This window comes from Cellulomonas sp. P4_A2, assembly GCF_056402515.1.
Genome location: NZ_JBFUHG010000002.1, coordinates 115,344 through 170,825, shown reverse-complemented (window position 1 = coordinate 170,825; position 55,482 = coordinate 115,344). Strand labels below are relative to the sequence as shown.

The 55,482-nt window shown below is 72.2% G+C and carries 57 protein-coding genes (2 of these 57 running past the window's edge); 29 read left to right on the top strand and 28 right to left on the bottom strand.

Translation table 11 applies throughout. The features are described from left to right. The 3 genes from AC1DUE_RS03600 to AC1DUE_RS03590 all read right to left on the bottom strand — a co-directional run. Positions 1–951 carry the 5' portion of an ABC transporter substrate-binding protein gene (locus tag AC1DUE_RS03600; RefSeq protein ID WP_477038020.1) on the bottom strand. Its footprint begins 321 nt before the window's first position, so the window shows 951 of its 1,272 coding nt (coding positions 1–951); it begins with the start codon at positions 949–951; its stop codon lies off the left edge, out of view. A gap of 108 nt (positions 952–1,059) precedes the next feature. Next, positions 1,060–2,091 carry a LacI family DNA-binding transcriptional regulator gene (locus tag AC1DUE_RS03595; RefSeq protein WP_477038019.1) on the bottom strand — a complete coding sequence of 344 codons (1,032 nt, stop codon included), beginning with the start codon at positions 2,089–2,091 and terminating at the stop codon, positions 1,060–1,062. 34 nt (positions 2,092–2,125) lie between these two features. Continuing rightward, the gene (locus tag AC1DUE_RS03590) at positions 2,126–3,046 is read right to left on the bottom strand and encodes an AraC family transcriptional regulator (RefSeq protein WP_477038018.1); all 921 of its coding nucleotides are present in this window, start codon (positions 3,044–3,046) and stop codon (positions 2,126–2,128) included. 55 nt (positions 3,047–3,101) lie between these two features. Between AC1DUE_RS03590 and AC1DUE_RS03585 the strand changes: the two genes are divergently transcribed. Both AC1DUE_RS03585 and AC1DUE_RS03580 read left to right on the top strand, forming a co-directional pair. Then, positions 3,102–3,908, top strand: a complete 807-nt coding sequence (locus AC1DUE_RS03585; RefSeq protein ID WP_477038017.1) for an MBL fold metallo-hydrolase — start codon at positions 3,102–3,104, stop codon at positions 3,906–3,908. After that, positions 3,899–4,303, top strand: a complete 405-nt coding sequence (locus AC1DUE_RS03580; protein ID WP_477038016.1) for a nuclear transport factor 2 family protein — start codon at positions 3,899–3,901, stop codon at positions 4,301–4,303. Before AC1DUE_RS03585 ends, AC1DUE_RS03580 begins: the two co-directional genes overlap by 10 nt. 13 nt (positions 4,304–4,316) lie before the next feature. On the opposite strand, the gene AC1DUE_RS03575 is transcribed toward AC1DUE_RS03580, so the two are convergent. Continuing rightward, the gene (locus AC1DUE_RS03575; protein ID WP_477038015.1) at positions 4,317–5,000 is read right to left on the bottom strand and encodes an NADPH-dependent F420 reductase; all 684 of its coding nucleotides are present in this window, start codon (positions 4,998–5,000) and stop codon (positions 4,317–4,319) included. Then, positions 4,997–6,055, bottom strand: coding sequence for an LLM class flavin-dependent oxidoreductase (locus tag AC1DUE_RS03570; protein ID WP_477038014.1), 1,059 nt, complete (start codon positions 6,053–6,055; stop codon positions 4,997–4,999). Before AC1DUE_RS03570 ends, AC1DUE_RS03575 begins: the two co-directional genes overlap by 4 nt. 215 nt (positions 6,056–6,270) lie before the next feature. On the opposite strand from AC1DUE_RS03570, the gene AC1DUE_RS03565 reads away from it, so the two are divergent. Continuing rightward, positions 6,271–8,430 carry a glycosyltransferase gene (locus tag AC1DUE_RS03565; protein ID WP_477038013.1) on the top strand — a complete coding sequence of 720 codons (2,160 nt, stop codon included), beginning with the start codon at positions 6,271–6,273 and terminating at the stop codon, positions 8,428–8,430. Next, positions 8,427–9,728, top strand: a complete 1,302-nt coding sequence (locus AC1DUE_RS03560) for a nucleotide disphospho-sugar-binding domain-containing protein (protein WP_477038012.1) — start codon at positions 8,427–8,429, stop codon at positions 9,726–9,728. Before AC1DUE_RS03565 ends, AC1DUE_RS03560 begins: the two co-directional genes overlap by 4 nt. On the opposite strand, the gene AC1DUE_RS03555 is transcribed toward AC1DUE_RS03560, so the two are convergent. Then, on the bottom strand, positions 9,671–10,369 hold the full coding sequence (locus AC1DUE_RS03555; protein ID WP_477038011.1) for a hypothetical protein: 699 nt from the start codon (positions 10,367–10,369) through the stop codon (positions 9,671–9,673). The two genes, AC1DUE_RS03560 and AC1DUE_RS03555, sit on opposite strands and share 58 nt — an antisense overlap. A 308-nt stretch (positions 10,370–10,677) precedes the next feature. Between AC1DUE_RS03555 and AC1DUE_RS03550 the strand changes: the two genes are divergently transcribed. Then, positions 10,678–12,711 carry a thioredoxin domain-containing protein gene (locus AC1DUE_RS03550; protein ID WP_477038010.1) on the top strand — a complete coding sequence of 678 codons (2,034 nt, stop codon included), beginning with the start codon at positions 10,678–10,680 and terminating at the stop codon, positions 12,709–12,711. A gap of 153 nt (positions 12,712–12,864) precedes the next feature. On the opposite strand, the gene AC1DUE_RS03545 is transcribed toward AC1DUE_RS03550, so the two are convergent. Beyond that, the gene (locus AC1DUE_RS03545; protein ID WP_477038098.1) at positions 12,865–13,839 is read right to left on the bottom strand and encodes a LacI family DNA-binding transcriptional regulator; all 975 of its coding nucleotides are present in this window, start codon (positions 13,837–13,839) and stop codon (positions 12,865–12,867) included. Positions 13,840–13,997: 158 nt separating this feature from the next. On the opposite strand from AC1DUE_RS03545, the gene AC1DUE_RS03540 reads away from it, so the two are divergent. From AC1DUE_RS03540 to AC1DUE_RS03510, 7 genes are all read left to right on the top strand, one after another. Continuing rightward, positions 13,998–15,311 carry an ABC transporter substrate-binding protein gene (locus tag AC1DUE_RS03540; protein WP_477038009.1) on the top strand — a complete coding sequence of 438 codons (1,314 nt, stop codon included), beginning with the start codon at positions 13,998–14,000 and terminating at the stop codon, positions 15,309–15,311. A gap of 86 nt (positions 15,312–15,397) precedes the next feature. After that, on the top strand, positions 15,398–16,303 hold the full coding sequence (locus tag AC1DUE_RS03535; RefSeq protein WP_477038008.1) for a carbohydrate ABC transporter permease: 906 nt from the start codon (positions 15,398–15,400) through the stop codon (positions 16,301–16,303). Beyond that, positions 16,300–17,187 carry a carbohydrate ABC transporter permease gene (locus AC1DUE_RS03530; protein WP_477038007.1) on the top strand — a complete coding sequence of 296 codons (888 nt, stop codon included), beginning with the start codon at positions 16,300–16,302 and terminating at the stop codon, positions 17,185–17,187. The genes AC1DUE_RS03535 and AC1DUE_RS03530 overlap by 4 nt, the downstream gene beginning before the upstream one ends. 12 nt (positions 17,188–17,199) lie before the next feature. Then, positions 17,200–19,503 (top strand): beta-xylosidase/alpha-l-arabinosidase, encoded by a 2,304-nt coding sequence (locus AC1DUE_RS03525; protein ID WP_477038006.1) that lies wholly within the window; start codon positions 17,200–17,202, stop codon positions 19,501–19,503. Positions 19,504–19,519: 16 nt separating this feature from the next. After that, positions 19,520–21,031, top strand: a complete 1,512-nt coding sequence (gene arfA, locus AC1DUE_RS03520; RefSeq protein WP_477038005.1) for an arabinosylfuranosidase ArfA — start codon at positions 19,520–19,522, stop codon at positions 21,029–21,031. A gap of 16 nt (positions 21,032–21,047) precedes the next feature. Further along, positions 21,048–22,067: an acetylxylan esterase gene (locus AC1DUE_RS03515; protein WP_477038004.1), complete on the top strand. Its 1,020-nt coding sequence runs from the start codon at positions 21,048–21,050 to the stop codon at positions 22,065–22,067. Further along, complete coding sequence (locus AC1DUE_RS03510) at positions 22,064–23,626, top strand: GH39 family glycosyl hydrolase (RefSeq protein WP_477038003.1); 1,563 nt, start codon at positions 22,064–22,066, stop codon at positions 23,624–23,626. Before AC1DUE_RS03515 ends, AC1DUE_RS03510 begins: the two co-directional genes overlap by 4 nt. A 129-nt stretch (positions 23,627–23,755) precedes the next feature. Here AC1DUE_RS03510 and AC1DUE_RS03505 read toward each other — a convergent pair whose 3' ends face one another. Further along, positions 23,756–24,376 (bottom strand): TetR/AcrR family transcriptional regulator C-terminal domain-containing protein, encoded by a 621-nt coding sequence (locus AC1DUE_RS03505; protein WP_477038002.1) that lies wholly within the window; start codon positions 24,374–24,376, stop codon positions 23,756–23,758. A 113-nt stretch (positions 24,377–24,489) separates the two neighbouring features. Between AC1DUE_RS03505 and AC1DUE_RS03500 the strand changes: the two genes are divergently transcribed. After that, the gene (locus AC1DUE_RS03500) at positions 24,490–24,732 is read left to right on the top strand and encodes a hypothetical protein (protein ID WP_477038001.1); all 243 of its coding nucleotides are present in this window, start codon (positions 24,490–24,492) and stop codon (positions 24,730–24,732) included. A gap of 2 nt (positions 24,733–24,734) precedes the next feature. Here AC1DUE_RS03500 and AC1DUE_RS03495 read toward each other — a convergent pair whose 3' ends face one another. From AC1DUE_RS03495 to AC1DUE_RS03450, 10 genes are all read right to left on the bottom strand, one after another. Further along, on the bottom strand, positions 24,735–26,084 hold the full coding sequence (locus tag AC1DUE_RS03495) for a permease prefix domain 1-containing protein (protein ID WP_477038000.1): 1,350 nt from the start codon (positions 26,082–26,084) through the stop codon (positions 24,735–24,737). Further along, positions 26,084–26,446 carry a PadR family transcriptional regulator gene (locus AC1DUE_RS03490; protein WP_477037999.1) on the bottom strand — a complete coding sequence of 121 codons (363 nt, stop codon included), beginning with the start codon at positions 26,444–26,446 and terminating at the stop codon, positions 26,084–26,086. Before AC1DUE_RS03490 ends, AC1DUE_RS03495 begins: the two co-directional genes overlap by 1 nt. Positions 26,447–26,520: 74 nt before the next feature. Then, on the bottom strand, positions 26,521–26,790 hold the full coding sequence (locus AC1DUE_RS03485; RefSeq protein ID WP_477037998.1) for a hypothetical protein: 270 nt from the start codon (positions 26,788–26,790) through the stop codon (positions 26,521–26,523). 99 nt (positions 26,791–26,889) lie between these two features. Further along, positions 26,890–28,161: a hypothetical protein gene (locus AC1DUE_RS03480; protein WP_477037997.1), complete on the bottom strand. Its 1,272-nt coding sequence runs from the start codon at positions 28,159–28,161 to the stop codon at positions 26,890–26,892. A 67-nt stretch (positions 28,162–28,228) separates the two neighbouring features. Next, complete coding sequence (locus AC1DUE_RS03475) at positions 28,229–28,525, bottom strand: hypothetical protein (RefSeq protein WP_477037996.1); 297 nt, start codon at positions 28,523–28,525, stop codon at positions 28,229–28,231. A gap of 12 nt (positions 28,526–28,537) precedes the next feature. Then, the gene (locus tag AC1DUE_RS03470) at positions 28,538–29,278 is read right to left on the bottom strand and encodes an anti-sigma factor (RefSeq protein WP_477037995.1); all 741 of its coding nucleotides are present in this window, start codon (positions 29,276–29,278) and stop codon (positions 28,538–28,540) included. Beyond that, positions 29,265–29,876, bottom strand: a complete 612-nt coding sequence (locus AC1DUE_RS03465) for an RNA polymerase sigma factor (RefSeq protein ID WP_477037994.1) — start codon at positions 29,874–29,876, stop codon at positions 29,265–29,267. Before AC1DUE_RS03465 ends, AC1DUE_RS03470 begins: the two co-directional genes overlap by 14 nt. 37 nt (positions 29,877–29,913) lie before the next feature. Then, a complete protein-coding gene (locus AC1DUE_RS03460; RefSeq protein ID WP_477037993.1) occupies positions 29,914–30,594 on the bottom strand; it encodes a class F sortase in 681 nt (226 codons plus the stop codon). A 23-nt stretch (positions 30,595–30,617) separates the two neighbouring features. Beyond that, the gene (locus AC1DUE_RS03455) at positions 30,618–31,442 is read right to left on the bottom strand and encodes a DUF4397 domain-containing protein (protein ID WP_477037992.1); all 825 of its coding nucleotides are present in this window, start codon (positions 31,440–31,442) and stop codon (positions 30,618–30,620) included. Positions 31,443–31,540: 98 nt separating this feature from the next. Next, positions 31,541–32,185 carry a fasciclin domain-containing protein gene (locus tag AC1DUE_RS03450; protein ID WP_477037991.1) on the bottom strand — a complete coding sequence of 215 codons (645 nt, stop codon included), beginning with the start codon at positions 32,183–32,185 and terminating at the stop codon, positions 31,541–31,543. A gap of 194 nt (positions 32,186–32,379) precedes the next feature. Between AC1DUE_RS03450 and AC1DUE_RS03445 the strand changes: the two genes are divergently transcribed. The 5 genes from AC1DUE_RS03445 to AC1DUE_RS03425 all read left to right on the top strand — a co-directional run bounded on the left by AC1DUE_RS03445 (position 32,380) and on the right by AC1DUE_RS03425 (position 35,356). Next, on the top strand, positions 32,380–33,387 hold the full coding sequence (locus AC1DUE_RS03445) for an iron-containing redox enzyme family protein (RefSeq protein ID WP_477037990.1): 1,008 nt from the start codon (positions 32,380–32,382) through the stop codon (positions 33,385–33,387). Continuing rightward, entirely contained in the window at positions 33,384–33,602 is a 219-nt protein-coding gene (locus AC1DUE_RS03440) for a CDGSH iron-sulfur domain-containing protein (RefSeq protein WP_477037989.1), read from the top strand. The genes AC1DUE_RS03445 and AC1DUE_RS03440 overlap by 4 nt, the downstream gene beginning before the upstream one ends. 26 nt (positions 33,603–33,628) lie before the next feature. Beyond that, on the top strand, positions 33,629–33,994 hold the full coding sequence (locus tag AC1DUE_RS03435; RefSeq protein ID WP_477037988.1) for a nuclear transport factor 2 family protein: 366 nt from the start codon (positions 33,629–33,631) through the stop codon (positions 33,992–33,994). Positions 33,995–34,014: 20 nt separating this feature from the next. After that, entirely contained in the window at positions 34,015–35,106 is a 1,092-nt protein-coding gene (locus AC1DUE_RS03430) for a DNA glycosylase AlkZ-like family protein (RefSeq protein ID WP_477037987.1), read from the top strand. A gap of 100 nt (positions 35,107–35,206) precedes the next feature. Continuing rightward, entirely contained in the window at positions 35,207–35,356 is a 150-nt protein-coding gene (locus AC1DUE_RS03425; RefSeq protein WP_477037986.1) for a hypothetical protein, read from the top strand. Between the two features lie 11 nt (positions 35,357–35,367). Here the strand turns inward: AC1DUE_RS03425 and AC1DUE_RS03420 are convergent, their stop codons facing one another. Continuing rightward, the gene (locus AC1DUE_RS03420; protein WP_477037985.1) at positions 35,368–35,754 is read right to left on the bottom strand and encodes a hypothetical protein; all 387 of its coding nucleotides are present in this window, start codon (positions 35,752–35,754) and stop codon (positions 35,368–35,370) included. A 138-nt stretch (positions 35,755–35,892) separates the two neighbouring features. Between AC1DUE_RS03420 and AC1DUE_RS03415 the strand changes: the two genes are divergently transcribed. Next, on the top strand, positions 35,893–36,501 hold the full coding sequence (locus AC1DUE_RS03415) for a hypothetical protein (RefSeq protein WP_477037984.1): 609 nt from the start codon (positions 35,893–35,895) through the stop codon (positions 36,499–36,501). 57 nt (positions 36,502–36,558) lie between these two features. Here the strand turns inward: AC1DUE_RS03415 and AC1DUE_RS03410 are convergent, their stop codons facing one another. Beyond that, a complete protein-coding gene (locus AC1DUE_RS03410) occupies positions 36,559–36,930 on the bottom strand; it encodes a winged helix-turn-helix transcriptional regulator (protein WP_477037983.1) in 372 nt (123 codons plus the stop codon). Between the two features lie 89 nt (positions 36,931–37,019). Between AC1DUE_RS03410 and AC1DUE_RS03405 the strand changes: the two genes are divergently transcribed. The 3 genes from AC1DUE_RS03405 (at position 37,020) to AC1DUE_RS03395 (ending at position 41,284) form a co-directional block, all read left to right on the top strand. Continuing rightward, complete coding sequence (locus tag AC1DUE_RS03405) at positions 37,020–37,871, top strand: NAD-dependent epimerase/dehydratase family protein (protein ID WP_477037982.1); 852 nt, start codon at positions 37,020–37,022, stop codon at positions 37,869–37,871. A gap of 76 nt (positions 37,872–37,947) precedes the next feature. Next, a complete protein-coding gene (locus tag AC1DUE_RS03400; protein WP_477037981.1) occupies positions 37,948–40,614 on the top strand; it encodes a phosphoenolpyruvate carboxylase in 2,667 nt (888 codons plus the stop codon). Positions 40,615–40,687: 73 nt separating this feature from the next. Next, positions 40,688–41,284, top strand: a complete 597-nt coding sequence (locus AC1DUE_RS03395; RefSeq protein ID WP_477037980.1) for a mycothiol transferase — start codon at positions 40,688–40,690, stop codon at positions 41,282–41,284. Between the two features lies 1 nt (position 41,285). Here AC1DUE_RS03395 and AC1DUE_RS03390 read toward each other — a convergent pair whose 3' ends face one another. From AC1DUE_RS03390 to AC1DUE_RS03380, 3 genes are all read right to left on the bottom strand, one after another. After that, the gene (locus tag AC1DUE_RS03390) at positions 41,286–42,047 is read right to left on the bottom strand and encodes a ferredoxin reductase (protein ID WP_477037979.1); all 762 of its coding nucleotides are present in this window, start codon (positions 42,045–42,047) and stop codon (positions 41,286–41,288) included. Beyond that, a complete protein-coding gene (locus AC1DUE_RS03385) occupies positions 42,040–42,642 on the bottom strand; it encodes a sulfite oxidase-like oxidoreductase (protein ID WP_477037978.1) in 603 nt (200 codons plus the stop codon). Before AC1DUE_RS03385 ends, AC1DUE_RS03390 begins: the two co-directional genes overlap by 8 nt. Positions 42,643–42,748: 106 nt before the next feature. Then, positions 42,749–44,173 carry a DEAD/DEAH box helicase gene (locus tag AC1DUE_RS03380; RefSeq protein WP_477037977.1) on the bottom strand — a complete coding sequence of 475 codons (1,425 nt, stop codon included), beginning with the start codon at positions 44,171–44,173 and terminating at the stop codon, positions 42,749–42,751. 233 nt (positions 44,174–44,406) lie between these two features. On the opposite strand from AC1DUE_RS03380, the gene AC1DUE_RS03375 reads away from it, so the two are divergent. From AC1DUE_RS03375 to AC1DUE_RS03360, 4 genes are read left to right on the top strand one after another with little or no spacing between them, the layout of a single operon-like run. Then, on the top strand, positions 44,407–45,147 hold the full coding sequence (locus tag AC1DUE_RS03375) for an ABC transporter ATP-binding protein (RefSeq protein ID WP_477037976.1): 741 nt from the start codon (positions 44,407–44,409) through the stop codon (positions 45,145–45,147). Beyond that, the gene (locus AC1DUE_RS03370; RefSeq protein WP_477037975.1) at positions 45,147–47,693 is read left to right on the top strand and encodes an ABC transporter permease; all 2,547 of its coding nucleotides are present in this window, start codon (positions 45,147–45,149) and stop codon (positions 47,691–47,693) included. Before AC1DUE_RS03375 ends, AC1DUE_RS03370 begins: the two co-directional genes overlap by 1 nt. 16 nt (positions 47,694–47,709) lie before the next feature. Then, positions 47,710–48,336 (top strand): CYTH domain-containing protein, encoded by a 627-nt coding sequence (locus tag AC1DUE_RS03365; RefSeq protein WP_477037974.1) that lies wholly within the window; start codon positions 47,710–47,712, stop codon positions 48,334–48,336. A gap of 29 nt (positions 48,337–48,365) precedes the next feature. Next, the gene (locus tag AC1DUE_RS03360) at positions 48,366–49,301 is read left to right on the top strand and encodes a VOC family protein (RefSeq protein WP_477037973.1); all 936 of its coding nucleotides are present in this window, start codon (positions 48,366–48,368) and stop codon (positions 49,299–49,301) included. A 21-nt stretch (positions 49,302–49,322) separates the two neighbouring features. On the opposite strand, the gene AC1DUE_RS03355 is transcribed toward AC1DUE_RS03360, so the two are convergent. After that, positions 49,323–50,198 (bottom strand): CHAD domain-containing protein, encoded by an 876-nt coding sequence (locus AC1DUE_RS03355; protein WP_477037972.1) that lies wholly within the window; start codon positions 50,196–50,198, stop codon positions 49,323–49,325. Between the two features lie 92 nt (positions 50,199–50,290). Between AC1DUE_RS03355 and AC1DUE_RS03350 the strand changes: the two genes are divergently transcribed. Then, positions 50,291–51,859, top strand: coding sequence for a hypothetical protein (locus AC1DUE_RS03350; protein WP_477037971.1), 1,569 nt, complete (start codon positions 50,291–50,293; stop codon positions 51,857–51,859). A gap of 5 nt (positions 51,860–51,864) precedes the next feature. Here AC1DUE_RS03350 and AC1DUE_RS03345 read toward each other — a convergent pair whose 3' ends face one another. From AC1DUE_RS03345 to AC1DUE_RS03330, 4 genes are all read right to left on the bottom strand, one after another. After that, positions 51,865–52,638 carry an isocitrate lyase/PEP mutase family protein gene (locus AC1DUE_RS03345; RefSeq protein ID WP_477037970.1) on the bottom strand — a complete coding sequence of 258 codons (774 nt, stop codon included), beginning with the start codon at positions 52,636–52,638 and terminating at the stop codon, positions 51,865–51,867. Beyond that, positions 52,635–52,982: an ArsR/SmtB family transcription factor gene (locus tag AC1DUE_RS03340; protein WP_477037969.1), complete on the bottom strand. Its 348-nt coding sequence runs from the start codon at positions 52,980–52,982 to the stop codon at positions 52,635–52,637. Before AC1DUE_RS03340 ends, AC1DUE_RS03345 begins: the two co-directional genes overlap by 4 nt. Beyond that, entirely contained in the window at positions 52,979–53,428 is a 450-nt protein-coding gene (locus AC1DUE_RS03335; RefSeq protein WP_477037968.1) for an SRPBCC domain-containing protein, read from the bottom strand. Before AC1DUE_RS03335 ends, AC1DUE_RS03340 begins: the two co-directional genes overlap by 4 nt. Before the next feature lie 89 nt (positions 53,429–53,517). Continuing rightward, on the bottom strand, positions 53,518–53,892 hold the full coding sequence (locus tag AC1DUE_RS03330; RefSeq protein ID WP_477037967.1) for a VOC family protein: 375 nt from the start codon (positions 53,890–53,892) through the stop codon (positions 53,518–53,520). A gap of 56 nt (positions 53,893–53,948) precedes the next feature. On the opposite strand from AC1DUE_RS03330, the gene AC1DUE_RS03325 reads away from it, so the two are divergent. Then, positions 53,949–54,725 (top strand): LLM class F420-dependent oxidoreductase, encoded by a 777-nt coding sequence (locus AC1DUE_RS03325; protein WP_477037966.1) that lies wholly within the window; start codon positions 53,949–53,951, stop codon positions 54,723–54,725. Positions 54,726–54,767: 42 nt separating this feature from the next. Next, a protein-coding gene (locus AC1DUE_RS03320) for a metallophosphoesterase family protein (protein WP_477037965.1) crosses the window boundary here: on the top strand, positions 54,768–55,482 show its 5' end (the start). It continues 926 nt past the right edge of the window; 715 of the gene's 1,641 nt are visible here — the first part of the coding sequence; the start codon lies at positions 54,768–54,770; its stop codon lies off the right edge, out of view.

Here is a 55,482-nt window from a genome sequence, read left to right as displayed (position 1 = left end):
CTTCGCCGTGACGGCCGCAGAGATCCCGATCGCCGAGGAGGCCTGCTCCTCGGGACCCGCGGGGATCGCCGCGATGCCGTAGTCGATGTTGTTCTCGGTGGCGACGCCGGCCATCCAGGGACCGCCGACCTCCATGGCGGCCTTGCCGGAGGAGAAGAGCTTGTCGGAGGCGACGCCGTCCAGACCCGTCGGGCTGATCTTGTCGTTCGTCACGGCGTCGGCCCAGTAGGTCAGTGTCTCGACGTTCGCCTTGGAGTCGAGGACGGACTTCGACCCGTCCACGAGGTCGCCGCCGTTGCCGTAGAGCAGGCTCGCCCACACACCGTTGCCCACCGTCGCGTGGTCGGGCAGGGCAAGCCCGTACTGCTCCGGGGTGCCGTCACCGTTCTCGTCGATGGTGAGCTTCTTGGAGTCGGCGACCCAGTCGTCCCAGGTGGTCGGGAACTCGGTGATGCCGGCGGCGGCGAACAGCGCCTTGTTGTAGATCACGGACAACGGGACGAAGCCGGTGGGGACGCCGTAGGAGGAGCCGTCTACCTTCACCATGTCGACGGCGTTCGGGTTGAGCGAGGCGGCCTTCGTGGCGTCGCTGGCGTAGAAGTCGTCCAGCGTCGCGAACGCGCCCTTGGAGGCGTAGACGGGCAGGTTCTCTGCAGGCAGGGCGACGATGTCGGGGCCCTGGTTGGCCGAGAGGGCGGTCAGGAGCGTGTCGCCGATGACCGCCCAGGTCTTCGTGGTCGTCTCGATCGTGACGTCCTTCTGAGACGCGTTGAAGTCCTGGACGATCTGGTCCAGGACCTTGCCGTCTGCCTCCGTGTAGCCGTGCCAGAAGGTCAGCGTGACAGGACCGGAGGGGGAGGAGCCCGACGAGCCGGTCGAGTCCGAGCACCCGGCCAGCGCAAGAGCCGAGCCCGCAGCGAGCGCCGCGAGCGCCGCAACCATCTTCTTCATTGAATGGCCTCTCTGGGGATCGACTACGTCGTCGATCTTCGGTTTCAACGTTGCAATTCCAACGTTGAAACGGAGTCTAAGCGCGAGGATCAGAGGCGTCAAGACGGATCAGAGGGCGGGACTGGGAACGAGCGCCGGGGCGGACTCCCGGATGACCAACGTCGCGGGCACGGCCACCATCTGTGGCGCTTGACGTCTCGGTGTCCCTTCGGCGATCCGCCGGATGACGGCGTCGACCGCCGCCTGCGCGATGAGTGCGCGGTGCGGGTCGATCGTCGTCAGGCTCGGCAGCGCGAACTGCGCCTCCGCGACATCGTCGAAGCCGACGACGGCCACCTCGTCGGGCACGCGCAGCCCGTCACGAACGAGCACCCGCAAGGCGCCCAGGGCGAGCTCGTCGTTCAGCGCGAAGATGGCGTCGAACGGGACGCGGCGAGCCAGCAGCTCGCGTGCGGCGTCGGCGCCATCGGTGCGGTGCCATCCCTCGTGGAACACCACCAGGTCCGGATCGACCTCGAGACCGGCCTCGCGCAGCGCCGTCGCATAGCCCTCGAGCCGCAGCGAGGCCGAACCCATCTGCTCGCCCTCATGGGCTCCGAGCACCGCGATGCGGCGGCGGCCGAGCTCGAGCAGGTGGCGGGTCGCCGCAGCGGCGCCGTCCACGTTCTGCATGGTGACGTGATCCGTCGGGCCGTTGAAGATCCGCTCACCGAGCAGCACCAACGGGTAGGGCACGTCGAGCACGTCGGCATCGTCGGGCGAGAGACCGAGCGGGGAGAAGAGCAGGCCGTCCATCATCGCGACCCGCGGTCCACGGAGCAGCTCGATCTCCGTCGAGCGGTCGCCCCCGGTCTGCTCGATGAGCACGACGTACCCGTGCCGCTGTGCCGCCGCCAGGACCGCGTCCGCGAGCTCGGCGAAGTAGCTGAACCGCAGCTCCGGCACCGCCAGGCCGATCACTCCCGTACGGCCGGCGCGGAGGTTTCGTGCCGCGAGGTTCGGCACGTAGCCGATCTGGGCGATCGCGTCCTCGACCCTCTTCCGGGTCGCCGGCTTCACAGGTACCGAGCCGTTGACGACGTTCGAGACCGTCTTGATCGACACGCCCGCGAGAGAGGCGATGTCTCGAAGCGTCCCCATCGATCCCCCTCGGTCCGGCGTGTGTCGAGACATCCTAGAGGCGCGAGGGACGCGGCGAGGCGGCGTGCTCGTCGCCGAATCCTCGGCTCCACCGGCGAAAGGCGCCCGGCGTCATGCCCGCCTGCCTCAGGAAGTAGGCGGAGAAGTTCGAGGGGTCGTCGAATCCCAGCTCCTCGGCGATCTGCAGGACGGAGGTGTCGGCGTGGCTCAGCTGCCGTCGGGCCTCCAGCAGGATGCGCTCGTCGATGAGCTCTTTCGCTGAGAGACCGGTGTGCTGGCGCGCCAACCGGGTCAGGGTGCGTGCTGAGTAGCCCAGGCGGTCGGCGTACTGGCCGACCTTGTGCCAGCTCCGGAAGTGCTCTTCGACCTCGTCGCGGAACCAGCCGTATGCCTCGTGGGTGGCCGCGGGCACCGGTGTGCCACCGGAGTCCTTGGCTCGCTCGAGCTCGACCAGGAGGGTGCCGAGGGAGTGGGCGAGTGCGACCTGGTGCAGGTCGTTGCGCCCGCGCGGTCCCGTCGCGGCGATCCGGTTCAGAAGGCCGAGCGCATCGATCGTCGGCGTGCCCGCCAGGTCTGACGCGGGCCAGAGGCTCTGCGAGCGCACGAGGTCCGGCCGGACCAGGGAGCGGGTGCCGTCGGTGGCGCCGCGCGGACCGAACATCACCACCGGTCCCTCGATGTCGGCGATCGTCCCCCAGCGGTGGACCTGTCCTGCGCGTACCCACAAGACGTCCCCGGGGTGCAGCGTGTGTTCGCGGAAGTCCACCGTGTGCACGGTGGTGCCGCTCTCGATGTGCATGAGCAGGTCGAAGTCGAGGCGTTGCGAGGTGAGGAACTCGTGCCGTCCGCCGCGGTCACGGATGCCCCGCACGGTGTTCACCTCGATGTCGCCGACGCTCGCCGCGGGGGGTGTGAAGTGCACCCGACGGATCTCGCCGTGTCCAGTGTTAACCATCGGCATCCCCGTTCTGACCGTGTGGTGTCCTGGCGTGGATCCTAGGCTCACCATTATGGCAAAGCTCACGTACACGATCCTGGACGCGACCGACGCGTCGCTGAACAAGACCAGCGTCCTGGTCGCCGGCCAGACCGAGGCCGTCGTCGTCGACGCGGGCTTCACGCGCGCGGACGGGCACCGGATCGTCGCCGCGGTGCTCGACTCCGGCAAGGAGCTCACGACGGTCGTCGTCACCGCGGGCGATCCCGACTTCTACTTCGGCGCGGAAGTCATCGCCGACGCGTTCCCCGAGGCCCGCTTCCTCGCTCCGGCCGACGTGATCGAGCACATCCAGCACAGCTACCAGGGCAAGCTGCAGGCCTGGGCGCACCTCGGCGCCAACCTGCCCACCCGCCTGGTCGCCATGGCCTCGCTCGCCGAGCCGACGCTGACCGTCGACGGCGTCACCATCGAGGTACGCCGAGGCAGCGACCTGCTCGGCGACCGGGCGTGGTACCTCTTCGAGCCGGAGTCGCGGGCACTGTTCGGCGGGGTGCTCCTGTTCGAGGGGCTGCACGTGTGGACCGCCGACTCCCCGACGCCTGAGCTGCGAGCCGAGTGGATCCGGGTCCTGGACCACCTCGAGGCGCTCGCACCCTCCTTCGTCGTCGCCGGGCACAGGGTGGCGGGGGCCGCGACGGACCTCACCGCGATCGCCCACACCCGGGGCTACCTCGAGAACTTCGAGAAGGTCATCGCCGCGTCCGCGGATGGCGCCGAGGCCGAGGCCAGCCTGACGAACGCCTACCCGGACGCCGGCCTGACGATCGCCGCACAGCTCGGCACCAAGGTCGCCAAGGGGGAGATGTCATGGGGCTGAACCCCGAGGACGCTCCGGCCCAGGTCGTCCGGCGCCAGTACATCGCGTCGGCGCAAGGAGACCTCGAAGGCCTACGCGCGACTCTCGCCCCCGACGTGGAGTGGACCGAGATGGCCGGCTTTCCGCTGGCGGGCACCTACCGCACGCCCGACGGCGTGACGAGCAACGTGATGGAGCGGCTGGGGGCGGAGTGGGAGGACTGGACCGCCCACGACGACACCTATGTCGCCGAGGGCGAGCACGTCGTCGTCCTGGCCCGCTACACCGCTCGCCACCGAGTGACCGGCAAGCAGCTGGCGGTGCGCGTCGCCCACCACTTCGTCGTTCGTGGCGGGCTCATCGTCAGGTTCGAGCAGTTCGTCGACACCGCCCTCGTCCGCGACGCGGCCAGCTGACCGGTCCGGCTGCTCAGGGGACCTCGTCGAGTCGGAGGTACTGCTCGTGCTCGCCGACCGCGGGTGCGACGAGGGTGCGCAGCTCGTCGGCAGTGACGTTGGCCCCGAACGCCGGTGTGCCGGGCTGCAGCAGTGCCCCGGCGGAGAGCGGTCCGATCGGCAGGGGCTCGAAGCCGAGGCCGTCCACGAGGGCGGCGACGGCGGCGACATCGGTCTCGTCGTCCCCCGCGATGGCGATGGCCTTGCGCCCGGACGAGCCGGACCGGGTCTCGTCCTGGAGGTCGTGGTAGCCCATGTGGTTGAACGCCTTCACCACGCGCGAGCGGCCGAGGTGCTCCTGGACGAGCTCGCTGGTCGTGGTGCGAGGATCGGCGAGGTCGTCGCGGACTCCGTCGGTCTCCCACCAGTAGTTCATGGCGTCGACGACGACCTTGTCCTGCAGCTCGGGGACCGGCAGCTTGCCGAGCTTGCCGAGCGGGAGGGCGAGGATGACCAGGTCGGCGTCGCGAGCCACGTGGGCGGGCCAGGCGGGGACGGCACCGGGCGTGAGGACCTCCGTCGTCAGGGCGATCCTGTCCGGATCCCCGGACCCGGCGATCAGCACCCGATAGCCGGCGGCGACGGCGAGACGTGCGAGGACCGTGCCCAGCTTGCCGGCGCCCAGGATGCCGATCGTGCGGGGGTGCGTGCTGCTCATCGGGTGGCCGCCACGGCCGGTTCGTCGGCGAGCAGCTCGCGCACCATCGGGATCACCTTGCTGCCGTAGAGCTCGACCGCGTCCAGCCGCGCGGAGGCAGAGACGGCCCCTGCCGCGGAGTAGATGAGGTCGAAGCGCCCGACGTCCAGGGCGCGGATGGCGTGGGCCATCTTGCGTGCGACGGTCTCCGGTGAGCCCACGTACAGGGAGCCCTGGGCGATGTCCGCCTCGAACTCCTCGCGGCGCAGGGGCGGCCAGCCGCGCAGTGCCCCGATGCGATCACGCATCTGCTTGTAGCCGGGGTAGAAGAGGGCTCGGGCCTCGTCGTCGGTCGCGGCGACGAAGCCGGGAGAGTGCATCCCGACGGGGTAGGCGGTCGTGCCGAGCTGCTCGGTGGCACGCCGGTACAGCTCCACGTAGGGAGCGAACCGGTCGGGTGCGCCGCCGATGATGGCGAGCATCAGCCGGAACCCGTAGCGCGCCGTGCGCACGACGGACTGAGGGGAGCCGCCGACCCCGACCCACGTCGTCAGGCGTCCGGACTCGGTCTTCGGGAACACGTCCGCCTCGAAGAGCGGCGCCCGCTTGGTGCCCTCCCAGGTGACGGGCGACTCGTCGAGCAGCCGATGAAACAGGTCGATCTTCTCGTCGAAGAGCACGTCGTAGTCGGCCAGGTCGTAGCCGAAGAGGGGGAAGGACTCGGTGAAGGACCCCCGTCCGAGGATCACCTCGGCACGCCCGTTCGAGAGGGCGTCGACGGTGGCGAATCGCTGGAAGACGCGCACGGGGTCGTCGGACGACAGCACCGTGACCCCGGAGGCGAGGTGGATGCGGGAGGTCGCCGTGGCGATCCCGGCGAGGACCGTCTCCGGTGTGGAGATCGCGTACTCCGGCCGGTGGTGCTCACCGAGGGCGATGACGTCGACGCCCACCTGGTCGGCGAGGACTGCTTCATCGAGGGTCGCTCGGATCGCCTGAGCGTGCGAGACCAACTTCCCGTCACCGTCGCGCGGGAGGTCGCCGAACGTGTCGACGCCGAACTGGATCTCAGACATGACGCCCCTTCTGGAGGATCTGGGAGACGATGATTGAACGCTCAACTATCTTTCCGGGCAACCGCCTGCTCGGGCGACGTATTCCCATCCGTCCTCGGCGGCACACCGCGTCGAACCGATCCTGAGAGCTCTCCCAGGAACTCGACGAGCCGGGTCCCGGGGGGCGACCTAGCATCGGACCGGCGTCGCTCGGCGCCGTCGAGCGGAGGACGCACGTGGGTATCCAGACGTCGCTCGACGCGCTCCGTGCGGCCGACCGCATCGTCGACGGCATGCGCCTCGCCGACGAGCTGGCGTTCGAGAGCACCCGGGATCCCGGCGTCCGGACGATCCGCGTGCTCACGGGGGCGCTGCAGGACTCCGACCAGCTGGTGGCGATCGCCGCGGTGCACGCTCTGGGCAGGATCGGCGACGACGAGGCATCGCGTGCCGTGACGGGGCTCCTGTCCGATCCCCGACAGTTCATCCGCGAGCACGCCGCGTGGGTGCTGGGCTCCGGGCTGCCGCGCGCCGACGCGGTCGCGCGGCTCATCGCCATGATCGACGTCGGCGGGTTCGGCGCGATGCTCGCCCAGCGGACGCTGGAGCAGTGGTCCGCCGGCGCACCGGAACCCGTGGCGGTCGGTCTGGAGGTCGCCCTGCTCGGGGTGACCGAACCCGAGGCGCGAGCCCGGATCACGGAGACCCTGGGGCTGGTCAGGCATGCCGTCGCCGTCCGGCCCCTGCTGGCGCTCGCCGGGGACGGAACCGAGGACGCGCGGGTGCGCGGCGCGGCGGTCGCCGCCCTCGGCCAGCGGCCAGGCGACACCTCCGTCATCGGCCTGCTCGACAGACTGGCCGCGGGTGCCGACGAGCTGGCGGACGTCGCACGGTTGTCGCTCGTGGACATCGGCGCATCCGCATCGTGGCGGCGCGACACCGCGCACGACGGCCTGAGCATCGCCCAGCTCTTCCTGCACGCGGACATCGACGCGGGGCTGAGCTCCGCGGGCGCGGGCGACAACGGGGGGATCGCGACCCTGCTGGTGCGCCTCGGCGACGCGCTCGTCGCCGGGCCTCGCGGGACGCGGAAGGTGGACCGGGTGCTGACCATCTCCCGCGGTTCCGTGGCGGAGGCCGCGGCCGACCTGGGCGCGCTGAGCGGCACCGGCCACCAGTACGGCCGCGTCCCTCTGCGGCACGAGCCGGTGCCCATGGCGGCGGCGTGGGAGCTGCGGGTCGCGGCGCGCCGCGGCATCCGACGGATCCTGCGGAGCGCCGGTGGTGTCGACCTGATCCACCTGCGCATGGCCGACGTGGGCAGCCTGGCGGCGGCCGACGTCGCGAGCGAGCTCGACCTCCCTGTGGTCTTCACGGTGGCTCCGGACCCGCATGCAGTCATCCGGTCGCTCGACGTCGCGGGTCGCCTGACCCGGGAGAACTTCGGCACGGTCGACGAGGCGGAGCACTTCTGGTTCCGGGCGCGGCTGGTGCAGCGCCTGGCCGCCAATGCCGCGCACACCGTGCTGTTCCCGCGCCCCGCGTTGCCACGCGACATGCGCGAGCTGGTCGGCATCGACATCACGGCGCACCCCGAGCGGCACACGATCGTGCCCGAGGGCGTGGACCTCGTCGTCGTCGACCGTGCCGTGGCCGAGGCGGAGGCGCACGCCGCAGGCGGTCAGCCGACGGAGGCGCTGCGTGAGCTGCGTGATCTGGTCGCGGCCCTGCCCGGCGAGCGACGATCGCTCCCGCTCATCGTCAGCGTGGGGCGGCTCCACCGGGTCAAGGGCGTCGCCACGCTCGTCGAGGCATGGGCCGACGGCGCGCTGCGCGACCGTGCGAACCTCCTCGTCGTGGGGGGTGACCTCGAGCACCCGTCCGCCGACGAGTGCGAGCAGCTGGACCTCATCGAGGCTGTCGTGCCCGCCGCCCAGCGCGCCGCCGCAGGCCTGCTCCTTCCCGGTCATCGACCCAACGACGTGGTCGCCCGCTGGGTCGCTGCCACGCGCACCGGCCTGCCCGGGCTGACCGCACCACGCGGCGTCTACGTGTGCGCGAGCCTCAAGGAGGAGTTCGGCATCGCGCTGCTCGAGGCGATGGCGTCCGGCCTGGTCGTCGTGGCCCCCGACGGCGGTGGGCCGGCCACCTACGTCGATCAAGGCGTCACCGGGTTCATGACCGCCACCTGGCACGCCGACCGGCTCACCGCCGCCATCGGGTCCGCGCTCGACGCGTCGCTCGCCGAGACGGACGGTCGACGGGCGGCCCTGTCGCACGCGACCGTCGCCGAGAGCTTCACGATCCAGCGCATGGCGGGCACCCTCGGTGACCTGTACCGACGCGTCGCGGCCGACGAGCTGGCGGACCGCTCGTCCCTGGTCGGTCACGGATGACCCTGATGATCATCTGCCCGGACTACGCCTCGCACCTGATCCCTCTGGCGACCCTGGGAACGGCGTGGCGCGACGCGGGTGAGCGGGTGGTCGTCGCCGGCGGTGACGCGACCGCGGGCATCGTCGACTCGTTCGGCTACGAGCGCGTCCCCCTCCAGCTCGGCCGAGGGTCGAACCCCGGCATCATCCGGGCGGAGCAGCAGGCGGACGAGGAGGCGGACTCGCTGCGCGGGTTCTTCGACGCGACGCGCCAGGGGATGGTGCCGACCCTGGCTTACCAGGCCCGCGAGCGGCTGGTCGACCTCATGTGGCAGCCGGTGGAGAAGGCCCGCGCAACCCTGGCCGTCGTGGACGCGGTGCGGCCCGACGCCCTCCTCGTCGACCACCTCGCGTACAGCGCGCGGCTCGCACTGTGGGCCGAGGCGGTGCCGTACGGCGACGTGGTGCTGGGCCACCCGACCGCGCTGCCCGTGGGCGACGAGGTCTACGGATGCCCTCCGGTCTGGTCGCGAGCGTTCCGACCCGACCCGGGCGGCCTCGCCGATCTCGACGCCCTGTGCCGTCGGGTGTCCGCCGGGTTCACCGCCGAGTGGAACGCGGCCGCCACCGAGCTGGCGCCGGGGATCGCACCCGCCGACGACGCGTTCGCCCTGCACGGTCCTCTCGTGCTGTACCACTACCCGGAGCAGCTGGCCGCGCCCGAGCGCGCCCCCGCCCTCCCGCCGCACCGGTACCTGGGCGGCAGCCTCCGGACCGAGCCCGCGGACCCCGACGTCGACGCGTGGCTCGCCTCCGCGGAACCGTTCGTGTACGTCAGCTTCGGCACCTTCCTGTCCGTCCGAGCCGACGTGCTGCGCACCGTGGTGGGCGCACTGCGCGAAGCCGGGGTGCGGGCTGCGGTCGCCAGCGGCTCCACGCCCACCGCCGAGCTGGGTGATCTACCGGCGGGCTGGCTCGTCCGCGAGTATCTCCCGCAGGTGCGCCTGCTCCGCGAGGCGGCGCTGCTCGTGACGCACGGCGGCAACAACTCCGTCACCGAGGCCGTCGGCACGGCCACGCCCATGCTGGTCCTGCCGTTCTCGACGGACCAGTTCGCCGGTGCCGCTGCCATCGAGCGCGTCGGCGTCGGCGAGGTGCTCGACCCCAACCGCGCCTCCGTGAGCGAGCTGCGCGAGGCGGTCGGCCGGCTGCTGAGCCGCTCCGACACGACCCTCCTGGACACGGCGGCCGACTCCCTCGCTCACGACCCTGGCCCGGCCAGGGCGTTGCGCGCACTCGGCGCCTCGGCGATCAGCTGAGCCATGCCCGCACGGTCGCCCGCGACCGCCTCGTAGCGTGCCATCAGGGCGGCGTTCGCCTCGTACTGGGCGCCGCGTCGTGCCGCCTGGACGTGGTGCAGCGCGTAGACGCGCCCATCGACTCGCACGGGCGGGCGCCCGAGCATCGTCTCGTGAGCGAGGTACCACGCGGCATCCTCGAATCCCCACCCCCGGAACCGCTCGTCCTGGCCGCCGTGAGCGAACCACGTACGGGGCGTCGTGACGGTGACGCCCGAGCACGCGCCCCGCACGAGATCGAAGTCGCAGTCCTCGGCAGGCACCCCCGCGGCGTACTGCGCGGTGCCGGCGGCGCCGAACCACCGGTACTCCGTGTACGGCAGGTGCACCGCCCGCGTCGTGGCCGCCTCGTCGATCGCGCGCAGCAGCGGGTCCCGTTCCGGGACGGTGTCCGCGTCGTTGAGCACCACGACGTCGTCGTCGGCCCCGGTGTCGACCGCTCTGTTGCGGCACCGCGCGACGTTGAAGACCGTCTCACCGGAGTCGATCGTGCGCAGCTCCACGTCCGGCAGGTTCTGCTGGTACCAGGTGACCAGCCGGTCGAACGCGTCGAGTCGGGACGGTTGAGGGCGCCACGGCACGACGACGACCACGGAGCTCACGCCGACCGCCACGAGGTGATGCCGCGCACGGCGCGGGGGAAGCGGTCCATCCGACGAACGTTCCAGGACCGCCCGACGAACCGCAACCGCACGGCGCGCTTCGCGACGAGGGGTTGCGGGACCTCGGCGTCCGTCGCTCGTCGGGCCGGGTCGAAGATGCTCCGCCATCGTGGTGTTGTGGTGGTGAGTCGTGGGACGGGGGTGAGACCAGCGGTGACAGCAGTCGCATGGCCGTCGCCCTGTGCCGGCCGACGTCGTCCGGGGTGCAGCCGCGGTCAGCACAGACCCTGGAGCGCGGGCGGTGCATCGTGAGCAACCGACTGGCGCAGGCCACCAGCCCGTACCTGCTGCAGCATGCCGAGAACCCCGTGGACTGGCAGGAGTGGGGTGACGCCGCGTTCGCCGAGGCTGTGTCCCGCGACGTGCCCGTCCTCGTCTCCGTGGGCTACGCCGCATGCCACTGGTGCCACGTGATGGCCCACGAGTCGTTCGAGGACGCGGGCGTCGCGGCGTTCCTCAACGACCACTTCGTCTGCATCAAGGTGGATCGCGAGGAGCGTCCCGATGTCGACGCGGTCTACATGGCGGCGACGCAGGCGATGACCGGGGCGGGCGGCTGGCCCATGACGGTCTTCACCACGCCGACGGGGGAGCCGTTCTACTGCGGGACGTACTTCCCCCCACGCCGGGTGAACCAGATGGCGTCGTTCTCGGAGGTTCTCGCCGCGGTCGCCGCCGCCTGGACGACGCGTCGCGAGGAGGTCGTCTCGAGCGCCGGCACGATCACGGCGGCGCTCGGGCAGGGCCGAGGTGCGAGCCCGGCTTCCGATCTGGGCCACGCCGACGTGGTCGAGGAGGCTGTGCTCCGACTCGCCTCGACGTTCGACACCGTCGACGGCGGGTTCGGCGGCGCCCCGAAGTTCCCGCCGTCGATGGTGCTGGAGTGGTTGCTCCGTCACCACGCGCGCACGGGCGACCCCGACGCGCTGGAGATGGCACGGCGCACGCTCGACGCGATGGCGCGCGGCGGGATGTACGACCAGCTCGCGGGCGGCTTTGCCCGGTACGCCGTCGACGGGTCGTGGACCGTGCCGCACTTCGAGAAGATGCTCTACGACAACGCGATCCTCCTGCGGGTGTACGTGCACGCCTGGCGCACCACCGGCACGACGCTCTACCGTCGCGTCGCCCTCGAGACCGCCGAGTGGATGCTCGCGGAGCTCCGGACCGCCGAGGGCGGTCTCGCCTCGTCGTTGGACGCCGACAGCGAGGGCCGGGAGGGTGCCTTCTACGTCTGGAGCCGGGCCGAGCTGCGCGAGATCCTCGGCGATGACGAGGGCAGCTGGGCGGCCGACGTCCTCGGGGTGACCGCCGAGGGGACGTTCGAGCGCGGTTCGTCGGTGCTCCAGCGTCGGGGCGACCCGCCCGACCAGCACCGCTTCGAGGACGTGCGCGGGCGCCTTCGCGCGGCGCGGTCGCACCGGCCGCGACCGGACCTGGACGACAAGGTGGTGTCCGGGTGGAACGGCCTGGCTGTCGCCGCCCTGGCCGAGGCCGGAGCGCTCCTCGATCGGCCGGACCTGGTGGGCGCGGCGGTGAGGGCCGCCGAGGCGCTCGTCGGGACCCACCTGCGGCAGCACGGAGACGGGTCGACGCGGCTCCTGCGGTCGTCGCGCCGCGGCGTTCCCGGGAGTGCGCCCGGTGTGCTCGAGGACTACGCCAACCTCGCGGACGGTCTGCTCGCGCTGTCGGCGGTCACCGGCGACGCCCGGTGGTTCACCATCGCGGGCCGACTCCTCGAGACGGTCCTCGACCATTTCGCCGCCGCCGACGGCGGCTTTCACGACACCGCCGACGACGAGACGGACGCCGTCGTCGCCCGTGTGGGCAGACCGCGCGACCCCGCCGACGGACCCACGCCCGCCGGCCAGTCCGCGGCCGCCGGCGCCCTCCTGACCTACGCCGCCGTGACGGGCTCGCTACGTCACCGCGAGGCCGCCGAAGGTGCGCTGCGGGGTGCGCTCTCCCTCGCCACGAGGTTCCCTCGCGCGGCCGGTGCCGCGCTGGCCACGGTCGAGGCGATCCTCGACGGGCCGCGGGAGGTGGCGATCGTCGGACCCCGCGACGACCGCCGAACAGCGGCCCTGCACGCGGTCGCGATGCGGTCCACGGCGCCGGGTCTGGTCGTCGCCGTCGGGGAGCCCGGCGCACCGGGCGAACCTCGCGAGCTCCTGCTGGACCGACCGCTTGTGGCGGGCGTGCCCACCGCGTACGTCTGTCGGGGATTCGTGTGCGATCGGCCCACGACGGACCCCGAGACGCTGACGCACCAGCTCACCTGACGATCTCGACGGCTGCCGACCCGAGTCGAAGGGTTCGCCGGGGACTACGAGATCGACGTGGAGGGGCCGGCCGTGCGCGCGCCTCTCGACGAGCGTGCCCACCAGGTGGCAGTGCCCGTAGGCGGCGCCGCCCCCCGGCCGACGCGGCTGACGTCAGAGCGTGCGGCAGCTCGCCCGCTCGACCAGCTCGGTGGGCAGCCGCACGTGCGTGTCCCGCTCGACGCCGTCGAGGAGGTCCACGAGCAGCGTCAGGGCCTCCGCGCCGAGGCGCTGGAGCGGCTGGTTGATGGTGGTCAGCGGGGGAGTGGTGAGTGCCGACTCAGGCACGTTGTCGAAGCCGATGACCGAGACGTCGTCCGGCACCCGGAGGTCGAGGCTGCGTGCGACCTCGAGCGTGGCGATGGCGGACAGGTCGTTCGCGGCGAAGACCGCCGTCGGACGGAGCTCCTGCGTCAGGAGCTGGCGCGCCGGTTCCCTCGCCGTCTCGGTCTTGTAGCCGCCCACGCGAACGGAGGCGTCGTCGACGGTGACGCCCGCGTCGGCCATCGCCTGCCGGAACCCGGACTCGCGCAACCGGGCCGACTCGAGGTCGCTACGGCCGCCGAGGAACCCGATCCTGCGGTGCCCGAGGGACAGCAGGTAGTTGGTGGCCAGCACCGCGCCGCCGAAGTTGTCGGAGTCGACCGTCGGCAGCTCCGACGGCCCGGTGTGCGGGTCGACGGCGACGACGGGGACGCCGTGGTTGGTCACCACGACGGTCGGCGTGACGATGACCGCGCCGTCGATGAGCGTGCCGGAGAGCCGTGACAGGTAGCGGCGCTCCCAGCCGACGTCGCCACCGCGGCCGCCGCCGGAGTAGGCCAGCAGCTCGTACCCGGTCGAGGCGACAGCGGCGGACGCTCCCTTGAGCAGCTCCGTCGAGAAGGGTTCGAACTCGGCGACGAGGATGCCGAGCACGTTGGTGCGATGGCTGCGCAGGCTCTGCGCTCCGAGGCTCGCGGAGTAGCCGAGCTGCTCGATGACTTCCTGGACGCGGTCGACGGTGCTCTGGGCTACCCCGTACCGGCCGTTGACGACCTTGGAGACGGTCGCGACGGAGACTCCCGCGGTGCGGGCGACGTCGGCCATCTTCACGCGCGGCAGGAACTCCACCGGGCGATCATAGACGGGCGCCAATTGTTTCGAAACCGTTATCGATAACGATTGACGACGACGCGGCCGCCGTCGCAGAATCTCCATCGCCAGGCTTCGACCTACCCGTCAACGACGACAGAGGAGTTCCCTTCATGGCAAGGAAGATGCGAGGTGCGGCCCTGGTCGCACTCGGTGCGGGCATCGCGCTCGCGGTCGCCGGATGTTCCAGCTCCGACAATGGCGGCGGTGACGACAGCACCGCGGACGCCTCCAACCCGGTGGAGATGACGTTCTGGAACAACGCCACCACCGGCCCCGGCGCCGAGTTCTTCAAGGAGACGGTCAAGAGCTTCGAGGCCGCCAACCCGGGCGTCACGATCAAGATCCAGACGGTCCAGAACGAGGACCTCGACGGCAAGCTGCAGACCGCGCTCAACGCGGGCGACGCGCCCGACATCTTCCTGCAGCGCGGTGGCGGCAAGATGGCCGCGATGGTCGACGCGGGCCAGCTCATGGACATCACGGACTCGATCTCCGACGAGACCAAGGCCGGCATCGGCGAGGGTGCGTTCAAGGCCGAGTCGATCGACGGCAAGACGTACGCCATGCCGGTCGCGACGCTGCCCGGTGGCTTCTTCTACAGCCAGGACCTCTACAAGGCCGCCGGCATCACCACGCCGCCGAAGACCCTCGACGACCTGGTCGCGGCGAACAAGGCCCTCAAGGCGAACGGCGTCTCGCCGATCGCGCTCGGTGGCAAGGACGCCTGGCCGGCCGCGCACTGGTACTACTGGTTCGCGCTGCGCGAGTGCAGCGAGGACGTCCTGAACGAGACCGCCAAGACGCTGCAGTTCGACGACGAGTGCTGGACCAAGGCCGGCAACGACCTCGACGAGTTCGCCAAGGGCGGCAACTTCAACGAGGGCTTCCTCTCGACCTCTGCGCAGCAGGGTGCCGGTTCCTCGGCGGGCCTCATCGCCAACCACCAGGCCGGCGCCGAGCTCATGGGCGCCTGGGACCCGGGCGTGATCGCCTCGCTGACGCCTGACGAGAAGCCGCTGCCTGACCTGGGCTTCTACCCGTTCGTCTCGGTTCCGGGCGGCAAGGGCGACCCCAAGGCGATCATGGGTGGCGTCGACGGCTACTCGTGCTCGGCCGATGCCCCGAAGAAGGCGTGCACGGACTTCCTGAACTACCTCGCGACCAAGGACGTCCAGGAGGCCTACTACAAGGCCTTCAACGCGCCCCCCGTCAACAAGGACGCGCAGGCCGTGGTCACCGAGCCGTACCTGAAGGACGTCATCGCCGCGTTCAACGACGCGCCCTACGCGTCGCAGTGGCTCGACACCCTGTACGGCCAGAACGTCGGCAACGCGCTGAACGGTGCCGTGGTGAACCTCCTCGCCGGCCAGGGCTCGGTCGAGGACATCATCAACGCCGTCAACACCTCGTCGGCCAAGGGATAGCTAGGACGTCATGAGCGATTCACCGGTCAACCCGTTGGCCGTGAAGAACTCGCAGATCGACCGCCGCCCGCCCGCGCCGACGTGGCGTGGGGTGGCGCCAGCGCTTCGAGATCGCGATTCTTTCCGGGCCAGCCGTCATCGTGTTCGTCGGCTTCGTCATCTTTCCGGTCTTCCTCGCCGCGTACTACGGCTTCTTCCGCTGGAAGGGCTACGGCAAGCCGACCGACTTCGTCGGACTGAACAACTACAAGATCATCCTGACGGACCCGGAGTTCCACGCGGCGCTGTCGCACAACCTGTTCATCGTCATCGCGTCGCTGGTGATCCAGGGCCCGATCGCGATCGGGCTGGCGCTGCTGCTCAACCGGCGCATGCGCGGGCGCTCGTTGATCCGCGTTCTGATCTTCGTCCCGTACGTGGTCTCCGAGGTCATCGTCGGGACGGGCTGGAGCTTGATGCTCCAGAGCAACGGCGCGGCCAACGGCCTGCTCAACAAGGTCGGCCTCGGCGCGCTGGCCAGCGAGTGGCTGTCGAACCCGGACATCGCGATCTGGACCCTGATGGTCATCATCTCGTGGAAGTACATCGGGTTCGCGGTGATCCTGTTCATGGCCGCGCTGCAGAACATCCCGCAGGAGCTGTTCGAGGCGGCCTCGATCGACGGCGCCAGCTACTGGCAGATCCAGCGCACCATCACGCTGCCGCTCCTCGGCCCGACCCTGCGCATATGGGCGTTCCTGTCGATCATCGGCTCACTGCAGCTGTTCGACCTCGTCTACATCATCTGGGGCCAGTACGTCGCCGGCACCGCCGGCGTCTCGACGATGGCGACCTACATGGTCCAGTACGGCCGTACCGCAGGGAACTTCGGGTACGGCAGCGCCGTCGCGGTGGTCCTGTTCGTCATCTCCCTGATCATCGCGCTCGTCTACCAGCGCTACGTGCTGCGCCGCGACACCGCAGGCGCCCTCACGGACAAGGCCACCCGATGACTGCCTCGACGATCCAGCTGCCGGCATCGAAGCCGCCCGCCAAGCGGCCGGGCGTGAACTCCCGGGCCCGAGGCGGCGCCGGCCCGGCGACCTACTTCATCGCACTGCTGCTCGTCTCGATCATGCTCGCCCCGATCCTGTACATCATCCTCGGTGGCTTCAGGACGAACTCGCAGATCACGACGGACCCCGCAGGACTCCCGTCCCCGTGGAAGATCTCCAACTACGTCGACGTCCTGACCAACTCGACGTTCTGGCGCGAGGTGGGCAACTCGACGATCGTTGCCCTGTTCACGGCTGCTGCGGTCGTCGCGCTCGGGCTCATGGCGAGCTACGTGCTGGCGCGATACCAGTTCAGGGGGCGCGGTGCGCTCTACGCGCTGTTCGCCGCCGGACTCATGTTCCCGATCACCGTCGCGATCACGCCGCTCTACATCCTGGTCCGCAACTTCGGGCTCATCAACAACCTCGGCGGCGTGATCCTGCCGCAGATCGGCTTCGGGCTTCCGGTGACGATCATCATCCTCGTCCCGTTCCTGCGGGCGATCCCGGACGAGATCGAGGAGGCCGCGGCGATCGACGGTGCGGGCAAGCTCGGGTTCTTCTTCCGGATGGTGCTTCCGCTGTCGCTGCCGGGCGTCATCACCACGGGCATCCTTGCGTTCGTCGGCAGCTGGAACGCGTACCTCCTGCCGTTGTTCATCCTCAACGACCAGGGAACGTTCACCTTGCCGCTCGGTGTCCAAGCCTTCTCGTCGCAGTACTCGCAGGACACCGCCAAGGTGCTCGCGTTCACTTCGCTGTCCATGATCCCGGCCCTCGTCTTCTTCTCGCTCTTCGAGCGACGGATCGTCGGCGGACTCCAGGGCGCGGTCAAGGGCTGAGGGAACCCCGACATGACGGAGATTCGTACACACGCGCCTGCGGGCACCTCCCGAGCCGCCCGAGACGTGGACGAGGTGCGACTGCTCGACCTGCTCGGGCGGATGACCCTCGACGAGAAGCTCGCCCAGATGGTGGGCTTCTGGGAGAAGGCCGACGGCGAGTCGGTCGCGCCGCTGCAGGGCGAGTTCGCCGCGCCGACGGCCCTCGACGAGTTCGTGCGCCACGGGCTCGGACACCTGACGCGCCCCTACGGCACGCGCCCGGTGCGGGCCGCCGAGCGCGCGGCCTGGCTGCGGGAGTTCCAGCGCGGACTGGTCACCGGCACCCGCCTCGGCATCCCGGCGATCGTGCACGAGGAGGTGCTCACCGGCCTGTCCGCGTGGGGCGCCACGACGTACCCGACGCCGCTGGCGTGGGGCGCCGCGTTCGACCCCGAGCTCGTCGAGGAGATCGGCGCGGCGATCGGGGACTCGATGCGGACCCTCGGGGTGCACCAGGGCCTGGCACCCGTGCTCGACGTCGTGCGGGACCCGCGCTGGGGCCGGGTCGAGGAGTGCATCGGCGAGGACCCGTACCTCGTCGGCACGCTCGGCACGTCCTACGTGCGGGGGATGCAGTCACGCGGCGTGCACGCGACGCTCAAGCACTTCGTCGGCTACTCGGGCTCCCAGTCCGGCCGCAACTTCGCGCCGGTGCACGCGGGCCCGCGGGAGATCGCCGACGTGCTGCTCGTCCCGTTCGAGATGGCCATCCTCGACGGCGACGCGCGCTCGGTGATGCACGCGTACACGGAGATCGACGGCGTGCCGGTGGCGTCCGACCCGACGATCCTCACCGGGATCCTGCGCGACCTGTGGGGGTTCGACGGCACGGTCGTGGCCGACTACTTCGGCATCGCCTTCCTGCACCTCCTGCACCACGTCGCCGTCGACCTCGGCGACGCCGCCGGGCAGGCGCTCGCGGCCGGGGTCGACATCGAGCTGCCCACCGGTGACGCCTACGGGCGGCCGCTGGCGGACCGGGTCCGGGCCGGGGAGGTCGACGAGGCCCTCGTCGATCGCGCGGTGCTGCGGGTGCTCCGGCAGAAGGACGAGCTCGGTCTGCTCGACGCCACGTTCGACGACGCGCCGCCGACCGACATCGACCTCGACACCGCCGAGCAGCGCGAGCTCGCCCGGCGCCTGGCCGAGGAGTCGGTCGTGCTCGTGTCGAACGACGGCACGCTGCCCGTGCGTGGCGTGTCTCGGCTCGCGGTGATCGGCCCGAACGCCGACCGCACCGACGCGCTCTACGGCTGCTACTCGTTCGTCAACCACGTCCTCGCGCAGCACCCCGGCTTCGAGGCCGAGCTCGACGCACTGACCGTCGTCGAGGCGATCGGCGTCGAGCTCCCCGGTGCTGCGGTCCGGTCGGTGGTCGGCTGCGCCGTGGACGACGACGACCGTTCCGGCTTCGCGGCCGCCGTCGAGGCTGCCAGGGAGGCCGACCTCGCCGTCCTGGTGGTCGGCGACCACGCCGGCCTGTTCGGCCGGGGCACGTCCGGCGAGGGCTGCGACCGTGACGACCTCGAGCTGCCCGGCGTCCAGCGCCAGCTCGTCGAGGCCGTCGTGGCGACCGGGACCCCCGTGGTCCTGGTGCTCGTGACGGGCCGCCCGTACGCGATCGACTGGGCGATCGAGCAGTGCGCCGCCGTGGTCCAGGCCTTCTTCCCCGGAGAGGAGGGGGCCGGTGCGATCGCGGGTGTGCTGTCCGGGCGCGTCAACCCCTCGGGCAAGCTTCCGGTGAGCCTTCCGCGCTCGGCCGGGGCGCAGCCGTACTCCTACCTGCACCCACCCCTCGGCGAGGGTCGCGAGGTCACCAACCTGGCTTCGACACCGGCGGCCCCGTTCGGGCACGGCCTCTCGTACACCACGTTCTCGCACGAGGACCTGACGGTGGCGGCCACGGTGGCGACGGACGACTCGATCGTGGCCGAGGTGCGCGTGACCAACACCGGTGCGTCCGCGGGCGACGACGTGGTGCAGCTCTACGGGCGCGACCTCGTCGGATCCGTGACGCGGCCCGTGGCGCAGCTGCTCGGCTACCGACGTGTCCGGCTCGATCCGGGCGAGTCCGCGACGGTGACGTTCGCCGTCCCGACGACGCGCCTCGCGTTCGCGGACCGGACGATGCGCCGGATCGTCGAGCCCGGTGACGTCGACCTGTGGGTCGGCACGAGCCAGCATCGCGATACCGTCGCCCGCACGACGCTCGTCGGTGACGTCCACCTGGTGACCGGGGCGTCGGCACGCTGGACGACGACCGAGGTCCGCTGACCGCCGAAGGAAGTGCATGAGCAACGCCCACGTCGTCATCGACGCCCGGTTCACCGTCGGACCGGTCAACCGCAGGCTCTTCGGGTCCTTCGTCGAGCACCTCGGACGGTGCGTCTACGACGGCCTGTACGAGCCGACGCACCCGCTGGCCGACGAGGACGGCTTCCGCGCCGACGTGCTCGCCCTGGTCCACGAGCTGGGGGTGACGACCGTCCGGTACCCCGGTGGGAACTTCGTCTCGGGCTACCGGTGGGAGGACGGGGTCGGCCCCCGGGAGGACCGTCCGCGCCGGCTCGACCTCGCCTGGCACTCGCTCGAGACCAACGAGGTCGGGCTCGACGAGTTCGCGCGCTGGTGCCGCAAGGCCGACGTGGAGCTCATGTACGCGGTCAACCTCGGTACCCGCGGCATCGAGGAGGCGCTCGACGTCCTGGAGTACGCCAACGTCACGTCCGGCACCACCCTCTCGGACCGCCGGGTGGCGAACGGGTCGCCCGAGCCGCACGACGTCCGCATGTGGTGCCTGGGCAACGAGATGGACGGTGACTGGCAGCTCGGCTACCGCACCGCCGACGACTACGGCTCGCTGGCCGCCCGGACCGCCAAGGGGATGCGGCAGCTCGACCCGGACCTGGAGCTCGTCGTCTGCGGCTCGTCGGGCTCCGCCATGCCGACGTTCGGGTCTTGGGAGCGCACGGTGCTGCGGCACACGTACGACGACGTCTCCCACATCTCGTGCCACGCCTACTACCAGCTGCACGGCGACGACCTGGGGTCCTTCCTCGCCTCCGCGGTCGACATGGACTTCTTCATCGAGTCGGTCGTCGCCACCGCGGACGCCGTGAAGGCCGAGCTCAAGAGCGACAAGACGATCCAGATCTCGTTCGACGAGTGGAACATCTGGTATATGGAGGAGCACCAGGCGGCCGAGAAGGACCGGACCGAACGGTGGCAGGTCGCCCCTCGGCTCCTCGAGGACCGGTACACGGTGGCCGACGCGGTGGTGCTCGGGAGCCTGCTGATCTCCCTGCTCAAGCACGCCGACCGGGTCACCGCGGCGAGCCTGGCGCAGCTGGTCAACGTGATCGCCCCGATCATGACGGAGCCGGGTGGCCCGTCGTGGCGTCAGACGACGTTCTTCCCGTTCGCGCTGACCTCGCGCCTCGCCCACGGGGTCACGCTCGCCACCACGATCGAGGTCGGCTCCTACCCGACGGCCCGGCACGGCAGCGCCCCGCTGCTCGACGCGACCGCGACCCACGACGCGGACACGGGGCGCGTGTCGGTCTTCCTCGTCAACCGCGCACAGGACGCGCCGACGACCGTGACCATCGACGTCTCGGGCTTCGGGCACCTCGTGGTCGACGAGTGCCACGGTGTGCACGACGCCGACGTGAGTGCGGCCAACGATCTGCAGGACCCGACCCGCGTCGGGCCGACCGTGAACTCGACGGCGCGCCTCGAGGGCGGCATCGTGACACTCGAGCTGCCGCCCGTCAGCTGGACCGTGCTCACGCTCGAGCGCTGACCCGGAGGGACCACCGTTGTACGTCGACATGCCGTTGGACGAGCTGCGCGCCTATGCCGCACGCCTCGACGAGCCCGCTGACTGGGACCGGTTCTGGGCGGACACGCTCGAGGAGACCCGGCGGCCCGACGTGGACGTCGTCTGCCGGCGGGTCGAGACCGTGTACGTGGGTGTCGAGACGTACGACGTGACGTTCCGGGGCTTCGGGGGAGACCCGATCCGCGCGTGGCTGCGACTGCCCGCGGGCCGCCTCGAGCCGCTGCCCGTGGTGGTGCAGTTCCACGGCTACCAGGGCGGACGAGGGCACGTCGTCGAGCCGATCTCGTGGACGCTCGCGGGCTTCGCGCACCTGTCGGTCGACAACCGTGGGCAGGGCGCGAGCTGGCAGGTCGGCGCCACACCGGACCCGTACCCGGGGACGGGGCCCGAGCATCCGGGTTTCATGACCCGCGGGGTGCTCGACCCCTCCACCTACTACTACCGGCGGCTGTTCGCCGACGCGGCCCGTGCTGTCGACGCCGCGCGAGCGATCCCGCAGATCGACCCGGCACGCGTGCTCGTCGCCGGGGGGAGCCAGGGCGGCGCGATCGCGCTGGCTGCGGCAGCCCTGGTGCCGGACGTGGCCGGGGCGATGATCGACGTCCCGTTCCTGAGCGACATCGCCCGCGCCCTGACGATCACCGACGAGGACCCGTACGCGGAGGTCGTGCGCTACCTGCGCATCCGACGCGACGACGCCGACGCCGTGCTGCGGACGTTGTCGTACATCGACGGCGTCACGATGGCTCGTCGGGCTCAGGCCCCTGCGCTCTTCTCGGTCGCGTTGATGGATCCCGTGTGCCCGCCGTCGACCGTCTACGCGGCGTTCAACGCCTACGCCGGCGCGGCCAAGGAGATCGTCGAGTACCCGTGGAACCAGCACGAGGGTGGCCAGCTCGACCACGAGGAGCGCAAGCTCGTCTGGGCGCTCGACCGCGTCGGACCGTCGGAGCCCGGTACCGAGCCGAGGCCTCGTCGTGGCACGGGGTCGGCATGACGGAGCCCGTGGTCGTCCCCGCGGCACCGCTCGGACCGCTGCCCGACGCCTGGCGGACGTGCATCGGAACAGGTCGGATGAACCTCGCCCTGCGGGCCGACTACCAGGCCTCGCTCGCGCGGGTGCAACGAGAGATCGGGTTCACGCACATCCGCGGGCACGGGCTGCTCAGCGACGACATGGGACTCCTGCGGACGGAGGACGTCGGCGGTCGGTCGCACCGTCGGTACTCGTTCACCTACGTCGACCAGGTGCACGACTTCTTCCTGTCGCTCGGCATCCGACCGTTCCTCGAGCTCGGGTTCATGCCGTCGGCGCTCGCGTCCGGGCCCGAGACCGTCTTCTGGTGGAAGGGCAACATCACACCGCCGGCCGACATGGACGCGTGGGTCGACCTCGTGCAGGCCCTGCTCCGCCACCTGATCGAGCGCTACGGCATCGACGAGGTCCGGCACTGGCCGATCGAGGTGTGGAACGAGCCCAACCTCGACATCTTCTGGAAGGACGCCGACCAGGACGCCTACTTCCGGCTGTACGCGGCGACCGCACGGGCGATCAAGGAGGTGGACGCGTCGTTGCAGGTCGGGGGACCAGCTCTGGCGCCTGGGTGTGATGCGTGGTGGCCACCGTTCGCCGACTTCGTCGAACGCCATGCCGTGCCGGTCGACTTCGTGAGCAGGCACGCCTACTCCTCGTACGAGCCTGCCGAGATCCCCTTCGGCACCTACCAGAGGCTCATGCCGCCGTCGGCCCTGCTGGAGCAGTTCGCGGAGCCTCGGCTGCACCTCGCCGGCACCCGCCTCGCCGACCTGCCGGTGCACATCACGGAGTTCAACACCTCGTACCGGCCCGACAACCCGATCCACGACACCGCGTACAACGCGGCCTACCTGGCACCGGTCCTCGCGTCGGGAGGCGATCTGGTCGACTCGTTCTCCTACTGGACGTTCTGCGACGTCTTCGAGGAGCTGAACATCCCGACCTCGTTCTTCCACGGGGGCTTCGGCCTGCTCACGCACCGGCAGGTGGCGAAGCCGACGTTCCACCTCTACGCCTTCATGGCTCGGCTCGCCTCCCAGGTGCTCGCCCGCGGCGAGGACCACCTGGTGTGCGCGGACCCGGACGGCCGCGTGACGGTCCTGGCCTGGCAACCCGTCGGCTCCGGCGACGGACCGGCGCCCGACCGCCACGAGCTGTCCCTGTCGGTGCCCTGCAGCTCCTCGGGTTCTCCACTGCCGGACGGTACCGGCGTGTTCGTCCGGCGCGAGAGGGTCAACGAGACCGCCGGGAACGCGTTCACGGCGTGGCGCGAGCTCGGCCGACCGGCGACACCCACCGCGCGGCAGCTCGACGACCTGCAGGCGTGCGCGAGCCCCGCCCTGGAGCACTCCCGACTGACCGTGGAGCGCGGACGCGTCACCCTGCGCCTGTCGCTGTCGCAGCACGAGGTGACCCTCGTCGAGCTCACCCCGGTCGTGGACACGGTCTACGACGGGCTGGACGACCGGCGACTGCTCGGCGGTGTCGACGACCGTCTCCTGGTCGAGCACGAGCGCTGAGAGCGGGACGCGACCCGTCACGGGGCCAGGAGACCGAGGTCCGTCGTGCCTCTCCGGGAGGTCGAACGGGCCGGGACGCAGGTCCTCGCAGCGGACGAGCGCATCGTCCTCGTTCCCTGACCAGAGGCCTCAGGTGGTGGCTGCGGCGCCCGCGATGACGACGTGGAGGCAGTCGTCGAACAGGTCGTCGGGCGTGCGCCCGTCCTGCAAGTAGTCGGTGATCCCCGCGATCACGGTGGGGTGAGCCGCGGCGAACTCGGCCAGGTCCCAGCTCTCGAGCGCGACCTGGTCGGGGCGGGGTGCTTGCTCCTCGAGCACGTAGCCGACGGTGAAGCGCTCGGTGGCCAGGGTGATCACGCGCGCCTGGCGGAGCGGGACGCCCGCGTCGACGAGAGCGCTCATGGCGCGCTCGGAGATGGTGTTCATCGCGGCGGACAGCTGCGCGGCGGAGACCACGCGCGCTCCGTCGGGGTGGGCGAGCAACGCTCGGCGCAGCCCTCGGGCGAGCCCCGTCAGCCAGTCCTCCCAGGCCTCGTCGTCCTTGGGGGCCGACAGGTGCTGCACCAGGTCGGCGAGGATCGCGTCGGCGATCGCGGTGACGAGGGCGGCCTTGTTGGGCACGTGCCAGTAGAGCGAGGGGGACTGCACGCCGAGGCGGGTGGCGAGCTTGCGCGTCGTGACTCCGTCGAGCCCGTCGGCGTCCAGGAGCGCGACCGCCTCGGAGACGACCTGCGCGCGGTCCAACGCCATCGTCCGACCCCTTCCGCGAAAGCCTGTACTCCGACTCTATCAGTGATAGATTCTCCCTATCGGTGGTAGGGAGGATCGCGTCCCGCCACCGCTCGACGACGAGAGGGGAAGCCATGTCGAAGGAACACGTCGTGCGAGACGTGCTGCACGAGGCGACGCACCACGTGCCGGGGGTTCCCGAGCACCAGGAGAACCCCGACGGCCATCGAGGCCCCGGCCATCACGGTGGGTCTGTGCACGCGCGCTCGCTCCAGGGTCGCGACGCCGGCCCGGCTCCCGCGCACGATCGCCCGCCGCGGGTGCTGGTGGGCTGGCAGAGCTGGATCGCCGGCCTGTTCTCGCGCCAGACCGACTGACCTCAGGCGAAGGAGAACAGCGGCGGGAAGACGATCACGACGACCGCCGCCCAGGCCGCGTAGACCGGCAGGTACCGCGTCTGCCAGCGCTCGAGCTCCGCGAACGTGCCGCGACCACGCAGGAACCGGGCGCTCCGCCACGCGGAGACCCCGAGGTGGACGAGCAGCAGGAGGTTGAGCCCGAGCGCGGCGATCTTGTTGGGGCTGGTCCCGAACTGCGCGATCCGCGTGAGCATCGCGGTCAGCATGACGGCGTCGACCGCGAGGGCCGTCCCCACCAGGACGAGCTGGAGCCAGTCGGAGAGCGCGGGGGGTGCGAGCGGGTCGCGGGCCGAGATCGAGTAGAGGAGCAGCGCCAGGACGAGCACGAGGATCGCGTCCATCAGGATGAGCAGGTCGCGGTCCACCTCGACGAGGCCTCCCGACGCGATCAGGGCCACGAGGACGGCCACCAGCATGACGATGGTCAGCGGCGTGAAGATCCGGGTCAGCACGGGCGCGATGTTCTCGACGACGTCCTGCTTGGCCTCGACGAGCCAGGCGGCGACGATGAGGGCGCCGGGGACGGCGAACGGCATCACCCAGCCCGCGATCACCGGTTCGGGGTCGATGCCGACGAGCTGCAGCACCCCGGCGGTGAGCCCGAGCAGGACCCCGCCGCCCAGCGCGAGCAGCGTGAAGTAGATCGCGAGCTCGCCCGTGAACCGCACGAAGTCCATGCGCCGGCCGTCCGAGCGCCAGGAGCCGGCGACGTACGCGAGCCCCACCAGCAGCCACAGGACGACGGGTGTGTGCAGCACCGCGAGCACCTCGGTCGACCCCTCGGGGACGAACGGGTACGCGTTGAGCACGACGGCCAGCACGACGAACGGCACGGCGATCGCCGCCACGGTCCGCGGGCCTGCCTGCCGCTTCCACCCGAGGTACGCGGCAAGGAACGGCACGACGAGCAGGCCCGCGTTGAGCGCGAAGGTGATCTCGTCGTCGAACCAGGCGATCCCGGCTCGCACCGCGACGCCCGCGCCGACGGCGAGTGCGAGCACCACGGTGAGCTCGCGCCAGCGCGGCGAGGGCGAGCCGGGGGACTCGTCGGGGACGAGCGCGAGCTGTTTCCACAGCCGGTCCGAGTGCTCACGGGCGTACTCGCGGGAGACCGCGTCCAGGTTGCCGAGGCGCTTGATCGCGACGAGGAACGCCTCGTCGTCGTCGAGCCCGATCGCGCGCAGGTCCGTCACCTGTCCGCGCAGGTGGTCCTCGAGCTCGTCGACGTCCGCCGACGAGATGACCTGACGCCGGTGCACGTACCCGCGCCACCTGTCGACCTGGGCCTCGAGCTCGTCGTCGTGCGCCATCACGCCCACCCCTCGACGACGGTGGCGGGCCGCGGCGCCGACTCCCAGACCTGCCGGAGCGCGTCCGCGACGACGGTCCACTGCGCCTGCCGCTCGGCGAGCGCCGCGCGCCCGGTCGGGGTGATCGCGTAGTGCTTGCGACGCCGGCCGGACTCGGACGTGCCCCAGGACGACGAGACGTGGCCCAGCCGTTCGAGCCGGTGCAGGAGCGGGTAGAGCATGCCGTCGGTCCACTGCATGCGTCCCCCGGAGAGCTCGCCGACGCGTTTGAGGATCGCGTAGCCGTAGAGGTCGCCGTCCACGAGGATCCCGAGCACGAGCGGGGTCGCCGAGGCGGCGACCAGGTCCTTGTCGATGCGCACGACAGCTCCTCTACCTTGATGTGCTAGGTATTAAACCCTAGCGGCTCTAGGTATGGAGTCGACCGTTCGGGGGACTAGCTCGCCCCGACGGGCGCCATGCGCTCGGCGCGGGCGACCGCGTCGGGGATGGTCAGCCGGGTCACCGCGCCGCTGTGCCGGTCGACCAGGCGCGGCCCGTTGGCGACCGGTCCGTCGCCGCGTCCGCCGCTGGTGTCGAGGACGACCAGCAGGAACGACGCCTCGTCCTGGCGCGCCCGCCGACGGTCCACGTGCAGGTGGGGGGAGTCGAGCGTGGCCTCGACGGCCGCGACGGCCTCCGCCAGCGTCATCTCGTTCACGGTCATCGGGGAGCCCTCTCTCGCGCACTGCTCGTCGCAGGCGAAACAGGTACCTGGTCGCTCGGCATTCCGGCGCCGGCCCGATCCCGAACCCGCCCCGCCCGTCTAGCGGGGTCGGACCGGGTCGGCCACACGCCCGAGCCATGTGCTGACCAGGGGCTCCCGCTCGAAGCAGCTGTCCGCCTTCGGGCCGCCCCAGTAGGCGCCGTGGATGGAGAAGTCGCCCATCAGGAAGATCTGCCACCACGGCTGCGCCGGCAGGTAGGTCACCTGTCGAGTGGGCTGCAGTGCCGCGCCGGGCGTCGCGGGCGTCGTCTGGGTCGTCGTGTCGTCGTCGTCGCGGAAGTTGGAGCCGAAGACGTCGGACGCGTTCAGGACGTTGATCCACTCGAGGTTCGAGGGGTAGGGCCAGCGGTCCTCGAACCACCGCGGCCAGTAGAGCCGCGCGAAGTCGGCGGGGCACCCGATGGTCGTCAACGACGTCACCATCGACGCCAGGTCGCGAAGGTTCGGGTCGACGAGCGTCTCGCCGTCCCGGCTTCGCTGCGGGAAGAGGGCGTCCAGCAGCACCAAGGACCCGAAGCTGAAGCCGACGAGGTGGATCGGCCCCCTCCACGTCCGGTCGCGCAGGCCGTCGAGGGCCTCCCAGACGGTGCGCACGACGGCCGCCCGGTAGCGGGGATCGTCGGCGAAGTTCATCATCCGTTCGATGCGCTCGGCGCCGGCCGTGAACTGCGGGCGGTACCGGGCCCAGATCCCCGCGACGGCCACACCGGAGCCGATCGAGATCACGGCGGCGTTGTCGTCCCCGATGAACCCGTCCCCGATCCCCATGGCGTGCAGCGACGTCACGATCGCGACGACGGCCAGCAGGAGCAGCACCACCAGGGAGCCGAACCCCCACAGGAGCTGCATCCGAGCGCGGGCCGACTTGCCGGCCCGGCGGATCGCGGGAACGAGCATCAGCATCCCGCGGATCGCGAGGAACCCGCTCCGGACGAATCCCGGTGCCGACGCGCCCCTCCCGATCAGGTCGGCATCCTCGAGCCGGCTCAGGTAGTCCAGCTCGAGGACGTCCAGGACGGGCGAGCCGTCGGGTCCCACGATCGTCTTGCAGACCCGAAGGCCGGTGCCCTGCTCGCTCCTGTCGACCACCTTGTAGGTGCCGGGCAGGATGCTCGCCTTCTTCGCGATCAGCTCGGCCACGCGGGTGCCGCTGTTCGACGACGAGCGGGCGAACGCCGGCGCGAAGATCAGGATCGGCAGCGTGCCGTCGCTCGGGTCGACGGGCTGGCTCGTGGGCGGTGCCGGTGCCGGCACTGCTGCGGGCGCCATCTCGGGTGCTGCCTGCTCGCGTCGCTCGGTGTCCACGGACATGAGGCCCCTCCTCGTCGATCACTGAGAAAGGGTGAGATCGCCGTGGGCAGATACCTGCGGGCTCCGGTCACCCTCCCGACGTGTCGAGCGAGCCGTGCCGCAGGACCTGCCACACGGTCGGGAGCATCCTGCGGGCCGGGATGCCCTTCATGATCCTCGCGACCTGTCGGCCGACGACGAGCACACCGGCGACGCCGACGACGGACTGGACGACGATGAGCCAGATGAGCGCGTCGTCGGCCGGGATGCCGAGGACGTCGGCGAGCACGGGCGCGGCGAGCCAGACCGGGATCCACCACAGGAAGACGAGGAAGATGCCGACGCGCAGCCGCGTCGGCGACACCCCCGGGTCGTCGTCCGGCACGGCCCCGCGCGCCTATGCCCGGAGCGGGCCGCGCACGATCGAGTCGCCGGAGTGCGCCGGGTTCCCGTCGAGGCTCTCCTGCGACACGTCGACCACGGAGTACTGGGCCAGGTCGAGCCCCGCCGGCAGGTCGAACCGGCCCGACGTCCCCTCGAGCGTGCCGAGGCTGACCAGGCCGGTGACGTCGGGCGTCAGCAGCCAGACCTCCTGGAAGGCGTCGTCGGACGGCACGGCGGTGGACAGGTCGACCACCAGGACCCGGCCACCGTCGGGTGCGGTCTCGACGACGGCCGAGCCGGTCGCGCTCCACCCCGGGAGCGGTTCGAGCGTCGCCGTGGCCAGCACGGTGACCGGCTCGGTGCGGTTCGAGATCCACCACGCACCGCCGCCACCGATGACGAGCCCGACGGCCGCGGCGCCGGCCAACCACGGCCACGGGCGCTGCCGACGGCGCGAGCTCAGTGGGACGACCTGAGCGGGTGGTGGTTCCGGGGGCGCGACGGCCGCGCGGGTCTGCGGGGCGAGGCCCAGCTCGTCGGCGACGCGCTCCCAGACGGCGGGCGCGGGCGCGACGATCGGCAGGTCGCCGTTCCCGGAGCGGGCGATCCCGACGACCTCGCGCAGGGTCGACAGCTCGCCGGTGCAGCGCTCGCAGCGCTCGAGGTGGGCGAGGTCCGCTGCGGACCCGACGTCCTCGCCGAGCGCGAGGAGGGCGAGCACGTCGTCGTCCACGTGCGACTCATCGAACGACACCGTCGGCCTCCCATCTGGTCCGTAGTCGGGCGAGGCTGCGCCGGACGTGACTCTTGACCGTGCCGAGCGGCAGGTCGAGCCGGTTCGCGATCTGGTCGTGGGTGAGGTCGTCGTAGAAGGCGAGCCGCAGGATCGTGCGCTGCGGGTCGCCGAGCCGGTCCAGCTCGTCGGCGATCACCACGCGGTCCACCACGCGGTCGTCGACGACCGACGGCACCTCGTGCAGGGACTCCGCCGACCTGTCGCGCAGCCGTCGGTCCCGGGAGCGCCGCTCGTGCGCGTCGGCGACGACGTGGCGCGTGATGCCGAGCAGCCAGGCGGGCAGCCGCGACCGGGTGGGGTCGAACCGTTCACGGCTGCGCCAGGCCTGGACGAAGACCAGCTGGGTGACGTCCTCGGCGTCGGGGACGCTGCCGAGCGAACGGACCGCGATCGAGTGCACGAGCGTCGCCCAGCGCCGGTACGCCTCGGCGAGGGCGGACTCGTCCCCGCCGGCGAAGGCCAGACCCAGCTCTTCGACGCCGTCACCGTCCGGATCCCGGCCGTGGACGGCGTGCAGGCGCGCCTCGTCCCTGGAGCCCGGTCCGGGTACGGTCACGGACGGCTCCTCACTCGTGTGCGCCAGTGTCATGTCGCTATCCATCGACCGGCTCGGCCGTGACGACGACGTTGTCCTCATAGTGCCCGATGTCCCGTCGGAATGTCCCGCCGCAGGTCACGAGCACCAGTCGCGGCGCGCCCGTCCGGTCGAACCACTGCGCGACGGGCGCCACGTCCTTGGCGACCTCCTGGCGGTCGACGACCGTGTACGCGTGCTCGACGCCGTCCGCGGTCGTGAGCGTGAGCGTCGCTCCCGGGGCGACGTCGCGCAGCCGCGCGAACTGTCCGACGCCGGTGAGCCGGCTGTCGACGTGGGCGGCCAGCACGGTGGCGCCCTGGACGTCGGAGGGCGCCGGCCCGAACCGGTACCAGCCGGCGCGGTTCGCGTCCGGGGGGATCTGCATCTCGCCGTCGTCCTGGACGCCCACCGGGTCCACCGCCATGTCGATCGAGACGTCCGGCACGACGAGCCGTACGGGCGCCGGCGTCGCCGCGGCCGGGGGTGTCGCGCCGAGCGCGGCGTCGTGCACGGGGACCGACGGCACGGGCGCCGACGGCTCGGGTGGCGAGAGGCTCGGCCGCGGTCCCGCCGTGGAGGGCGACGGGACCGCGGGGTCCGGGCCGCTGCAGGCGGTGACGAGGCCGATCGCGGCGACCAGGACGACGAGCGCAGGGCGCACCGAGGCCCGGGCAGGCGCGGCGGCCTGCCCGGGCATCGGTGAACCGGTCCGCGACAGGGTCAGCTCGACCGGGTCGACGAGCGGCGGGCGATCCCCAGACCGGCCAGGCCTGCGACGGCCAGCGCTCCGAGCGCGTACGGCCAGGCGGGTGTGCCGGAGTCGCTGACGAGGCCGACCTCGCCCGCGTTCACACCGGAGGGGGAGCCGTGCAGGCCGGTGATCGTCTGCGTGGCGAGCGCGAGCGTGGCGGGCGTGGCCGTCGCGCTGCCCCATGCGTAGACGATCGTGTTCGTGCCCTCGGTGACCGGCACGTCGGCCGGGCCCAGGAGCGCTGGTGTCGTCGTCCCGGCCGCGGTGACGCTCGCCGAGACCGTCCCGGCCGGCAGGTTCAGCACCTTCTCGTTCGGGTTGGTGAGGTTCGTGATCACCGCGGTCCCGCCCGCGAGGACGTCGACCCCGGGTGCCGCGGCGACGTGCCGCACCGTCAGCCGCCCCTGCCCGGCGGCCGTGGTGGAGATGTCGTTCGTGAACAGCGTGGCGGTCGGGGTGCCGGCCGCGTCGAGGTGGGCCACGGCGGTGTAGTTCTTGCCGGCCTCGAGCGCGAGATCGACCGGCCCGATCGCCGGTGCCGAGGCGTCGGCGGCGTCCGCGGCCGTGATGGCGACGGTGTACGTCCCGGCCGGAAGGTCCAGGGGACCCGCCATCGACCCGGGTGTGAAGTCGTCGAGCGTCCGCTCGCCGTTGACCCACACGTCGACGGTGAGCCCGGGCACGCCGTGGAACACGGAGAGCTTGGCGGGGTCCGCGGCCGACGCGGGCACCGCGGCGAGCGTGAGGAGGGCGAGGGTTCCGGCGGCGATGCCGGCGAGCAGTCGTGCGCGCATGGTGCGTCCTTCGAGGACTGGCCCGACGAGCGGGGCGGCCGATGTGCTGACACCCCTCCTTCGCCCGTCGGGCCGTCCCCGGATGCAGGGTCGGCGACCTAGAGGTCGACGGGCCGCAGCACGAAGGTGATCGCGTGCGCGATCTGGACGTTGCCCGCGTTGAGGTCGAGGCGACCCGGGATCAGGAACGGGTTGAGGTCGTTGCGGTCCTGGTCGCGCAGCTGCACGATCCCCCACCGCTTCGAGATCACGTCCACGGTGAACGTGCCGCCCTGCGCGGTGGTCAGGACCGCGTCGTCACTGGCCAGCGCGGTGCCGGAGTCGATCGTGGCGCCGGGGACCACGTGGTAGAGCAGGACCTGCTCGAGGGCGTCGATGCCGACGGCGCCCGCGAGCGCCGTGAACACCTGCTCCTCCGAGCCGTACCAGCGGTGGGTCAGGTCCTTGGCCAGGAGCTGGAACGCGCGGTCGGTGGGCAGGAACGCGGTGAGCGGGACCGAGCCGTCCGCGAGGACGGCGACCGGGCTGGAGGGCTTCGCGGCCAGCACCGCGCCGATCGCCTGGTCCAGGATGTCGAAGTCCCGCCAGCTGCGGTCGAACGTGTCCCCGTCGGACGCGAGCAGGGCGGCCAGGCTCGACGTGCCGGAGGGTGGCGCGGCAGTGGCGGCGGGCGCGAGCGCGACGCCGGTCCCGGCGGCCAGACCTGCGACGACCAAGGTCGTGATCGTGCGACGGATCCTCATGGTGGGCTCCTTGCGTGGGTGGGAGGTCGGCGGGCGGCTGATGCACCCGCGCACCTTCTTCGCTCGCCGGACCCGGTCGGGATGCACCGAGGTCGTCGGCTTGCGCCTCGCCGAGGACGTGTGAGGCTGGCAGCGGCGACCGGCTCCAGCGTCGGGGTGGTGTGGTTCGCCACCGAACGCGCAAGGACCTCTCCATGAAGCTTCCCCATCCACGCGGCGCTCTGAGCGAGGCTCTCGTCGACGTGCTCGGCGCCTCGGCCGACAAGGCCCGCGTCTCCGGAGACCTGGTGGACCGGGCGATCGCTGGTGCCGACGACCTGCTCACGGACGACGATGTCCAGCTCAGCCTCTACGTGCTCTACGAGCTCTTCTACCGCGGGTTCGCCGGCGTGGAGGAGGAGTGGGAGTGGGACCCGGACCTGCTCCGGGTCCGCGCGACGCTGGAGCTCGCCGTCGAGTCGGCGCTGACGGAGGCGGTGGACGTCCCCCGCGGAGTGCCCCCGGAGCGCGGAGCCGTCGCCGGGGCGCTCTTCGCCATGACTGCGCCGAGCCCGGGTCCGAGCCTGTCGCGCTACGTCGCCAAGAGCGCGACGGTCGAACAGCTGCGCGAGCTCCTCGTGCACCGGTCGCTCTACCAGCTCAAGGAGGCCGACCCGCACACCTGGGCGATCCCGCGGCTGGAGGGGCGGCCCAAGGCGGCGTTGGTCGAGATCCAGGCCGACGAGTACGGCGGCGGTGCGCTCGAGCGCATGCACGCCGAGCTGTTCGCGCGGACGATGCGCGGCGCCGGGCTCGACCCGCACTACGGCGCCTACGTGGAGCAGGTCCCGGCGGTGACGCTCGCGCACGTCAACGTCATGTCGCTGTTCGGGCTGCACCGTCGTTGGCGAGGTGCCACCGCCGGGCACCTGGCGGCGTTCGAGATGACGTCGTCGCTGCCCAACCGCCTGTACGGCGACGGCTTCCGGCGGCACGGGTTCGACGCGGACACCACCGGGTACTTCGACGAGCACGTCGAGGCGGACGCCGTGCACGAGCAGATCGCCGGCCGCGACCTGGCGGGCGGTCTGGCCGAGCAGGAGCCCGAGCTCGTCGACGACCTCTTCTTCGGCGCCGCGGTCTGCCTGTACCTCGACGACCTCGTCGCGGGCCACGTGCTGGAGGCGTGGCAGGCGGGCGAGTCCTCGCTGCGCACGCCATGAGCGAGCGCCCGCCGCGCGCGCGGCCGACCGAGCCGAGCATCGTCGCCTGCCCGGACGGGCCGATCCTGGTCCGGGGCGACGTCGCCATCGTCGACGGCTCGGGTGCGCCCGTGCCGAGACGACGGGCGACGGTGGCCCTGTGCCGCTGTGGGTCGTCGGCGATCAAGCCCTTCTGCGACGGGTCGCACAAGGCGATCGGCTTCAGCGCGCCCTGACCTGCGTCGGACGGCAGACTCGACGCATGGACGTCACCGCCTGGGTCTTCGAGTACGAGCGCGCGTGGCGCGACCGTGACGCAGCCGGGATCGACCGCCTGTTCACGGACGACGCGCGCTACCTGCGATCCGCCTACGACGACGGCCTGTCCGGCATCGACGAGATCCGCGGTTTCTGGGACGACGACACGCCGTTCACCATGACCTCGGCCGTGCTCGCGGTCGACGGCGACACGGCCGTGGTCCGGGCGGAGGTGCACTACCTCGGCGACGAGCCCCACGAGTACCGCGACCTGTGGATCCTGCGGTTCGCCCCCGACGGCCGGGTGCGGCACTTCGAGGAGTGGGCGCACTGGCCGGGCATGCCCGGGTGGAGCGAGTCGCAGGCGTGACGCGCCCGGGACCGGTGCGCGTGACCCGACCCCAGGCGCTCGCCTGGCGGATGCGTCGACACCTGCTGGAGCCGGTCGGCACCGTCAGCGCCGAGGACGTCGTGCGGCGGCTGACCGCGATCCCCGCGCAGTCCGACGTCGACCTCGCGGTCCGGACCCGGCAGCGGGCCTCCCGGGCGGGGGAGGTCGAGGCGGCGGTGCGCGACGGCCGGCTGCTGCGGACGTTCGCGTTCCGCGGCGCCGTCCACCTCCTCACGCCCGAGGAGGGCGGGGCGTACCTCGCGCTGCGTGCGGCCGGCCGGCAGTGGGAGCTTCCCAGCTGGCAGCAGCACTACGGCATCGCGCCCGAGGCCTGGCCCGCGTTCCGGTCCGCGGTGCGGGACGCCCTCGACGACCGCCCCCTGACCCCGGCCGAGCKCGGCGACGCCCTCGCCGAGCACCACGGGTACGCGCACCTGCGGTCGATCTTCGCAACCGATCCGTGGACGCTGCTCAAGGCGCTGGCGTGGCAGGGCGATCTGACGTTCGGCCCGTCGCGAGACGGCCGGGCGACCTTCCAGCGGCTCGACCAGAACCCTCGGTGGACGAGCTGGCCGGACCTCGCCGACGCGGGCCGGCACGCGGTCACCGCGTATGCGCGCGCCTACGGGCCGACGACCCCGGACCACCTGCAGTACTGGCTCGGCGCCGGGCTCAGCGCCGGCCGCCGGCGGATCGCGGCGTGGGTCGACGACCTGGCCGACGAGCTCGCACCCGTCGACGCGGACGGCACGACGGCGTTCGTGCTCCGGGAGGACGTCGACGAGCTCGTCGCGACACCGCCGACGGACGTCGTCCGGCTGCTGCCCGGGTACGACCAGTGGGTGCTCGGGCCGGGGACCGCAGACCCCGACGTCGTGCCGCCCGCCCGCCGCGCGCTCGTCACTCGCGGCGCGAACGTGGTGGTGGCCGCAGGGGTCGTCGCCGGGACGTGGTCGGTGCGCGACGACGCGCTCGACGTGACGCTGTTCGAGGCGACGACGACCCCCGCGCCGAGTGCCCTCGACGAGGGGGTGGCGCAGCTCGCGGGAGTCCTCGAGCGCGACCTGCGTCCCACCGTGACGACCGGCTGACGGCGTGGCCCCTCGCTCGCCCGACGGATCGGCGCCCCCGGGCGTACGGTCGAAAGGACGCGTCCGCCGACCGGCGCACGCCCGGACAGGAAGCAGCCAGATGAGCACCGAGACCCCGGTCCCCGACGACGAGACCCGCGCGCACGCGACCGATCCGGCGGAGGGCGCCGACGGTGCCCCGGACGCCGCCGGCGGGGACGCTCGCGAGCACGCGAGCGAACCCGCCGAGGGCGAGGACCCTGACGCCTGACCCGGCAGGCCTCAGACGCGCTGCTCCGGAGGCGCCTCGTCCACGACGACGTCAGGGTCGATCCGGTCGGCCGCGCTCAGTCGCTCGTCGAGCTCGGTGCGTGCACCGCTGGCCTCCTGGGCGTGGGAGCGAGCCTCGTTCTGGAGCGCCGCGGCATCCGCGGCCCGGGCGTCGGCCTCGGCCTGCGCGAGCCGAGCCTGGGCGTCGAGACGGGCCGCCTCGGCCTCACGTCGCTGCAGCTCGACCTGGTCGGCGGCCGCCTGCTCGCGGATCGCCTGCGCCTTGGCGCGCTGTGCGTCCTCCCGACGCCGTCCGCGGCCGGCGAGTGCCACCACCGCGACGATGATCACGATGATCACGACGACGGCGACGATGATCCAGACAGTCTGAGCATCCATTTCGGGAGCCTCCTTCTGTAGGTTCCCCCCAGCTGGTATTGGACTGCCGTCCCGATGGGGCCGCAACCCGGGCGCGCGCCCGGGAGGCGTGCTCCGGTCGCCTGGGCGGATGACGATCCGATCGCCGAGACTGGCCCGATGACCGACCGCTACGACGGCCACATCCTCGGCTTCGCGACCGCGGACGGTCGGCGCGTCGTCGTCGGCCGCTGGCTGCGTTCGCCCTGGCCGCCGTTCGCCGACGTCATGACGCAGGACGCCGACGGGCGGCGCACGCTGATCGCCCCGAGCCGCGGCATCGCCGACGAGATCGCCGCGACCTACCAGTTCGACGAGGTCGTCGTCGCGCCGGTGCAGGTGCGGTGCGACCGTGCGGCGCGGACCTGGGACGTGTCGGCCGGTGCGCTCGACGCCGTCGTGACGCTGGGCGGACCGACGGCCCTGGGCCGGGCGCTGGCCGCCGTGCCGCGCTCCGTCACGAGGTCACGCGCGTTCGCGACGTTCGCGGACCCGGTGGTGCGAGTGGTCCTGCCGGGGGTGCGCACGCGGGGGACCGCCGGCGCCGACCGGCGCGAGTGGTACGGCGCCCTCGGTCAGCACCGCGTCGCCGACGTGCGCGCGACCTGGCACTCGGTGCCGTGCGGTGCGCTGCTGCCGACGGTGCCCGCGGTGCAGTTCGGATTCTCGTCGGTGCCCGACCGTCCGACCGTCACCGCGGTGCGGACGACCATCGCGCGGGTCGGCTGACCGCACCGGCACCGGTTCCGGTTCCGGTTCCGCGAACGCTACGGGGAGACGGCCCGCTCAGACGAGGGCCGCGGCGTCCGCCCGGGCGCGGGACTCCAGGATCGCCGGTGCGTTGGCCTCAGACCACGAGCGCATGGTCTGGAGCGCGTCGAGAAGTGAGGTGCCGAGCGGGGTCAGCCGGTACTCGACGCGCGGCGGCACCTCCGCGAACGCCTGGCGGGCCACCAGCCCGTCGCGCTCGAGCGCCCGCAGGGTCTCGGTCAGCACCTTCGGCGTGATGTCGGTGAGCAGTCCGCGCAGCTCGGAGAAGCGCAGCACCGAGCGGTCCAGCGACAGCAGGATGCGGACGGTCCACTTCTCGCCGACGCGTGCGAGCACCATGCGGCTCGGGCAGGCGACGTCGAGGACGTCGTAGGGCACGGTATCCACGGGGTGACCGACTTCCGTTGAAGTGACCAGTTTCCAATCCATACTATCGGCGACGACGCAGCTCATCCACGACAAGCGGGAGTCCTCACATGTACGTCCTTCTCACCGGCGCCACCGGGTACGTCGGGTCGAACGTCCTCGCCGCGCTGCGGTCCGCGGGCCACGAGGTGCTCGCCGTCACGCGCAGCGAGTCGTCCGCGGCGCAGGCCCGGGAGGCGGGGGCGAAGGCCGTCGTGCACGACCTCACCGACACCGCCTGGCTGGTCGACGAGCTCGGCACGGTCGACGCCGCGATCCACACGGCGGCCACGGGGGACGGGCAGAACCCGGCGTTCGACGACGCGGTGATCGACGCGGTCGTCCGGGCGTTCGCGGGCACGGACAAGCAGTACGTGCACACCAGCGGCATCTGGGTCTGGGGTGCGGGCGAGGTCGAGGAGGACGGACCGCTCGACCCGCCGACGATCGTCGCGTGGCGGCTCGAGCGCGAGGACCGGCTGCTCGCCGCGGACGTGCGCGCGACGATCGTCGCGCCCGGCATCGTCTACGGGCAGGGCCGCGGGATCGTGGCGGGTGTCCTCGGCGCCGGGCCCCGGACCGAGGACGGCGCGCTGCGCCTGGTCGGCTCGGGGGAGCAGCACTGGACGACGGTGCACGTCGAGGACCTCGCCGACCTGTACGTCGCGGCCCTGTCCGGCGGGCTGCGCGGTCGCGTCGCGGGGGCCTCGGGCCAGAACCCGACGGTGCGGGAGATCGCCCAGGCGGTCGTCGGCGCCGACGGTCGGGTGCTGCCCGAGTCCGACGACGAGACGCGCGCCCGGCTCGGCGCCGGATTCGCGGACGCGCTCCTGATCGACCAGCGGGCGACGGGGGCGCTCGCCCGCGCCACCTGGGGCTGGGTTCCTCGTCGGCCGAGCCTGCTCGAGGAGCTGTCCGCCTGAGGCGAGACGTGTCTCACATGTCACGTCCCTGGACGCCCCGGGCACGGATCCCCGAACGTGCCCTAGTTTTGGGCCCGTGACTGCACCGAGCGACGCCCCGCAGGGTCTGGCCAACCACGAGGTACCCGAACCGCTGCGCAACGACGTGCGGGTGCTCGGCGAGTTCCTGGGTCGAGTGCTGCGCGAGGCCGGCGGGGACGACCTGCTGGCCGACGTCGAGCGGTTGCGCGAGCTGGCGATCCGGGCGCACAACGGGCCGGACGCCGAGGCGCTGGCGCAGGCCGAGGAGCTGGTGTCCGGCTTCACGCTGGCCCGCGCCGAGCAGGTCGCCCGCGCGTTCACGTGCTACTTCCACCTGGCCAACACGGCCGAGGAGTACCACCGCGTGCGGGTCCTGCGTGAGCGCGAGGCCAGCCTGCTGCCGCACCACCTGGCGCCCGACGACTCCCTGCCGGCCGCGGTCGCGCAGCTCGCGCAGGAGGTCGGCCAGGACGTCGCTCGCCAGCGGCTGTCCGAGATGGAGTTCCGCCCGGTCCTGACAGCGCACCCCACCGAGGCCCGCCGCCGCGCGGTGTCGGCGTCGATCCGGCGCATCGCCGAGCTGGTTGCCGAGCGCGACTCCCGGAGCATCGGGGGCATGTCGCTCGCGGAGAACGACCGTCGGCTGCTCGGCGAGATCGACACCCTGTGGCGCACGGCCCCGCTGCGGGAGGCCAAGCCCACGGTCCTCGACGAGGTCCGCACCGTGCTCAGCGTCTTCGAGTCCACCCTCGCCGACACCCTGCCGGACGTGTACCGGCGCCTCGACGACTGGCTGCTGGCCGACGCCGCCGGCACCACCGCGCCCGCGGTCCGCTCGTTCGCGCGGCTCGGGTCGTGGATCGGTGGCGACCGCGACGGCAACCCGAACGTCACCGCCGAGATCACGCTGCAGGCCGCCGCGATGGCCTCGGACAAGGTGCTCAGCGAGCTCGAGGTCTCGGCGCGCCGGACCGCGGGCGGCCTGACGCTCTCCGCCGACGACACCCCGGCCTCCGCCGAGCTCACCGCGCTGTGGGACGGCCAGGTCGCCCTCTCGCCGGCGCTGGCCGAACGGATCGCCGTCGACGCACCGAACGAGCCCCACCGCCGCGTCGTCTACTTCCTGGCCGAGCGCCTCGCCGCCACGCGCCGGCAGGACGCCGAGCTCGCCTACGCCGACGCCGCCGAGTTCGAGTCCGACCTCGCGGTCGTGCAGCGCTCGCTCGCCGAGGCCGGCGCCCCGCGGTCCGCCTACGGCGAGCTGCAGCGACTGATCTGGCAGGTGCAGACCTTCGGGTTCCACCTGGCCGAGCTCGAGGTCCGGCAGCACTCGCAGGTCCACGCCGGCGCGCTCGCCGACATCGCGACGAACGGCCTCGGCGGCGAGCTGGAGCCGCGCACCGTCGAGGTGATCGCCACGTTCCGCGCGCTGGGTGAGGTGCAGCGCCGGTTCGGCATCTCGGCGGCCCGCCGCTACATCGTCTCGTTCACGCAGTCCGCCGAGCACCTGGCCGCGGTCTACGAGCTGGCGGAGCTCGCGTTCGAGGGCGCGGACTTCACGCCGACCATCGACGCGATCCCGCTGTTCGAGACCTTCGCGGACCTCGAGGCGAGCGTCGACATCCTCGAGGGTGCGCTCGCGTTCCCGCAGGTCCAGCGCCGGCTCGCGGAGAACGGTCGCCGCGTCGAGGTCATGCTCGGCTACTCGGACTCGTCGAAGGACGTCGGCCCGGTCTCTGCGACGCTCACGCTCGACACGGCGCAGCGCCGCATCACCGAGTGGGCGCGGCGCAATGACATCGTCCTGACCCTGTTCCACGGCCGCGGCGGCGCGCTCGGACGTGGCGGCGGCCCCGCCAACCGCGCCCTCCTGGCCCAGCCCCCGGGGTCCGTGGACGGCCGGTTCAAGCTCACCGAGCAGGGCGAGGTCATCTTCGCCCGGTACGGCGACCCGGTCATCGCCGCCCGGCACATCGAGCAGGTCGCCGCGGCGACCCTGCTGGCCGGCGCGCCGTCGGTGGAGAAGCGCAACGCCGCCGCGACCGACCGGTTCAGCGCGCTGGCCGCGCGCATGGACGAGACGTCCCGCGTGCGGTTCCACGAGCTGGTGAAGTCCCCGGGCTTCCCGCAGTGGTTCGCCGAGGTGACCCCGCTGGAGGAGCTCGGGCTGCTGCCGATCGGCTCGCGGCCGGCCCGTCGTGGCCTGTCCGTCGAGTCGCTCGACGACCTGCGCGCGATCCCGTGGGTGTTCTCCTGGTCGCAGGCGCGCATCAACCTGGCCGGCTGGTACGGCCTGGGCACCGCGCTCGAGGAGGTCGGCGACCTGGACGAGCTGCGTGCCGCGTACGCGCAGTGGCCGCTGTTCACCACGATGATCGACAACGTCGAGATGTCGCTGGCCAAGACCGACCAGCGGATCGCCGAGCGCTACCTCGCCCTCGGTGACCGCGACGACCTGGCCGGCCAGGTGCTTGAGGAGATGGCGCTGACCCGCAAGTGGGTCCTGCTCATCACCGACAGCGACGCGATCCTGTCGCGCCGCCGCATCCTCGGCCGCGCGGTGCAGCTGCGCAGCCCGTACGTCGACGCCCTCTCGCTCCTGCAGCTGCGAGCCCTGCGTGCGCTGCGCACGGGTGCGGCGCCCGAGCAGGTCGACGACCTGCGACGACTGCTCCTGCTGTCCGTCAACGGCGTCGCCGCAGGTCTGCAGAACACCGGCTGACTCGACCCCGCCTCTCGACACATGGGCCCGGTTCCGGACGCGTATCGTCCGGAACCGGGCCTACGGTCGTCTCATGACAAAGACCGTTCCCTGGGAACCGCCCCTCGCGAGCAACGAGCTCGACCACCTCGTCGGCGCGCTCGACCGGATGCGCACGACCTTTCGCTGGAAGGCCGACGGACTCGACAGCGCCGGCCTCGACCAGCACATCGGTGTCTCCGCACTGACCCTGGGGGGACTGCTCAAGCACCTCGCAGCCGTCGAGGACACCACCTTCTCCTGGAAGCTCGCGGGCCAGCACCCCGGCGAGGGGATCTGGCACCCCGAGACCTGGGGCGAGAACGACACCGAGATCCTGTCCGCCGTGAACGACACTCCCGAACAGCTCTACGCGGCGTGGGACGACGCGGTCGCACGGTCGCGCGACCGGCTGGCTACCGCGCTGGCCTCCGGCGACCTCGGCCAGGAGGTGCGCGACGGCGACGACGCGGGCAACCACGCCAACCTGCGTCGGCTGCTGTTCGACCTGCTCGAGGAGTACGGCCGGCACACGGGGCACGCGGACCTGCTGCGCGAGGCGGTCGACGGCCGTGTCGGCGAGGATCCGCCGCTCGACTGGCGCCCGGTCTCGGGTGCGCCGCTGGGCTGGATCCGGGAGTGGGACCGGTAGGTCAGGGCCCCGTCGGGCCGAAGCGTTCCGTGCGGATGCGGTCGGGGTCGTGGCCGAGGTCGACCAGCGTGTCGGCCACGAGCTCGACGAAGGGTGTGGGGCCGCAGACGAAGACGTGCGCGTTCTCCGACGGCGGGTAGCACGCGTCGCGCAGCACGTCGGCGTTCACGCGCCCGACGGGTCCGCTCCACCCGGGCGGGCCCGTGCGGGTCCACACGCGGGTGATCGCGACGTCGGGCTCCAGCGACGCGAGCTCGTCGGCGTACAGGGCGTCGGCGGGCGTACGGACCGACACGAGCAGCCGGAACGGCGAGGCCGAACCGACGTCGCGGCGCGTCCGCAACATCGACATGAGCGGGACCAGCCCCGAGCCCCCGGCGACGAGCTGCACCGGGTGCGGGTCGGTCGCGTGCCAGACGAACCAGTTGCCGACGGGGCCGCGCAGCTCGAGCTCGTCGCCGACCTGGAGGTCCTCGGTGAGGTACGGGGAGACCTCGCCGTCGTCGACGACCTGGACCGTGAGCGCGATCCGCTCGTCGACCATGGGCCCGCCCGGGCGGCCCATCGTGCCGGGGGAGGCGAGCGAGTAGGAGCGCTGCGTGGAGTACCCGTCCTCGGCGGTCAGCCGCACGTCGACGTGCTGCCCGGGCATGGCGCCGTGCCATCCGGGTACGTCGAGCTCCAGGGTTGCCGCGGAGGGGGTCTCGAACCGGCGGTCGACGAGCGTCCCGACCAGCCAGGGGAGGGCGTAGAGCTCAGTCACCCCAGTACCGCTGTTCCTTCCAGGGGTCGCCGTACTCGTGGTAGCCGAGCCGCTCCCAGAAGCCCCAGGTGTTCTCGGTCATGAGCTCCAGGCTGCGGACCCACTTGGCCGACTTCCAGAAGTACAGGTGCGGCACCAGCAGCCGGGCCGGTCCGCCGTGCTCGGGCGGCAGCGGCGCTCCGTCGTACTGGTACGCGATCCAGGCCTTGCCGCCGCGCAGGTCCTCGAGCGGGACGTTGGTGGTGTAGCCGCCGTCGCAGTGCGCCATGACATAGGCGTGGTCCGGGTCGATCTCGACGGCGTCGAGCAGCGTGTCCAGCGAGATGCCGCGCCAGACCGAGTCGAGCTTGGACCACTTGGTCACGCAGTGGATGTCCTTGACGACGTCCTCGTGCGGCAGGTGGGTGAGCTCGGACCAGGACCAGGTCTTGAGCTCGCCGCCGTCGGCCGTGATCGAGAACGTCCACGTGGACAGGTCCGCACGCGGCGTGGGACCGGCGGACAGGACCGGGAAGCCACGTTCGAGGTACTGACCGGGTGGGATGCGGGGGTCGGTCTCACGCTTGCCGCGGAAGCCGCGGGAGATGATCGCCATTCGAGAGCTCCCAGGGTGCGTCGGAGAGTCCCATCATGCGGCGCCACCTGCGGATACGCCAGAGGCCGGCCCGAGAAAGGGCCGGCCCCTGGTGAAGAACGGTGGATCAGCCGCGCGAGTAGACCACGCGGGGGCCGCCGGACGACGACGCGCCCGAGCCGCCGCCGGAGCCGCCACGACCGGAGCCGCCACGACGACGACGCTGGCCCGACGGGGCGCCGGCAGCGGTGCCGCCCGACGCCTGACGCTGACGCTGGCCGCCCGACGGCGCACCCGACGAGGCGGCGGCCGAGGCCTGACGGCTCGAACCGTTGCCGCGACCGGAGCCGCGACGGCCACCGCCGCCACCGGAGGACTGCTGGGTGACGGGAGGCGCGACGTAGCGCACGGGGGCCGCCTGCTCGCCGACGAGGGACGTCAGCGTCGCGTCGCCGGCGTTGACCGGCTTCGGGGTGGCGGTGATCTTGGCCGCACGGGTCAGCTGGCGGACGTCGCCGCGCTGCTCGGGCAGGACGATCGTGACGACGTCGCCGCCCGACCCGGCACGCGCGGTGCGGCCGGAGCGGTGCAGGTACGCCTTGTGCTCGGCAGGCGGGTCGACGTGCACGACGAGCTCGATGTCGTCCACGTGGATGCCGCGGGCGGCGATGTCGGTGGCGACGAGCACGCGCACGGAGCCGTTGGAGAACGCTTCGAGGTTCCGCTCGCGGGCGGCCTGCGCCAGGTTGCCATGCAGGTCCACGGCGGGGATGCCGTCCATGGTGAGCTGCTTGGCCAGCTTCTTGGCCTGGTGCTTGGTGCGCATGAACAGGACGCGGCGGCCCGTGCCCGAGGCGAGGTGGTGGACGACGGCCTTCTTGGACTCGGCGTCGCGGACCTCGAACAGGTGGTGGGTCATCGCGGCCACCGGCGACTCGGCGCTGTCCACGGAGTGCTCGACCGGGTTGCTCAAGTAACGCTTGACCAGCTGGTCGACGCCCTTGTCCAGCGTCGCCGAGAACAGCAGGCGCTGGCCGCGCGGCGGCGTCTTGTCGAGGATCCGCTTCACGACGGGCAGGAAGCCGAGGTCGGCCATGTGGTCGGCCTCGTCGAGAACCGTGATCTGCACGTCCTCGAGCGAGATGAGCCTCTGGTTGAGCAGGTCCTCGAGGCGGCCCGGGCACGCGACGACGATGTCGACGCCGCCGTTGAGCGCGGAGACCTGACGGCCCTGGGACACGCCGCCGAAGATGACGGTGGTGTTCAGGCCGAGCACCTTGGCCAGCGGCGCGATGGTCGCGTCGATCTGGGTGGCGAGCTCGCGCGTCGGGGCCAGGACGAGGGCGCGGGGCCGACGCGCGACCTTGCCCTTGCCGGCGGCGGCCGTGCGCGTGACGAGCGGGAGGGCGAACGCGAGGGTCTTGCCGGAGCCCGTGCGGCCGCGGCCGAGGACGTCACGGCCCGCCAGGGAGTCGGGGAGCGTGGCGGTCTGGATGGGGAAGGGGGCCGTGATGCCCTGGTCCGTCAGAGCGGCGGACAGGGCAGAGGGCACGCCGAGATCGGCGAAGGAAGTCAAGGTAGAGCCTTTCAAGAGGCTTGGTCGGGGTCCGCCGCCAGAGCAACCTGAGCGGGTGCTCGGGGGACCTCCACGACGCGGGGCGCGCAGGTTCGCGCAGCCCGTGGTTCCGTCAGTCTCTCATACAGGTGTCTCGAAACCCGTTCGCGGTGTCGAGCATCACAAGGGACCATCGAATCCAGCGGCGGGCGTCGGGGGGAAGATCAGGCATGACCAGCAGCGTGATCGCATCGGCACGGGAGCTGCGGAAGGTCTACGGCTCGGGTCCGACGGCGGTGCGCGCGCTCGACGGGGTCGACGTCGACCTGGCGCGCGGCGAGCTCACGGCGATCATGGGACCGTCCGGATCGGGCAAGTCGACCCTCATGCACTGCCTCGCGGGCCTGGACAAGCCCACCTCGGGCACCGTCGTCGTCGACGGGGAGACCGTGAGCTCGATGTCCGAGCGCAGGCTGACCGCGCTGCGGCGCACCCGCGTCGGCTTCATCTTCCAGGCCTACAACCTCGTGCCGACGCTGACCGCCCTGGAGAACATCACCCTGCCGCTCGACATCGCGCGCAAGCCCGTCGACCGCGCGCACCTGGACGTCGTGGTCGAGACCCTGGGCCTGACCGACCGGCTGAGCCACAAGCCAAGCGAGCTGTCCGGCGGCCAGCAGCAGCGCGTCGCGTGCGCGCGGGCGCTGGTGAGCCGTCCCGCGGTCGTCTTCGCCGACGAGCCGACGGGCAACCTGGACAGCACCGCGTCCGCGGAGGTGCTCGGGTTCCTGCGGCGCAGCGTCGACGAGCTCGGGCAGTCGGTCGTCATGGTGACGCACGACCCGACGTCGGCCGGCTACGCCCACCGCGTCCTGTTCCTCGCCGMCGGCCGGCTCGTCGGCGAGCTGCGCGACCCCACCCCGGAGGCGGTCCTCGCGCAGCTGGCGAGCATCCGCACCGTGAGCTCGTAGTGGTCCGCGTCGCCCTGCGGGGCGTCCGCGCCCACCTGGTGCGGTTCTGCCTCTCTGTGCTCGCCGTGGCGCTCGGCGTGGCCTTCGTCGCGGGCACGTTCGCCCTGCGCACGATGCTCGGCTCGACGTTCTCCGACATCGTCGCGACGACCACCCTCGGCGACGCCTACGTGCGGGGCGCGGACGTGGTCGGTGGCGCGGACGAGCAGAACGTCGTCGCCGGGACGCCGCGCAACCCCGTCCCGCTCACTCTGGTTCCGCAGCTCGAGGACGTCGACGGCGTCAGCGCCGCGATCCCCGACCTGTCCGGCCCGGTGGTGCTGGTCGGCTCGGACGGGACCGCGGTGCAGAGCACGCAGGCGCCGAGCCTCGGCTTCGCCTACGACGACCGCAGCCGGGCGGTCGAGCTCGTCGCCGGGCACGCGCCGACAGCTCCCGACGAGATCGCCGTCGAGTCCTCGACGCTCCAGGCCTCGGGGCTGTCGCTCGGCGACGCGACCACGATCGTGATCGGCGGCGAGGTCCGGCCGGTCACCGTCGTGGGCGAGGTCGGGCTCGGCTCGGCCCTGGCCGGCGCGACCGTCGTCTTCGTCGACCGGCGGAGCGCGACGGCCGCGTTCGCCCCCGACGGCACGGTGTCGTCGATCTCCGTGCTCGCTGACGACGGCCTCTCGGAGCAGGAGCTCGTGGACCGGCTCACGCCCGTCGTCGCGGACGACGACGCCCGCGCGGAGGTGATCACGGGCGACGAGATGCGCGACGAGGCCATCGCCAACGTGCTGACGCTGCTCGGGTTCATCACGACGTTCCTGCTGGTGTTCGCGGGGATCTCCCTCTTCGTCGGCGCGTTCATCATCTCCAACACGTTCTCGATGTGGGTGCGGCAGCGGATGCGCGAGTTCGCCCTGCTGCGTGCGGTCGGGGCGTCGCCGCTGCAGGTGTTCACGTCGATCGTGCTGCAGGCGGCGATCGTCGGGGTGATCGGCAGCGTGATCGGCGTCCTGGGTGGGCTCGGGCTCGTCGTGCTCCTGCGCGGCGTGCTGGGCTCCGCCGGCATGCAGTTGACCGGGAGCGTGCCGCTCGACGGCTTCACGATCGTCGTGTCGGTGCTCGTCGGGACGCTGGTCAGCGTGCTCGCGGCCGCGCTGCCCGCCCGCCGGGCCGCGCTGATCCCGCCGGTCGAGGCCCTGCGCGACGAGGTCACGGTGCCGGAGCGCTCGCTGCGCCGGCGCGCGATCGTCGGCGGCGCGCTGGTCGTGGCCGGGGTGGTCATGGTGGTCGCGGCGCTGCTCGACCCGACCGGCGACCACGCGGGCGCGATGCTCGGGTACGGCGCGGGTGCGGTGGTGATCGGCGTGCTCGCGGCGTCGCCGGTGCTGGCGCGCGGCATCCTGCGCGTGCTCGCGGTGCCGTTCAGCGGCTGGCGTCCCGTCGGGCGGCTGGCCCGGGGCAACGTCACGCGCAACCCGCGTCGCACCGCGAACACCGCCGGGGCGCTCATGATCGGCATGGCGCTGGTCGGCGCGGCCGCGGTGATCGCGGCGACGACCCAGGCCTCCACGAGCGCGATCGTCGCGCAGGAGGCCACGACCGACTACATCCTGCGCGGTGCCGCGCAGGGGCCCGTGCCGGCGCAGGCGGTCGAGGACGTCCGCGCCCTGCCCGACGTGCGCGCGGCCGACACCTTCGCGACCGCCTCCGTCCTCGTCGGCACGGACTCCTTCGCCGTCACGGGGATCGACCCCGACGCGATCGGCCGCAGCATCGACACCGAGGTGATCGAGGGCTCGTTCCACGACGCGCTCGCCGCCGGCCAGGTCGCGGTCCAGCGCACGACGATGGACGACCAGCACTGGGCGCTCGGCGACACCCTGTCCCTGACGGGGCCGAGCGGCTCGCAGGACCTGACGATCGGCGCGGTCATCGACTCGCCCGCGTTCGGCGTCCCGCTCGTCGTCGGCCAGACCGAGCTCGACCAGCTCGTGCCGTCGGACCAGCAGCTCGTCACGACGGTCTTCGTCACCGCCGCGCCGGGGGCCGACGTCGCGGCCCTGCGCGGCGAGCTCACGGCGACCGTGAAGCCGTACGTCGTCGTGTCCGTGATGGACAGCGCGGAGTTCGTCTCCCAGCTCGCCGACCAGGTGAACCGCGTGCTGGTCATCCTGTACGCGCTGCTCGGGCTCTCGGTGGTCATCGCGGTGCTCGGCATCATCAACACGCTCGCCCTGTCGGTCATCGAGCGCACCCGCGAGATCGGGCTCCTGCGCGCGGTGGGCCTCGGGCGCCTCCAGCTGGGGTCGACGATCACGGTCGAGTCGGTGCTGACCGCGGTCTTCGGCACGCTCGTCGGGCTGGCCGTGGGCGTCGCGCTCGCTTCGACGCTGCCCACCGTGTTCTCCGACGTGGGCCTGCGCTCGTTGGCGATCCCATGGGTCAGCCTCGCGCTCATGGTCGTGCTCGCGATCGTCGTCGGGGTGCTCGCGGCCGTGTGGCCGGCCATCCGTGCGGCGCGTCTGCCCGTGCTCGAGGCCGTGTCCACCGAGTGATGACTACCCTCGGAGCGTGAGCGACACCGGGTACGGCGACTTCGAGTTCGAGCGTCGCTTCTGGGTGCGCGACCTGCCGGGCGAGCTGCTGGACGCCTCGCCGGCGCTGATCGTGCAGAGCTACGTCCTGGCCGACGAGGGGTACGCGATCCGCGTCCGCGTGCAGGCCACGGTCGAGGGGCTCGTGCTGGCGCCCGGCGCGGACGAGCTCGGGCTGCTGGCTGAGTACGCCGACCAGATGGACTTCTGCGCGATCACCGTCAAGGGACCGATGAACGAGGGCACCCGCTACGAGGCCGAGCGCGAGATCGACGTGCTCGTCGGGCTCGAGATGGTGCGCCGCGGCGGCGCGCGGGTGGCCAAGACCCGGCACTCCGTCTGGCTCGGCGACGACGGCTGGGTGATCGACACCTTCGCAGGGGCGAATGCCCCGCTGGTGGTCGCCGAGGTCGAGCGCGGGGGACCGGTCACCGACCTGACGATCCCGTCGTTCTGCGTCACCGAGGTCACGTCGGACCCGCGGTTCTCCAACGACGCGCTCGCGGGCCGGCCCTACGGCGGGTGGGCCTCCGACTACGAGGCCGAGCTGGCCGCGGACGGACCGCGGTTCCTGAAGAGCCTCGGCCACAACCACCGGGAATAAAGGTTGTAGCGTCAACCATTGAGGTGAGCATGTCGACCGCACCCACGCCCGGACAGGGCGCCGCCGTTCCGCTCGCTCCGACCCACGCCCACGACTCGATCGCCGCGGGCACGGGTATGGACGCCGTCACGCTCCTCGTCGGGGACCTCGACCGGCAGCTGCGGTTCTACCGCGACGCGCTCGCGCTCGACGTCCTCGAGCAGCCGGACCGGTTCGACGCCGGTCCCGCCACGGTGGTCCTCGGGCGCTCGGGCACACCGCTCGTCATCCTGCAGCACGCGCCCGACCTGCCGCCCGCCGTCCGCGGCGCCGCGGGCCTGTTCCACACCGCGATCCTGTTCGACGACGAGGCGGGCCTCGCGGCGACGCTCGCGTCCGTCGCGCAGCGCGAACCCACGTCCTACGTGGGCTCCGCCGACCACCTGGTGTCGCTGGCCTTCTACTTCACCGACCCGGAGGGCAACGGCGTCGAGCTCTACTGGGACCGCAGCCGTTCGCTGTGGAACCGGACACCCGACGGGCGCATCGAGATGGGCTCGTTGCGGCTGGACCCGAACGCGTTCCTCGGCGAGCACCTGACCGACGAGCTGCTCGAGGCTCCCGGGGCGGGCGACGCCGTCGTCGGCCACGTGCACCTCTCCGTCGGCGACGTGCCCTCGGCGCGCGCGTTCTACGTCGACGCGCTGGGCTTCGACGTCACGGCCGAGTGGCACGGTGCGCTCTTCGTGTCGGCGGGCGGCTACCACCACCACCTCGCGATGAACACCTGGAACAGCGCCGGCGCCGGTCCGCGTGCCTCGGCCCTCGGTCTCGGTGAGGTGCGGATCGCCGTGCCGACGTCCGACGACCTCGGCGCGCTCGCCGACCGCGTCGCCTTCGCCGGGTACGCCGCCGCCCACGACGGTCAGACCCTGAGGTTCGAGGACCCCTGGCGCAACGTCGTCCGCGTGAGCGCCACGGCCTAGGAGCCCCGGCGCACCCCGCCGTCAGTGGGTCCAGTGCAGGTGACGCGGGGAGGTGGCCCGGTCGACGAGCGGCCGGGCCGCGTGCACGGCGTCGGCGGCCGCTCGGTCGGCGAGGGCGTGCAGGCGGCCGTAGGTGAACGTGTCCTCGCCGTCGGCGAAAGCCTGCAGGCCCAGCCGTCGCAGCGTCTCGCGACGGACGACCGCGTCGTGCTGGTCGCCCAGCACCTCCTGGAGCCGCTTCGCCCGCTTCGCGCTCTTCGCGGCCGGCTTGCCGAACGCGCCGGTAGCGACCTCGCTGGCGTAGCGCGCGCGGCGAGCGGCCTTGCGCACCTCGTGCAGGGCCTCGTCCCGCTCGTCGTCGGGCGCGACGTCGAGCGCGTCGACCGCTCGGTCCAGCCGCTTCCACGCCTTGCGCGCACCCGGACGCAGGTCGTCGACCGCGGGTTCGCCCCGCACGACGTCGTCGAGCAGCTGGACCAGCTCCTCCCACGACGGTCCGAGGCGGCTGCCCAGCTGGTCGAGCCCGGCCTGCTCGGCGGCGGTGAGGTCCTCGTCGAGGCGCAGCGCGACCGGCCCGCGCACGAGGTCGGGCGGTTCGGCCGCGACGGCGCGGCGCAGGGCGTGCAGCTCGACGGCGGGGTCCCGTGCCGCGCCGAGCGCGTGCCCGAGGTCGCGCAGGGCGGTCCGCAGGGGCTCGTGGTCGTCGCCGTAGACGGCCAGCGCCGTGCGCAACCGACGGCTCGCGGTCCGGGCGTCGTGCACCGCGTCGCCGTCTCCGGCGCGGAGCCCGGGCTCGGTGTCGGCGAGCAGGCGGGCATGGCGCGCCAGGTAGGCGCGCACGGGCTCGTCGTTCCCCATCAGGACTCGCGCGCTCGCGTCATGGGTCGAGCGTGCCACGCGCCCGGTGTCGGGCGCGCCGGACCCGCGGGCGGCGGCACCGGTGGGATGCGCTCCTAGACTGGACGGGACCGCGACGAGGAGGTGCCGCCGTGCCCGTCGGCCGACGACGAACCTCGGGTGCCGTGTGCGCGGCCGCCCTCGCGCTCGTCCTGCTGGGCCTCGGCGCGTGCACCGCGGACCTGACGGACCCCGTGGTGTCGCCGACCCCCACGCCGACACCGACACCGACGCCCACGCCGAGCCCGCCTCCGATCGCCGCGCAGGTCGGTGCCCCGGCCGCCCCCGCCACGGTCCTGCCCGCGGCCACCCCGTACGACGCCGCGCTGGAGGCGTCGCGGACCCTGTTCGCCTCCGCACCGGTCGTCGTCGTCGCGCCGGCGGAGGACGCGACGGCGCAGGCGACCGCTGCGGCCATGGCCGTCGAGCTCGGCGTCCCCGCGCTGCTGACGACGACGACCGCGACTCCGACCGCGGTCACCGAGGAGGTGGCGCGGCTGGGCGCCGGCACGGTCGTGGCCGTCGGCGCCGTGCCGCCCGTCGCGCCCGCCGGGGTGGCCCAGGTGCCCCTGGCGCACGCGAGCCGCGCGTCGCTGCCGCCGACGCGCAAGCCGACCCCGCCGCCGGGCACGGTCGCGCTGACCGGTGTCGGCGCCGAGAGCCCCGTCGCGCTCGCGACGATCCACGCGGCGGGCGTCCCCGTCGTCGACGTCCCGGGCGGCGACCCGCGGGCGACGACCGCGGCTGTCCAGGCGCTCGCGGCCACCACCCCGGACCACGTGATCGCGTTCGGCGCGGCGTTCGGACCGCCGGACCGGCTCGCCGCGCGGACCGCGGTGGCGCGCACCGGCGTGCTCGTCGGGGGTGGCGGCCAGCTGGTGTTCCCGCAGGTCCCGGGCCTCCCGGGCAAGAAGTACGTCGCGCTGTACGGCGCCCCGGGCACACCGGCCCTCGGCGTGCTGGGGGAGCAGGACGTTCCGTCGACGATCGTCCGGGCGGCCGCGACGGCCGCGCCGTACGTGCCGCTGACCACCGACACGATCGTGCCGGCGGTCGAGGTCATTGCGACGATCGCGTCGGGCAACCCCGAACCCGACGGCACCTACTCGCGCAAGGGGTCGGTCGAGTCGCTGCGCCCGCTGGTGGAAGCCGCCGGTGCCGCGGGCATGGCGGTCGTCCTGGACCTGCAGCCCGGCCGCCAGGACTTCCTGACGCAGGCGCAGCTGTACGCCGACCTGCTGGCGCTGCCCTACGTCGGCCTCGCGCTCGACCCCGAGTGGCGGCTCGCGCCGGACCAGGTGCACCTGCGCCAGATCGGGTCGGTCGGCGTCGACGAGGTGAACGCGACGACCGCGTGGCTCGCCGACTTCACGGCCCAGCGCCACCTGCCCCAGAAGATGGTGGTGCTCCACCAGTTCGCGCCGCGGATGATCGTCGACCGGTCCCGTCTGGACACGTCGCGCGACGAGCTCGCGATCGTCGTCCACGTGGACGGCCAGGGCGGCCAGCCCGACAAGGCCGGCACCTGGAACGCGATCCGCACCGACGCGCCGCCCGTGCACTGGGGCTGGAAGAACTTCTACGACGAGGACGCGCCGATGCTCGACCCCACCCAGACCTACCAGGTCCAGCCGGTCCCGGACCTGGTCAGCTATCAGTGAGGTCGTCAGGCCCGCAGGCGCCGAAGATCGTCGGCGAGGTGGGCGAGCGCGCTGCGGTAGAGCTGCGGCCCGACCGAGACGCGGGCGACGCCGATCGCGCGGAGCTCGTCCAGCGAGCTGCCGGGCAGCGGTAGTCCCGCGTTGACCGGCGCGCCGACCTCGACGATCGCGCGCAGGTCGTCGTGCCCCGCTCCGGGAGGGAACACGCAGTCGGCGCCGGCGGCCCAGTACGCCTCGGCGCGGCGGACCGCGTCGCCGCGCTTCTGGTCGTCGGCCAGCGGGGACGTGGGGAAGAAGGAGTCGACGCGTGCGTTGATGACCAGGGGCACCCCGATCCGGTCGGCGGCGGCACGCATCTGCGCGAGGTAGGCGGCGCGGGCCTCGACGTCGAGGAGACCGCCGTGGGCGTGGTCGCTGTCCTCGACGTTGCACCCGACGGCGCCGATCCCGACGAGCAGCTCGACGAGCTCCTCGGGCGGCAGCCCGTAGCCGGCCTCGGCGTCGACGCTCACCGGCACGTCGACGCAGGCGACGATGCGCCGGGCGACGTAGAGCATCTCGTCGTGGGGTGCGCCCTCGCCGTCCTCGTAGCCCAGGGCGGCGGCGATCGCGTTGCTCGCCGTCGCGACCACCGGGAAGCCCGCGTCGACGACGGCACGGGCACTGGCCACGTCCCAGGCGTTGGGCAGCACGAGCGGATCGCCCGGGACGTGCAATGAACGGAGCAGAGCCGCCCTGGCGGCCTGGCCGGACCTGTCCTCGGGCTGCACTGCGCTCACGACTGTCCTCCACGTTGCTGGTTCTGGATCTGCTCGGAGATGCGCTTGATGCGGCTCAGGCGCGCGTCCCAGGTGCGGCCGACCTCGTTGAGCTGCCGGACCGCCCGGGCGAGCTGGGCCTCGTCGACCTCGTAGCGCCGCTCGCGACCCGCCGGTGTGGCGTGCACGAGGCCGACCGCGTCGAGGACGCCCAGGTGCTTGGTGACGGCCTGCCGCGAGATCGGGAGGTGCTCGCTCAGGCTGGTGGGCGTGCCGACCCCCTCCGCGAGCAGCAGGTCCAGCAGGCGCCGTCGGGTCGGGTCGCCGATGGCCGACCAGAGGTCGTCGTCGATCGCCGCGATCACCGCGCCACCACGGACGGGGCGTACTCCCGGAGCCGGGGCAGGAACACGTCCCAGCCGCGCTCGTGGTCGGCGAACTCCTCCTCGAGGACGGCGGCCTCCCAGCCCTTCTCGCGCCAGCCGCTCTCCGTCAGGCGCAGGATCGTGCCGTCGCCGGCGCGTTCGAGCTCGATGGTGACCAGGAGCGAGTTGCCGGGCTCGGGCAGCTGGCCCTCGGGCGCCACCCAGCGGAACGAGAACCGGTGGGGCGGCTCGACGTCGACCACGACGAACGTGGCCACGTGCGCGCGGTCGCCCCAGACGAGCTCGCCCACCTCGCCCGGTGCAGGCTCGAACGAGGCCTCGTCGGACCACCACATCGAGATGTGCTCGGGCCGGCTCACGACGTCGAACACGATCTCCGGCGCCGCGTCGATCCGGATCTCACGCGCCAGCACCCCGAACTCCACAGCAGACCTCCACGAGCAACGTTTTGTTGCGCACGAACGTAGCCGTCCCCACCGACATGCGCAACCGGATGTTGCGTGATGCAGCGAGGTCAGTCGCCCTGGGGCAGCATCTGCTGGACCGCCCAGCGGTTGCCGTCCGGGTCGGCGAAGAACGTGAACCGACCCCACGGGAAGTCCTGCACGGGCTCGGCCTCGACGCCGTTCGCGACGAGGTGGTCGTAGACCGCCTGGCTGTCGTCGACGACGACCTGCAGCCCCTGCAGCGTGCCCGGTGCCATGGGCGTCATGGTGAGGTCCAGCACGATGGAGCAGGCCGACCCCGGGGGAGTCAGCTGCACGAACCGGAGGTCCTCGTTCACGGTGATGTCGTGGTCGTCGTGGAACCCGACCTTGTCCACGTAGAACGCCTTGGCGCGGTCGATGTCGGAGACGGGGATGGGAACGAGCTCGATCTTCATGTCCATGGATCGAGCATCTCGCCAGAAGAGGTCATCCGCTGTCCTGTACGTAGGCTCGAGCCATGACCTTCCCCATCCGCATCGGAGTCCAGCTCCAGCCGCAGCACGCCGAGTACGCCCAGATCCGCGACGCCGTGCGTCGTGCGGAGGACCTCGGCGTCGACGTCATCTTCAACTGGGACCACTTCTTCCCGCTCACCGGCGACCCCGACGGCTTGCACTTCGAGTGCTGGACCATGCTCGGCGCCTGGGCGGAGCAGACCAGCCGCGTGCAGATCGGCGCGCTCGTGACCTGCAACTCCTACCGCAACCCCGAGCTCCTGGCCGACATGGCGCGGACCGTCGACCACATCAGCGGCGGACGGCTGATCCTCGGGATCGGCGCCGGGTGGTTCGAGAAGGACTACGACCAGTTCGGGTACGAGTTCGGGACGGCCGGCAGCCGGATCGCGGACCTCGCGCAGGCGCTCCCGCGCATCAAGGCGCGCTGGGCCGCGTCCAACCCGGTGCCGACGCGCGACATCCCCGTGCTCATCGGTGGCGGCGGCGAGCGCAAGACGCTGCGCGTCGTCGCCGAGCACGCGGACGCCTGGCACTCGTTCGGGGACGTGCACACGCTCGAGCGCAAGAGCGCGATCCTCGACGAGCACGGGTCGGACGTCGGCCGGGACACCGCAACCCTGGTCGAGCGGTCCGTCGGGGTCGGCAGGCCGCCGCACGAGGTCGCCGACGCCCTGGTCGCGGCCGGGGTCACGCTGTTCACCGTCGGGGCGAGCGGGCCGGACTACGACCTGTCGCTCGTCGAGCAGTGGGTGGCCTGGCGCGACGCACAAGGGTGACGGTCCGACCTGGACCAACATCCGCGCCTAGGCTCGGTCGTGATGAGTCGAGCGAACGGCACTGAGCCCCGGTGGGGTCGGCGTGTCCTGCTCGCGCTCGGGGCGCTGCTCGTGGCGCTCGTCTTCGGGATCACGACGGCCTCCGTCGAGAGCAGCCTGGGGCCGCACGAGGCGCGCTACGACATCACGACGGACGACACGGTCACGATCGACCTCGGGCCCCTGGGCACGCTGCGGATCGACTCGCCGCTGCCGATGACCCTCGGGGTGCACGTCACCGTGCAGGAGATCCCGGCGTCGGTGACGCAGCTGAACCAGGCCAAGACGCTCGAGGCGCTCAGCGGGGACCTGCAGTCCTACCTGCAGTTCTTCTCCGGTCCCGAGGCGACGGTTCAGGACGTCGGGCGTGCGCTCGTCGTCGACGCCCTGGTGCGGACCCTGCTCGCGTTCGCCGTGCTGGTCGGGGCGTGGTGGCTGGTGCGGATGCTCGTCGGCGCCGTCCGCTGGCAGGAGCTGTCCCAGCGGGCCGAGCCGCACCGCCGTGCCGCGCTCGCGACCGGCCTGGTGGTCGTCGTCGGCGCCACGGTGCTCACGTCGAGCGTGGGTGCCGACGACCAGCCGATCGCCTCGCGGCCGACGTCGGCGGTGTTCGACGGGACCCCGCTGGAGGGCGCCGAGGTCACCGGCCGGCTCGGCGGCGTGATCGACACCTACGGCGGTCAGGTGATCTCGGAGCTGCGCAAGAACGAGGAGTTCT

What these genes read in the sequence shown, in the direction of transcription:
- AC1DUE_RS03595 (WP_477038019.1), bottom strand. Translation starts at nt 2,091, where the DNA reads ATGGGGACGCTTCGAGACATCGCCTCTCTCGCGGGCGTGTCGATCAAG.
- AC1DUE_RS03590 (WP_477038018.1), bottom strand. Translation starts at nt 3,046, where the DNA reads ATGGTTAACACTGGACACGGCGAGATCCGTCGGGTGCACTTCACACCC.
- AC1DUE_RS03585 (WP_477038017.1), top strand. Translation starts at nt 3,102, where the DNA reads ATGGCAAAGCTCACGTACACGATCCTGGACGCGACCGACGCGTCGCTG.
- AC1DUE_RS03580 (WP_477038016.1), top strand. Translation starts at nt 3,899, where the DNA reads ATGGGGCTGAACCCCGAGGACGCTCCGGCCCAGGTCGTCCGGCGCCAG.
- AC1DUE_RS03575 (WP_477038015.1), bottom strand. Translation starts at nt 5,000, where the DNA reads ATGAGCAGCACGCACCCCCGCACGATCGGCATCCTGGGCGCCGGCAAG.
- AC1DUE_RS03570 (WP_477038014.1), bottom strand. Translation starts at nt 6,055, where the DNA reads ATGTCTGAGATCCAGTTCGGCGTCGACACGTTCGGCGACCTCCCGCGC.
- AC1DUE_RS03560 (WP_477038012.1), top strand. Translation starts at nt 8,427, where the DNA reads ATGACCCTGATGATCATCTGCCCGGACTACGCCTCGCACCTGATCCCT.
- AC1DUE_RS03545 (WP_477038098.1), bottom strand. Translation starts at nt 13,839, where the DNA reads ATGGCCGACGTCGCCCGCACCGCGGGAGTCTCCGTCGCGACCGTCTCC.
- AC1DUE_RS03540 (WP_477038009.1), top strand. Translation starts at nt 13,998, where the DNA reads ATGGCAAGGAAGATGCGAGGTGCGGCCCTGGTCGCACTCGGTGCGGGC.
- AC1DUE_RS03530 (WP_477038007.1), top strand. Translation starts at nt 16,300, where the DNA reads ATGACTGCCTCGACGATCCAGCTGCCGGCATCGAAGCCGCCCGCCAAG.
- AC1DUE_RS03525 (WP_477038006.1), top strand. Translation starts at nt 17,200, where the DNA reads ATGACGGAGATTCGTACACACGCGCCTGCGGGCACCTCCCGAGCCGCC.
- arfA (WP_477038005.1), top strand. Translation starts at nt 19,520, where the DNA reads ATGAGCAACGCCCACGTCGTCATCGACGCCCGGTTCACCGTCGGACCG.
- AC1DUE_RS03510 (WP_477038003.1), top strand. Translation starts at nt 22,064, where the DNA reads ATGACGGAGCCCGTGGTCGTCCCCGCGGCACCGCTCGGACCGCTGCCC.
- AC1DUE_RS03505 (WP_477038002.1), bottom strand. Translation starts at nt 24,376, where the DNA reads ATGGCGTTGGACCGCGCGCAGGTCGTCTCCGAGGCGGTCGCGCTCCTG.
- AC1DUE_RS03500 (WP_477038001.1), top strand. Translation starts at nt 24,490, where the DNA reads ATGTCGAAGGAACACGTCGTGCGAGACGTGCTGCACGAGGCGACGCAC.
- AC1DUE_RS03495 (WP_477038000.1), bottom strand. Translation starts at nt 26,084, where the DNA reads ATGGCGCACGACGACGAGCTCGAGGCCCAGGTCGACAGGTGGCGCGGG.
- AC1DUE_RS03485 (WP_477037998.1), bottom strand. Translation starts at nt 26,790, where the DNA reads ATGACCGTGAACGAGATGACGCTGGCGGAGGCCGTCGCGGCCGTCGAG.
- AC1DUE_RS03480 (WP_477037997.1), bottom strand. Translation starts at nt 28,161, where the DNA reads ATGTCCGTGGACACCGAGCGACGCGAGCAGGCAGCACCCGAGATGGCG.
- AC1DUE_RS03460 (WP_477037993.1), bottom strand. Translation starts at nt 30,594, where the DNA reads ATGCCCGGGCAGGCCGCCGCGCCTGCCCGGGCCTCGGTGCGCCCTGCG.
- AC1DUE_RS03455 (WP_477037992.1), bottom strand. Translation starts at nt 31,442, where the DNA reads ATGCGCGCACGACTGCTCGCCGGCATCGCCGCCGGAACCCTCGCCCTC.
- AC1DUE_RS03450 (WP_477037991.1), bottom strand. Translation starts at nt 32,185, where the DNA reads ATGAGGATCCGTCGCACGATCACGACCTTGGTCGTCGCAGGTCTGGCC.
- AC1DUE_RS03445 (WP_477037990.1), top strand. Translation starts at nt 32,380, where the DNA reads ATGAAGCTTCCCCATCCACGCGGCGCTCTGAGCGAGGCTCTCGTCGAC.
- AC1DUE_RS03440 (WP_477037989.1), top strand. Translation starts at nt 33,384, where the DNA reads ATGAGCGAGCGCCCGCCGCGCGCGCGGCCGACCGAGCCGAGCATCGTC.
- AC1DUE_RS03435 (WP_477037988.1), top strand. Translation starts at nt 33,629, where the DNA reads ATGGACGTCACCGCCTGGGTCTTCGAGTACGAGCGCGCGTGGCGCGAC.
- AC1DUE_RS03425 (WP_477037986.1), top strand. Translation starts at nt 35,207, where the DNA reads ATGAGCACCGAGACCCCGGTCCCCGACGACGAGACCCGCGCGCACGCG.
- AC1DUE_RS03420 (WP_477037985.1), bottom strand. Translation starts at nt 35,754, where the DNA reads ATGGATGCTCAGACTGTCTGGATCATCGTCGCCGTCGTCGTGATCATC.
- AC1DUE_RS03415 (WP_477037984.1), top strand. Translation starts at nt 35,893, where the DNA reads ATGACCGACCGCTACGACGGCCACATCCTCGGCTTCGCGACCGCGGAC.
- AC1DUE_RS03405 (WP_477037982.1), top strand. Translation starts at nt 37,020, where the DNA reads ATGTACGTCCTTCTCACCGGCGCCACCGGGTACGTCGGGTCGAACGTC.
- AC1DUE_RS03395 (WP_477037980.1), top strand. Translation starts at nt 40,688, where the DNA reads ATGACAAAGACCGTTCCCTGGGAACCGCCCCTCGCGAGCAACGAGCTC.
- AC1DUE_RS03385 (WP_477037978.1), bottom strand. Translation starts at nt 42,642, where the DNA reads ATGGCGATCATCTCCCGCGGCTTCCGCGGCAAGCGTGAGACCGACCCC.
- AC1DUE_RS03360 (WP_477037973.1), top strand. Translation starts at nt 48,366, where the DNA reads ATGTCGACCGCACCCACGCCCGGACAGGGCGCCGCCGTTCCGCTCGCT.
- AC1DUE_RS03330 (WP_477037967.1), bottom strand. Translation starts at nt 53,892, where the DNA reads ATGGACATGAAGATCGAGCTCGTTCCCATCCCCGTCTCCGACATCGAC.
- AC1DUE_RS03325 (WP_477037966.1), top strand. Translation starts at nt 53,949, where the DNA reads ATGACCTTCCCCATCCGCATCGGAGTCCAGCTCCAGCCGCAGCACGCC.